General features: G+C 54.5%; 54 protein-coding genes and 3 tRNA genes (1 of these 57 running past the window's edge). 41 read left to right on the forward strand and 16 right to left on the reverse strand.

What is annotated here, in order from left to right; all coding sequences use genetic code 11:
- Positions 1-212: 212 nt before the first annotated feature.
- The 5 genes from asnB to nagB form a co-directional block, all read right to left on the reverse strand.
- Complete coding sequence (gene asnB / locus DEU53_RS00580; protein ID WP_110865723.1) at positions 213-1,880, reverse strand: asparagine synthase B; 1,668 nt, start codon at positions 1,878-1,880, stop codon at positions 213-215.
- Positions 1,881-2,197: 317 nt separating this feature from the next.
- Complete coding sequence (locus DEU53_RS00585; protein ID WP_036649098.1) at positions 2,198-2,950, reverse strand: HAD-IIA family hydrolase; 753 nt, start codon at positions 2,948-2,950, stop codon at positions 2,198-2,200.
- Between the two features lie 41 nt (positions 2,951-2,991).
- Positions 2,992-4,212: an N-acetylglucosamine repressor gene (locus DEU53_RS00590; RefSeq protein ID WP_101763239.1), complete on the reverse strand. Its 1,221-nt coding sequence runs from the start codon at positions 4,210-4,212 to the stop codon at positions 2,992-2,994.
- 7 nt (positions 4,213-4,219) lie between these two features.
- Positions 4,220-5,368 (reverse strand): N-acetylglucosamine-6-phosphate deacetylase, encoded by a 1,149-nt coding sequence (gene nagA, locus DEU53_RS00595; protein ID WP_110865724.1) that lies wholly within the window; start codon positions 5,366-5,368, stop codon positions 4,220-4,222.
- A 61-nt stretch (positions 5,369-5,429) separates the two neighbouring features.
- Positions 5,430-6,230 (reverse strand): glucosamine-6-phosphate deaminase, encoded by an 801-nt coding sequence (nagB, locus tag DEU53_RS00600; RefSeq protein WP_110865725.1) that lies wholly within the window; start codon positions 6,228-6,230, stop codon positions 5,430-5,432.
- Between the two features lie 342 nt (positions 6,231-6,572).
- Here nagB and nagE point away from each other — a divergent pair, with 342 nt between their 5' ends.
- The 3 genes from nagE to DEU53_RS00615 all read left to right on the forward strand — a co-directional run bounded on the left by nagE (position 6,573) and on the right by DEU53_RS00615 (position 11,051).
- Positions 6,573-8,600 carry an N-acetylglucosamine-specific PTS transporter subunit IIBC gene (gene nagE / locus DEU53_RS00605; RefSeq protein ID WP_110866427.1) on the forward strand — a complete coding sequence of 676 codons (2,028 nt, stop codon included), beginning with the start codon at positions 6,573-6,575 and terminating at the stop codon, positions 8,598-8,600.
- A 152-nt stretch (positions 8,601-8,752) separates the two neighbouring features.
- Positions 8,753-10,420 (forward strand): glutamine--tRNA ligase, encoded by a 1,668-nt coding sequence (gene glnS / locus DEU53_RS00610; RefSeq protein ID WP_110865726.1) that lies wholly within the window; start codon positions 8,753-8,755, stop codon positions 10,418-10,420.
- Positions 10,421-10,655: 235 nt separating this feature from the next.
- Positions 10,656-11,051: a hypothetical protein gene (locus DEU53_RS00615; protein ID WP_101763235.1), complete on the forward strand. Its 396-nt coding sequence runs from the start codon at positions 10,656-10,658 to the stop codon at positions 11,049-11,051.
- Positions 11,052-11,111: 60 nt separating this feature from the next.
- Here DEU53_RS00615 and fur read toward each other — a convergent pair whose 3' ends face one another.
- The 4 genes from fur to ybfF form a co-directional block, all read right to left on the reverse strand.
- A complete protein-coding gene (fur, locus tag DEU53_RS00620) occupies positions 11,112-11,561 on the reverse strand; it encodes a ferric iron uptake transcriptional regulator (protein WP_007890672.1) in 450 nt (149 codons plus the stop codon).
- 354 nt (positions 11,562-11,915) lie between these two features.
- A complete protein-coding gene (gene fldA / locus DEU53_RS00630) occupies positions 11,916-12,446 on the reverse strand; it encodes a flavodoxin FldA (protein ID WP_110865727.1) in 531 nt (176 codons plus the stop codon).
- 137 nt (positions 12,447-12,583) lie between these two features.
- A complete protein-coding gene (gene ybfE / locus DEU53_RS00635) occupies positions 12,584-12,859 on the reverse strand; it encodes a LexA regulated protein (RefSeq protein WP_007890670.1) in 276 nt (91 codons plus the stop codon).
- 167 nt (positions 12,860-13,026) lie between these two features.
- Complete coding sequence (gene ybfF, locus DEU53_RS00640; RefSeq protein ID WP_110865728.1) at positions 13,027-13,791, reverse strand: esterase; 765 nt, start codon at positions 13,789-13,791, stop codon at positions 13,027-13,029.
- 248 nt (positions 13,792-14,039) lie between these two features.
- Between ybfF and seqA the strand changes: the two genes are divergently transcribed.
- Together seqA and pgm are read left to right on the forward strand one after the other, a co-directional pair.
- Positions 14,040-14,579 carry a replication initiation negative regulator SeqA gene (seqA, locus tag DEU53_RS00645; protein ID WP_110865729.1) on the forward strand — a complete coding sequence of 180 codons (540 nt, stop codon included), beginning with the start codon at positions 14,040-14,042 and terminating at the stop codon, positions 14,577-14,579.
- Positions 14,580-14,603: 24 nt separating this feature from the next.
- Positions 14,604-16,244 (forward strand): phosphoglucomutase (alpha-D-glucose-1,6-bisphosphate-dependent), encoded by a 1,641-nt coding sequence (gene pgm, locus DEU53_RS00650; RefSeq protein WP_110865730.1) that lies wholly within the window; start codon positions 14,604-14,606, stop codon positions 16,242-16,244.
- Positions 16,245-16,283: 39 nt separating this feature from the next.
- Here the strand turns inward: pgm and kdpE are convergent, their stop codons facing one another.
- Complete coding sequence (gene kdpE, locus DEU53_RS00655; RefSeq protein ID WP_110865731.1) at positions 16,284-16,958, reverse strand: two-component system response regulator KdpE; 675 nt, start codon at positions 16,956-16,958, stop codon at positions 16,284-16,286.
- Between the two features lie 246 nt (positions 16,959-17,204).
- On the opposite strand from kdpE, the gene DEU53_RS00660 reads away from it, so the two are divergent.
- The 11 genes from DEU53_RS00660 to nei all read left to right on the forward strand — a co-directional run bounded on the left by DEU53_RS00660 (position 17,205) and on the right by nei (position 26,459).
- Positions 17,205-17,405, forward strand: a complete 201-nt coding sequence (locus DEU53_RS00660) for a YbfA family protein (protein WP_008107019.1) — start codon at positions 17,205-17,207, stop codon at positions 17,403-17,405.
- A 152-nt stretch (positions 17,406-17,557) separates the two neighbouring features.
- Complete coding sequence (locus DEU53_RS00665; protein WP_110865732.1) at positions 17,558-18,514, forward strand: 2-thiouracil desulfurase family protein; 957 nt, start codon at positions 17,558-17,560, stop codon at positions 18,512-18,514.
- Positions 18,515-18,526: 12 nt separating this feature from the next.
- Positions 18,527-19,954, forward strand: coding sequence for a deoxyribodipyrimidine photo-lyase (phrB, locus tag DEU53_RS00670; RefSeq protein WP_110865733.1), 1,428 nt, complete (start codon positions 18,527-18,529; stop codon positions 19,952-19,954).
- Positions 19,955-19,972: 18 nt separating this feature from the next.
- Positions 19,973-20,716: a type 2 GTP cyclohydrolase I gene (locus tag DEU53_RS00675; RefSeq protein WP_110865734.1), complete on the forward strand. Its 744-nt coding sequence runs from the start codon at positions 19,973-19,975 to the stop codon at positions 20,714-20,716.
- Between the two features lie 174 nt (positions 20,717-20,890).
- Entirely contained in the window at positions 20,891-21,547 is a 657-nt protein-coding gene (pxpB, locus tag DEU53_RS00680) for a 5-oxoprolinase subunit PxpB (RefSeq protein WP_110865735.1), read from the forward strand.
- Complete coding sequence (gene pxpC / locus DEU53_RS00685; RefSeq protein WP_110865736.1) at positions 21,541-22,473, forward strand: 5-oxoprolinase subunit PxpC; 933 nt, start codon at positions 21,541-21,543, stop codon at positions 22,471-22,473. Before pxpB ends, pxpC begins: the two co-directional genes overlap by 7 nt.
- Positions 22,463-23,200, forward strand: coding sequence for a 5-oxoprolinase subunit PxpA (gene pxpA / locus DEU53_RS00690; protein WP_110865737.1), 738 nt, complete (start codon positions 22,463-22,465; stop codon positions 23,198-23,200). Before pxpC ends, pxpA begins: the two co-directional genes overlap by 11 nt.
- A 59-nt stretch (positions 23,201-23,259) precedes the next feature.
- Entirely contained in the window at positions 23,260-23,988 is a 729-nt protein-coding gene (locus DEU53_RS00695; protein WP_110865738.1) for a DUF969 domain-containing protein, read from the forward strand.
- Positions 23,988-25,004 (forward strand): DUF979 domain-containing protein, encoded by a 1,017-nt coding sequence (locus tag DEU53_RS00700; protein WP_110865739.1) that lies wholly within the window; start codon positions 23,988-23,990, stop codon positions 25,002-25,004. Before DEU53_RS00695 ends, DEU53_RS00700 begins: the two co-directional genes overlap by 1 nt.
- A gap of 7 nt (positions 25,005-25,011) precedes the next feature.
- Entirely contained in the window at positions 25,012-25,659 is a 648-nt protein-coding gene (gene pcp / locus DEU53_RS00705; RefSeq protein WP_101763220.1) for a pyroglutamyl-peptidase I, read from the forward strand.
- Positions 25,660-25,670: 11 nt separating this feature from the next.
- Complete coding sequence (nei, locus tag DEU53_RS00710) at positions 25,671-26,459, forward strand: endonuclease VIII (protein ID WP_110865740.1); 789 nt, start codon at positions 25,671-25,673, stop codon at positions 26,457-26,459.
- 36 nt (positions 26,460-26,495) lie between these two features.
- Here nei and DEU53_RS00715 read toward each other — a convergent pair whose 3' ends face one another.
- Positions 26,496-27,779 carry a citrate synthase gene (locus DEU53_RS00715; protein ID WP_008107361.1) on the reverse strand — a complete coding sequence of 428 codons (1,284 nt, stop codon included), beginning with the start codon at positions 27,777-27,779 and terminating at the stop codon, positions 26,496-26,498.
- A gap of 636 nt (positions 27,780-28,415) precedes the next feature.
- On the opposite strand from DEU53_RS00715, the gene sdhC reads away from it, so the two are divergent.
- From sdhC to DEU53_RS00825, 22 genes are all read left to right on the forward strand, one after another.
- Positions 28,416-28,805 carry a succinate dehydrogenase cytochrome b556 subunit gene (sdhC, locus tag DEU53_RS00720; RefSeq protein ID WP_101763218.1) on the forward strand — a complete coding sequence of 130 codons (390 nt, stop codon included), beginning with the start codon at positions 28,416-28,418 and terminating at the stop codon, positions 28,803-28,805.
- Positions 28,799-29,146: a succinate dehydrogenase membrane anchor subunit gene (gene sdhD / locus DEU53_RS00725; RefSeq protein WP_049850912.1), complete on the forward strand. Its 348-nt coding sequence runs from the start codon at positions 28,799-28,801 to the stop codon at positions 29,144-29,146. Before sdhC ends, sdhD begins: the two co-directional genes overlap by 7 nt.
- Positions 29,147-30,913, forward strand: a complete 1,767-nt coding sequence (sdhA, locus tag DEU53_RS00730) for a succinate dehydrogenase flavoprotein subunit (protein WP_101763217.1) — start codon at positions 29,147-29,149, stop codon at positions 30,911-30,913.
- Between the two features lie 14 nt (positions 30,914-30,927).
- Positions 30,928-31,644 (forward strand): succinate dehydrogenase iron-sulfur subunit, encoded by a 717-nt coding sequence (locus DEU53_RS00735; RefSeq protein ID WP_007890649.1) that lies wholly within the window; start codon positions 30,928-30,930, stop codon positions 31,642-31,644.
- A gap of 207 nt (positions 31,645-31,851) precedes the next feature.
- A complete protein-coding gene (gene sucA, locus DEU53_RS00740) occupies positions 31,852-34,659 on the forward strand; it encodes a 2-oxoglutarate dehydrogenase E1 component (RefSeq protein ID WP_110865741.1) in 2,808 nt (935 codons plus the stop codon).
- Positions 34,660-34,674: 15 nt separating this feature from the next.
- The gene (odhB, locus tag DEU53_RS00745; protein ID WP_101763215.1) at positions 34,675-35,901 is read left to right on the forward strand and encodes a 2-oxoglutarate dehydrogenase complex dihydrolipoyllysine-residue succinyltransferase; all 1,227 of its coding nucleotides are present in this window, start codon (positions 34,675-34,677) and stop codon (positions 35,899-35,901) included.
- A gap of 60 nt (positions 35,902-35,961) precedes the next feature.
- Positions 35,962-37,128 carry an ADP-forming succinate--CoA ligase subunit beta gene (sucC, locus tag DEU53_RS00750; protein WP_007890646.1) on the forward strand — a complete coding sequence of 389 codons (1,167 nt, stop codon included), beginning with the start codon at positions 35,962-35,964 and terminating at the stop codon, positions 37,126-37,128.
- Complete coding sequence (gene sucD, locus DEU53_RS00755; RefSeq protein WP_110865742.1) at positions 37,128-38,003, forward strand: succinate--CoA ligase subunit alpha; 876 nt, start codon at positions 37,128-37,130, stop codon at positions 38,001-38,003. Before sucC ends, sucD begins: the two co-directional genes overlap by 1 nt.
- A 664-nt stretch (positions 38,004-38,667) precedes the next feature.
- Positions 38,668-40,239: a cytochrome ubiquinol oxidase subunit I gene (gene cydA, locus DEU53_RS00760; protein ID WP_101763213.1), complete on the forward strand. Its 1,572-nt coding sequence runs from the start codon at positions 38,668-38,670 to the stop codon at positions 40,237-40,239.
- An 11-nt stretch (positions 40,240-40,250) separates the two neighbouring features.
- Positions 40,251-41,390 carry a cytochrome d ubiquinol oxidase subunit II gene (cydB, locus tag DEU53_RS00765; RefSeq protein WP_101763212.1) on the forward strand — a complete coding sequence of 380 codons (1,140 nt, stop codon included), beginning with the start codon at positions 40,251-40,253 and terminating at the stop codon, positions 41,388-41,390.
- A 15-nt stretch (positions 41,391-41,405) separates the two neighbouring features.
- Positions 41,406-41,519: a cytochrome bd-I oxidase subunit CydX gene (gene cydX, locus DEU53_RS00770; RefSeq protein WP_007890642.1), complete on the forward strand. Its 114-nt coding sequence runs from the start codon at positions 41,406-41,408 to the stop codon at positions 41,517-41,519.
- The gene (gene ybgE, locus DEU53_RS00775) at positions 41,519-41,812 is read left to right on the forward strand and encodes a cyd operon protein YbgE (protein ID WP_110865743.1); all 294 of its coding nucleotides are present in this window, start codon (positions 41,519-41,521) and stop codon (positions 41,810-41,812) included. Before cydX ends, ybgE begins: the two co-directional genes overlap by 1 nt.
- A 198-nt stretch (positions 41,813-42,010) precedes the next feature.
- Positions 42,011-42,415 (forward strand): tol-pal system-associated acyl-CoA thioesterase, encoded by a 405-nt coding sequence (gene ybgC, locus DEU53_RS00780; protein ID WP_008107385.1) that lies wholly within the window; start codon positions 42,011-42,013, stop codon positions 42,413-42,415.
- On the forward strand, positions 42,412-43,098 hold the full coding sequence (gene tolQ / locus DEU53_RS00785; protein ID WP_101763210.1) for a Tol-Pal system protein TolQ: 687 nt from the start codon (positions 42,412-42,414) through the stop codon (positions 43,096-43,098). The genes ybgC and tolQ overlap by 4 nt, the downstream gene beginning before the upstream one ends.
- Before the next feature lie 13 nt (positions 43,099-43,111).
- Complete coding sequence (tolR, locus tag DEU53_RS00790) at positions 43,112-43,540, forward strand: colicin uptake protein TolR (protein WP_008107389.1); 429 nt, start codon at positions 43,112-43,114, stop codon at positions 43,538-43,540.
- Positions 43,541-43,566: 26 nt separating this feature from the next.
- Positions 43,567-44,832, forward strand: a complete 1,266-nt coding sequence (tolA, locus tag DEU53_RS00795; protein WP_110865744.1) for a cell envelope integrity protein TolA — start codon at positions 43,567-43,569, stop codon at positions 44,830-44,832.
- 116 nt (positions 44,833-44,948) lie between these two features.
- On the forward strand, positions 44,949-46,244 hold the full coding sequence (tolB, locus tag DEU53_RS00800) for a Tol-Pal system beta propeller repeat protein TolB (RefSeq protein ID WP_101763208.1): 1,296 nt from the start codon (positions 44,949-44,951) through the stop codon (positions 46,242-46,244).
- Between the two features lie 64 nt (positions 46,245-46,308).
- A complete protein-coding gene (gene pal, locus DEU53_RS00805) occupies positions 46,309-46,827 on the forward strand; it encodes a peptidoglycan-associated lipoprotein Pal (RefSeq protein ID WP_101763207.1) in 519 nt (172 codons plus the stop codon).
- A gap of 9 nt (positions 46,828-46,836) precedes the next feature.
- Positions 46,837-47,631, forward strand: a complete 795-nt coding sequence (gene cpoB, locus DEU53_RS00810) for a cell division protein CpoB (RefSeq protein WP_110865745.1) — start codon at positions 46,837-46,839, stop codon at positions 47,629-47,631.
- Between the two features lie 166 nt (positions 47,632-47,797).
- Positions 47,798-47,873: transfer RNA gene (locus tag DEU53_RS00815), tRNA-Lys, on the forward strand.
- A gap of 53 nt (positions 47,874-47,926) precedes the next feature.
- Positions 47,927-48,002 (forward strand) — tRNA-Lys (locus tag DEU53_RS00820).
- 27 nt (positions 48,003-48,029) lie between these two features.
- Positions 48,030-48,105 (forward strand) — tRNA-Lys (locus DEU53_RS00825).
- Between the two features lie 363 nt (positions 48,106-48,468).
- Here the strand turns inward: DEU53_RS00825 and DEU53_RS00830 are convergent.
- A complete protein-coding gene (locus tag DEU53_RS00830) occupies positions 48,469-49,935 on the reverse strand; it encodes an AlkA N-terminal domain-containing protein (protein WP_110865746.1) in 1,467 nt (488 codons plus the stop codon).
- Positions 49,936-50,093: 158 nt separating this feature from the next.
- Between DEU53_RS00830 and DEU53_RS00835 the strand changes: the two genes are divergently transcribed.
- The 3 genes from DEU53_RS00835 (at position 50,094) to pnuC (ending at position 52,547) form a co-directional block, all read left to right on the forward strand.
- On the forward strand, positions 50,094-50,600 hold the full coding sequence (locus DEU53_RS00835; RefSeq protein ID WP_110865747.1) for a methylated-DNA--[protein]-cysteine S-methyltransferase: 507 nt from the start codon (positions 50,094-50,096) through the stop codon (positions 50,598-50,600).
- A gap of 135 nt (positions 50,601-50,735) precedes the next feature.
- Positions 50,736-51,797 carry a quinolinate synthase NadA gene (gene nadA / locus DEU53_RS00840; protein ID WP_101763203.1) on the forward strand — a complete coding sequence of 354 codons (1,062 nt, stop codon included), beginning with the start codon at positions 50,736-50,738 and terminating at the stop codon, positions 51,795-51,797.
- A gap of 27 nt (positions 51,798-51,824) precedes the next feature.
- Complete coding sequence (gene pnuC / locus DEU53_RS00845) at positions 51,825-52,547, forward strand: nicotinamide riboside transporter PnuC (protein ID WP_110865748.1); 723 nt, start codon at positions 51,825-51,827, stop codon at positions 52,545-52,547.
- Here pnuC and zitB read toward each other — a convergent pair.
- From zitB to DEU53_RS00865, 4 genes are all read right to left on the reverse strand, one after another.
- Positions 52,541-53,506, reverse strand: coding sequence for a CDF family zinc transporter ZitB (gene zitB / locus DEU53_RS00850; RefSeq protein WP_110865749.1), 966 nt, complete (start codon positions 53,504-53,506; stop codon positions 52,541-52,543). The genes pnuC and zitB overlap by 7 nt on opposite strands.
- Positions 53,475-56,504: an ATP-binding protein gene (locus DEU53_RS00855; RefSeq protein WP_110866428.1), complete on the reverse strand. Its 3,030-nt coding sequence runs from the start codon at positions 56,502-56,504 to the stop codon at positions 53,475-53,477. Before DEU53_RS00855 ends, zitB begins: the two co-directional genes overlap by 32 nt.
- Before the next feature lie 38 nt (positions 56,505-56,542).
- The gene (locus DEU53_RS00860) at positions 56,543-57,127 is read right to left on the reverse strand and encodes a response regulator transcription factor (protein WP_110865750.1); all 585 of its coding nucleotides are present in this window, start codon (positions 57,125-57,127) and stop codon (positions 56,543-56,545) included.
- A gap of 103 nt (positions 57,128-57,230) precedes the next feature.
- Positions 57,231-57,511 carry the 3' portion of a YbgS-like family protein gene (locus tag DEU53_RS00865; protein WP_192236776.1) on the reverse strand. The gene runs 76 nt beyond the window's last position, so only the last 281 of its 357 coding nucleotides appear in the window; the start codon falls outside the window, past its right edge; it ends in the stop codon at positions 57,231-57,233.

Consider the following 57,511-nt stretch of genomic DNA (forward strand, 5'->3'; position numbering starts at 1 on the left):
TTTTTCGCGTAACCTTCATCGGCGTTGCGGGGCGCATTATGCGTATTGAGTCTTGTAGCGTCAACAATTTTTTTGCCGTTTTTCGCCTTAAAACGCCTGTTTGTCTGGCTTGTAACCAGGCTGGTGATTTATTCGGCTAATTTCTCAGGTTGTACGAGGGATTGCATAAAAAAGGGGCTCGAATGAGCCCCATATCTTGTTGAGTAAAAACCTTATTTATACGCGGACTGATGCACACCTACGGCGCGACCAGAAGGGTCATCCATGGATTTAAAGGCTTCATCCCACTCGATCGCTTTAGCCGAAGAACAGGCCACTGATGGACCGCCTGGCACACACTCTGCGGCGCTGGCGATCGGGAACAATTCCTCGAAGATCTCGCGATACAGATACGCTTCTTTCGAGTTCGGCGTGTTGTACGGGAAGCGGAAGTGCGCAGTCGACAGCTGTTGATCGGTGATTTGCTTCGCCGCCACTTCTTTCAGCGTATCTATCCAGCTGTAGCCCACACCATCAGAGAACTGCTCTTTCTGACGCCACGCCACGCTCTCCGGCAGGTAAGAAGAGAAGCATTCGCGCAGGATGTGTTTTTCCATCTTGCCGTTGCTGCCACAGAGTTTGTCTGCCGGGTTGATGCGCATCGCCACGTCGAGGAATTTCTTGTCGAGGAACGGCACACGCGCTTCCACGCCCCAGGCGGACATCGCTTTGTTGGCGCGAGCACAGTCAAACATGTGCAGAGCCAGCAGTTTACGTACGTTCTCTTCGTGGAATTCTTTGGCGTTTGGCGCCTTATGGAAATAGAGGTAGCCGCCAAAGACTTCATCCGCACCTTCACCGGACAACACCATTTTGATGCCCATCGCTTTGATCTTACGCGACATTAAATACATCGGCGTAGAGGCGCGAATGGTGGTCACATCATAGGTTTCGATGTGGTAAATCACGTCACGGATCGCATCCAGGCCTTCCTGCACGGTGAAATGGATTTCGTGGTGCACGGTACCGAGGTGTTCTGCGACTGATTTCGCTGCTTTCAGGTCTGGAGAACCTTCCAGGCCAACCGCGAAGGAGTGCAGCTGCGGCCACCATGCATCGCTCTTATCCGCATCTTCAACACGTTTCGCAGCAAAGCGTTTGGTCACGGCAGAGATGATGGATGAGTCCAGGCCGCCAGACAGCAGAACGCCGTAAGGCACGTCAGACATCAGGTGACTTTTTACTGACTCTTCCAGCGCATGTTTCAGCTCGGCGGCATCCGTGGTGTTGTGCTCAACAGCGGAATATTCCATCCAGTCACGCTGCCAGTAACGACGGATTTCACCATCGGCGCTCGACATGTAGCTTCCCGGCGGGAATTCTTTGATGCTGCGACACACCGGCACCAGCGCTTTCATCTCGGAAGCGACATACAGGTTGCCGTGCTCGTCGTTGCCCATATACAGCGGGATAATGCCGATATGGTCGCGACCAATCAGATATTGTTGCTTCACGCTGTCCCACAGAATGAAGGCGAACATGCCTTGCAGCTCGTCGAGGAAATCGACGCCTTTTACCTGATACAGCGCGAGGATCACTTCACAGTCAGAACCGGTCTGGAAAGCGTAACGATCGCTCAACTCAGCACACAGCGCTTGATGGTTGTAAATTTCGCCGTTAACAGCCAGTACGTGGGTGTGGTCAGCGTTATACAGCGGCTGTGCGCCGTTGTTAACGTCAACAATCGACAGACGCTCATGCACCAGAATGGCTTTATCATCCGCATAAACACCTGACCAATCCGGGCCGCGGTGACGCATCAGACGAGAAGATTCCAGCGCTTTCTTGCGCAGCTCAATAGGATCGCTTTTCAGATCCAGCACACCAAAAATTGAACACATAACTGACTCCTGATCTCACCTTGTGGCGAAGTTATTTCTACGTTTGTCCGGCAGCCTTGGCTGCGTGATGTATAAGAAAATGCGCTAAATGGCGGTGTTAGTGCAAGTAAAATTGCGATTCTTTGATAAAAAGAATATTGATGGGCAATAAATATTGAATATTATTCAATTAATACGTGTTTATTTTAGATGCCATCTAATGAAACTGCATTATCGTTCGTTTTGTAGGCATAAGGCGAGCGGTAAAGAAAGGCATAACCACAGAAAAAACAAAAGCCCTGCATAAGCAGGGCCATAAGAAGAGGTAATGGCTGGAATCAGAACAGGTCGATATCGGCGACCGATGGGTAAATCCAATCCGGGCGGAAAGGCATCGCATCAATATCACTCAGTGTGGAAACGCCAGACAGCACCAGAATGGTTTCCAGACCCGCCTGGAAGCCTGCCAGAATGTCTGTCCGCAGGTTATCGCCGACAATGACCGTCTCTTCCGAATGCGCATGCATTTTGTTTAACGCCGCGCGCATGATGTATGGACTCGGTTTTCCGACGTAAAACGGTTTACGGCCGGAGATGGTTTCGATACCGGCGCAGAGTGCTCCGCAGGCAGGAACAAAGCCGCGTGCATGTGTATCGGGATTAGTGGCGATAAAGCGGGCGCCATTGGCCACGAAGAAAGCGGCTTTATGCATCATTTCCCAATTGAAGGAGCGGGTTTCGCCGACGATAACGAAATCTGGATTAACGTCGGTGATGGTGAAGCCAGCTTTATACAGTTCATGAATCAGCGCACCTTCGCCAATTACGTAGGCTTTTTTCCCTTCCTGACGGCGCAGGAAATCTGCGGTGGCCATCGCCGAGGTGTAAAACACCGAATCCGGTACGTCAATGCCGGCGTTGGCAAAGCGGTTCGCCAGATCCAGCGCGGTTTGCGAAGGATAGTTGGTCAACACCACCAACGGCATATCCTTCGCCAGAATGCGCTGCAGAAATTCGTTCGCGCCGGGAACGGCGGTATTGTCATGCATCAACACGCCGTCGATGTCACAGATTACGCTTTTAATCGTCATAGATTGCATCCGGTCGGGCCTGCTTGACAGCAGGCTGGTGATTACTCTTCCAGCAGATGTTGCAACAAAATGCCATTCAGCATTGCGCGTTTTGCTAACGCAAAGGCGCCAATCGCCGAGCGATGATCGAGCTCGGAACGCACCACCGGCAGATTTTTACGAAAGGCAGGCAGCGTCTGCGTATTGATACACCCTTCAATAGCAGGAAACAGTACTTTATCGGCTTCAGTGATTTCACCGGCCAACACCACTTTTTGCGGATTGAACAGGTTGATGGCGATAGCAATCGCCTTGCCTAAATAGCGGCCGACATGTTCAATCACTTCGCACGCCAGCGCGTCGCCATGATTAGCGGCGCGGCAAATCTGCGGCATCAGGCAATCATTCAAGGTTAATGAGCTGGGATAGCCTTGATTCAGCAAGTGACGCACGCGGTTTTCAATCGCGCCGTTAGCCGCAATGGTTTCCAGGCAGCCAAAGTTGCCGCAGTGACAACGTTCACCCAGCGGATCAACCTGAATATGGCCAATCTCGCCCACGTTGCCGTTACTGCCGAGGAAAATGTGACCGTTGGCGATGATTCCGGCACCGGTGCCGCGATGCAAACGCACCAGAATGGAGTCTGCGCAATCGCGACTTGCACCGAAGTAGTGCTCGGCCAGCGCCAGGCTACGGATGTCATGACCAACAAAGCTGGTGACGTTGAAGCGTTTTTTCAGGCTGGAAACCAGCGGCCAATGACTTACCGCGATGTGCGGCATGTAGCGAATGATGCCGTTAATGGGATCGACCAAACCGGGCAGAATCACCGAGATAGCAATCAGTTCATGAATCTTACGCTGATGCGCGGCCATAAAGGCGCTGATGGCATTGAACAGCGCGTTCTCCAGCGTTTCCTGCGTGCGCTCGGGCAGCGGATAATCTTCCTGCGCCAGCGATTTTCCGCTCAGATCAAACAGCGTCAACGTCGCGTCATTACGCCCTAAGCGCACGCCGATAGTATGAAAATGACGGGTTTCAGTAATGATGGAGATCGCGCGACGCCCACCGGTGGAGGCTTGTTGCTCCACCTCTTTGATGAGGCCGCGCTCAATGAGCTGGCGGGTAATTTTGGTGACACTGGCGGGCGCAAGCTGACTGTGTTCGGCAATCTGAATGCGCGAAATTGGCCCCTGCTGATCGATTAGCCGATAAACGGCTGCACTATTGAGTTGTTTAACAAGATCAACATTTCCTATTTGAGACTGGCCGCCAGTGGTCATTCAATGCTTACTCGCTGAGGACGTTGTCTCCGTTGACGAACGTCTTAGTGATTTGATAATCGCGGGTAAAGACAGTCAGGTTGGCGACTTTTCCTGCTTCGACCGTGCCTAACTGCTTCTCCACACCCATCGCCTGCGCTGGATAGAGCGTCGCCATACGCAGCGCTTCATCAAGAGCGATACCGCAATGTTCAACGCTGTTCTGCACCGCTTCAATCATGGTCAAGGCAGAACCGCTGAGCGTACCGTTCTCGTCAACGCACAGGCCATCGCGATAGTATATTGTTTTGCCTGCAAAAATAAATTGATCAATCGATGCGCCCGCCGGTGCTGTGGCATCCGTCACTAACACCAGTTTGTCGCCTTTAATGCGTTTTGCATTGCGCACATTAGCGTAATGGACATGTAAACCATCCGCAATGATGCCGCAGTATACATCAGGCGAATCAAACAGCGCACCGATCAGACCTGGCTCACGTCCAGCGAAGGTTGGCATGGCATTGTAGAGATGCGTAGCAAAGCTGACGCCCGCGCTGAAGCCAATTTTTGCTTCTTCATAGGTCGCGTTGGAGTGACCCGCTGACACGATGATGCCGGCATCACGCAGCTGACGAATCACCTCACTGCCCGCATTTTCAGGTGCCAGCGTGACTTTAGTGATGACGTCGGCATTGGCGCAGAGGAAATCCATCAGCTCGGCATCCGGCAGGCGAATCAATTCAGGATTGTGCGTACCTTTTTTAGCTTTATTCAGCCACGGACCTTCCAGATGCAGGCCGATTGCCTGATTCTGATGCTTGGCCAGGTAAGCGCGCATGGTTTCGACTGCGCGTCTCATCAGCGCATCGGTGCTGGTAATCAGCGTTGGCAAATAGCTGGTGCAGCCTGATTTCTCGTTGGCGCGCTGCATGATCTCCAGCGTTTCAACGCTTAACGCATTGATGTCATCATTGAACTGCACGCCGCCGCAGCCGTTAAGCTGCAAATCAATAAAACCAGGAGCGATAAACGCACCAGCCACATCCTGCTGTGCAATTGCCGCGTCCAGGGCATCACGCGGACACACGCGCTCAATCAGGCCATCTGCAATCACAACTGCATGATTGTCCAGAATTTCATGACCAGTAAAAATCCGGCCGTTCACTAATGCGTACATCGTTTCTCTCTCCCGGCTAAGCCTGCTGCCTAAAAGCAGCAGGTTTTGTTACAACGTGTTTTCACACACCTTTCATATTTTCCGCTTCCATTTCGCGGAAATATTTCACGGTTTTCACTTTCAGTTCCATGGTGGCTGGCTCGTCACATACCACGACAGATTTGGCATGCAGCTGCAGGCAGCTGATGGTCCACATGTGGTTGACGTTACCTTCAACCGCAGCCTGCAGCGCTTGCGCTTTCAGGTGGCCGGTAACCAGAATCATCACTTCTTCAGCATCCAGCAGCGTACCGACACCGACCGTCAGGGCGTATTTCGGCACCTGATCCACATCACCATTAAAGAAGCGTGAGTTTGCAATACGCGTATCGTGCGTCAGGGTTTTGATGCGGGTACGTGAGGAGAGGGAAGAAGCCGGTTCGTTAAAGGCGATGTGACCATCGTTGCCCACGCCGCCCATAAACAGGTTAATTTTGCCGTAAGCGCGGATCTTCTCTTCGTATTGGCGACATTCTGCGTCAATATCTTCGGCATTACCATTCAGAAGATTGATATTTTGCTGTTGAATATCAACATGATCGAAAAAGTTACGGTACATGAAACTGTGGTAACTTTCCGGATGCTCTTTTGGCAGGCCAACATACTCATCCATGTTGAAGGTGACGACGTGTTTGAAACTAACCTGGCCTGCTTTATGCATGTCGATCAGGTGCTTGTAAGCTTCCAGCGGTGTTCCACCGGTTGGCAGGCCCAGCACGAAGGGACGTTCTGCGCTAGGCTTGAACGCATTAATGCGGTTAACAATGTGGCGTGCAGCCCATTTACCCACTTGGGTCGGTGTGGCCAAAGGGATCAGTCTCATGTCTTCACCTCAATTAAGATTGGAAATGTGGAGTTGCCGTTTCTCTGACAGTTTTTGCCCTTAAGCGTAATGCGTTTAAGCGTAGCCACCAGGGATAAGTGCGACTCGATATTTTTTATCATAAAATAAGTTTGTGGTGCTGGCTAGCATTTCGCATTATCAAACCACCATTTTGGTGATTAAAGTCACAGTTGTAGTGGTTTTAATTTGCGAGGCGAATTAATTTATCTTTACACTGCGCCTCGTGGTGAAAAGTGTCATCAAGGTACCGGGCGACGGGATAATAAAATCAACCTGCGCCACGGCAAAACGCCAGTCTCATAGGGGGAGAATAAGGTGAGTATTCTAGGATATCTGCAAAAGGTCGGCCGCGCGCTTATGGTGCCGGTAGCGACTTTGCCGGCAGCGGCAATCTTGATGGGCGTTGGATACTGGATCGATCCAGATAGCTGGGGCGCAGGCAATGCGCTGGCAGCACTGTTGATCAAATCCGGTTCGGCAATCATCGACAATATGCCAGTGCTGTTTGCCATTGGTGTGGCATACGGTATGTCAAAAGATAAAGACGGCGCTGCAGCGTTAACTGGTTTTGTCGGCTTTCTTGTTGTGACCACACTCTGTTCTCCGGCAGCGGTGGCAATGATTCAGAAGATGCCGGTGGAGCAAGTTCCCGCTGCCTTCGGTAAAATTAATAACCAGTTTGTTGGCATTCTTGTCGGGATTCTTTCTGCTGAAGTCTATAACCGCTTTAGTCATGTTGAACTGCCAAAAGCGTTGTCCTTCTTTAGCGGTCGCCGTCTGGTGCCGATCCTTGTATCGTTCCTGATGATCCTGGTTGCGTTCATTCTGATGTATATCTGGCCGATCATTTTCGGTGGACTGGTAAGTTTTGGTGAGCATATTCAGAAGCTGGGTTCCGTCGGTGCGGGGATCTACGCCTTCTTTAACCGTCTGCTGATTCCTGTTGGCTTACACCACGCATTGAACTCGGTATTCTGGTTCGATGTTGCCGGTATCAACGATATTCCTAAATTCCTTGGCGGCGCGCAGTCTATCGCTGAAGGTACAGGTATCCCAGGCATCACCGGTCGTTATCAGGCGGGCTTCTTCCCAATCATGATGTTTGGTCTTCCAGGTGCAGCGCTGGCAATTTACCACTGCGCACGCCCGGAAAACCGCGCTAAAGTCGGCGGCATTATGCTGGCGGCGGCCTTTGCCGCCTTCTTTACGGGTATCACTGAACCGCTGGAATTCTCCTTTATGTTCGTGGCGCCGGTGCTGTATGTGATTCACGCGGCACTGACCGGTCTTTCAGTTTTCATCGCCGCGAGCATGCAGTGGATTGCCGGTTTCGGCTTCAGTGCGGGTCTGGTGGATATGGTGCTGTCAACGCGTAACCCGCTGGCGGTGCACTGGTGGATGCTGATCCCACAAGGTCTGGTGTTCTTCGTTATCTACTACGTGGTATTCCGCTTCACCATCCAGAAATTCAACCTGATGACGCCGGGCCGCGAACTCTCTGCGGGCGATGAAACCGATGGTTATGACGTCAATGTCGATAACAGCGGCAACGGTGAAAGCCAAACTGAATCTCTGGCGCGTCGTTATATTGCGGCGGTAGGTGGCTCAGAAAACCTGACCAACATCGATGCCTGTATCACACGTCTACGTCTGAACGTTAAAGATTCCGCGCAGGTTAATGAAGGTGTCGCTAAACGTCTCGGCGCTTCAGGTGTGATTCGTCTGAACAAGCAGAGCGTACAGGTTATTGTCGGTACGCAGGCGGAAAGCATTGCAACAGCAATGAAAACCGTACTGAGCAAAGGTCCAGTTGCGGCATCTGCCGCGGCGTCAACGGCTGCTCCTGCTGCTGCAGTAAAACCGCAGGCGGTGCTGAACAGCGAAAAAGCCGTGATCGCTACGCTGCTGGCGCCAGTAACCGGTGACATCGTTGCGCTGGAAAATGTGCCTGACGAAGCATTCGCCAGCAAGGCAGTCGGTGATGGTCTGGCCATCAAGCCAACCGGCAAAACCGTGGTTGCGCCAACCGCCGGAACCGTGGTGAAGATCTTCAATACCAACCATGCGTTCTGCCTTGAGGCGGAAAACGGCGTCGAGATCGTGGTACATATGGGGCTGGATACAGTAGCGCTGGAAGGCAAAGGCTTCACGCGTCTGGTTGAAGAGGGCGCAACGGTCACTGCAGGTCAGCCAATCCTGGAAATGGATCTGGGCTTCCTCAATGCCAACGCCCGCTCGATGATCAGTCCGGTTGTGGTCAGCAATAGCGATGATTTCGCTGGTCTGAATTTACTGGCAACCGGTTCAGTGGTTGCAGGCGAAACTCCGCTGTACGAGGTTAAAGGCTAAGTCCTTGTGATTGAGCCAGAAGGCAGGAAGCGATTCCTGCCTTTTTTGTTTTAAAACGACCAACAAACGGTTGTTTCCCTCCTGCGCTTTGTGGATCATACTCCGTTACTTCGTGGTACAAATCACCCGTTATAGTTTTTGAGGATTTTGAGATGAGTGAGGCTGAAGCCCGCCCAACGAACTTTATTCGTCAGATCATCGACGAAGATTTGGCGAGCGGTAAGCACAACAGTGTGCATACCCGTTTCCCGCCTGAGCCCAATGGTTATCTGCATATTGGCCATGCGAAATCTATCTGCCTGAACTTTGGTATCGCGCAAGACTATCAAGGTCAGTGCAATCTGCGTTTCGACGACACTAACCCAGTTAAAGAAGATCTGGAGTTTGTCGAATCCATTAAGCGTGACGTGCAATGGCTGGGCTTTGAGTGGAGCGGCAACATTCGTTACTCCTCAGACTACTTCGACCAACTGTTCAACTATGCGGTTGAGCTGATCAACAAAGGTCTGGCTTACGTTGATGAACTGTCGGCGGATGAGATCCGTGAGTATCGCGGTTCACTGACGGCGCCGGGTAAAAACAGCCCATATCGCGATCGCAGCGTGGAAGAAAACCTGGCGCTGTTCGAGAAGATGCGCGATGGCGGTTTCGAAGAGGGCAAAGCCTGTTTGCGTGCCAAAATCGACATGGCGTCCAGCTTTATCGTGATGCGCGATCCGGTGCTGTACCGCATTAAGTTTGCCGATCACCATCAGACCGGCAGCAAGTGGTGCATCTACCCGATGTACGACTTCACTCATTGCATTTCGGATGCGATCGAAGGCATTACGCACTCTCTCTGCACGTTGGAGTTCCAGGATAACCGTCGTCTGTATGATTGGGTGCTGGATAACATCACCATTCCGGTTCATCCGCGTCAGTACGAGTTCTCACGCCTAAATCTGGAATATGCGGTGATGTCGAAGCGTAAACTGACTCAGCTGGTGAGCGAGAAGGTGGTAGAAGGCTGGGACGATCCGCGCATGCTAACCGTTTCGGGTCTGCGTCGTCGTGGTTATAGCGCCGCTTCTATCCGTGAGTTCTGCCGCCGTATTGGTGTGACCAAACAGGACAATATCGTGGAGATGGCTTCACTGGAATCCTGCATTCGTGACGATCTCAATGAAAACGCACCGCGTGCGATGGCGGTAATGGATCCGTTGAAAGTGGTGATCGAGAACCTGCCTGCAGGTCACGATGAGATCATCACTATGCCGAATCATCCGAACAAACCGGAGATGGGCACGCGTGAAGTGCCATTCAGCCGTGAAGTGTGGATCGATCGCGCTGACTTCCGTGAAGAAGCCAACAAGCAGTACAAGCGTTTGGTGCTGGGTAAAGAAGTGCGTCTGCGTAATGCTTACGTGATCCGTGCCGAACGTGTGGCTAAGGATGCTGAAGGCAATATCACCTGCATCTATTGCACTTGTGACGTTGATACGCTAAGCAAAGATCCGGCCGATGGCCGTAAAGTGAAAGGCGTTATCCATTGGGTTTCTGCAATCCACGCGCTGCCAGCGGAATTCCGCCTGTACGATCGTCTGTTCAGTGTGCCAAATCCGGGCGCGGCTGAGGATTTCCTCACCACCATCAACCCAAACTCACTGGAAATCAAACAGGGCTTCGTTGAGCCTGGTTTACGTGCTGCCGATTCGATGGCACCGTACCAGTTCGAACGTGAAGGCTATTTCTGTGCTGATAGCGTCTATTCACAGCCCTCCAGGCTGGTGTTTAACCGCACTGTAGGTTTGCGTGATACCTGGGCAAAAATCGGCGATTAATAGTTTTAGTCGCGAGCACGATAAGATCATGAAAGGGCGAGCAATCGCCCTTTTTTATTATCTCAATTTGGCCAGATACGACCTTTTATGCTGCACGCCTCAATCCGCCTTTAATTCCCTATTTGCGACTATTCTGACTTTAGAAAAATTAACCCATTTGGCAGTGTGAAAAACTTTTTTTCAGGTAGGCTATGCGCTCTCAGACGTTGCTCTGCGGCTTATCTAAGGAAAAAAAATGACAACTCTCGCCCAGGAAGCCAGGCATAGCGTGGTGGTTTTACATCAGCTTATTGAACGTATTTTCAATCAGGCGGAAGGCAGCGACGACAGCATTGATCTGTTTTTGTCGCACTTTCATCCCGAGTTCAAAATGGTCACGCCGCAAGGCAAACGATTGGACCTCAATGAAATGGAAGTGCTGTTTCGCCAGTTGCAGGGGCAGCGTGAAGGCATGCGAATTGCCACCAGTGAGCACGCCATCATCTCGCAGCAAAGCGAGGAAGTGACGATTCAGTATCGTGAATTACAGATGATGAACGGCATCAATCAGAGCCGCATTTCACTGGCGGTATTGGATTGCAGCACCGCCATTCCGCGCTGGCGCTACCTGCAGGAAACGCTTGTCGCCTGATTACAGGCATAAAAAAACCGGCTCAAGCGCCGGTTTTTTTATACTGCATAGCACACTCAATTACTTATCGTGTAGCGTATCGTCTTCGCGGCAGTCTCCCAGAGCACAATGACCGTACAGGTACAGGCTGTGGTTGCTGAGCTTAATGCCGTGGCGAGTGGCAATTTCACGCTGACGCGTTTCGATTGATTCATCGCTGAATTCTATAACTTTGCCACAATCCAGGCAGATCAAGTGATCGTGGTGATGCTGCTGAGTCAGTTCGAAGACAGATTTGCCGCCTTCAAAGTTGTGACGGGTTACGATGCCCGCGTCGTCAAACTGGTTAAGAACGCGATACACCGTTGCCAGACCAATCTCTTCGCCCATATCAATCAGGCGCTTATACAAATCTTCCGCACTGACGTGATGGGACTCTGGGCCGGGTCCCTGAAGCACTTCCAGAATTTTCAGTCTGGGTAGCGTGACTTTCAGGCCAGCCTTCTTCAATGCGGAGTTGTTGTCAGTCATGCGGATATTGTCCTGTTACTTTGCTAGTCACTTGCGGCGCAGAGGCCTTGAATGTTTAGGTCAACGCGCATTCTCATTTGCGTCTCATTATAGAACTCAAGCAGTGAAATGAAAACCAAGGCAACGTCCTTAATCACCAAAGGTTGTAAGGATATCGTCACTAACGTCTTCAAGACGCTTGGGTTTTGGATTCCATTTCACTCAGCCTCATTCTACTGCCAGAGGAATAAGCGGATGACCATTGCGGGTATTCTACAGATTTGCGGGGAAAAGTTAAAAAACCGTAGCTATTATTTTTATAGGAAATTCCGTTACCCGATGTGAGGCAGTGCGCACATCGGGCAGAGCAGGGAATTAAGCTTCAATAATCTCTTTCAGCTGCAGTTCATCAAAGATCTGCTTCACCCACTTCTCAACGCGTTCGTTGGTCAATTCCGGCTGACGGTCTTCGTCAATGGCCAAACCAAGGAAGTTTTTGTCATCGGCCAGGCCTTTAGAGGCTTCGAAGTGATAGCCTTCGGTTGGCCAGTGACCGACGATCACCGCACCATTCGGCTCAATGATGTCACGGATAGTGCCCATCGCATCACAGAAGTACTCGGCGTAATCTTCCTGATCGCCACAACCAAACAGCGCTACCAGCTTACCATTGAAATCAATCTCTTCCAGCGTCGGGAAGAAATCGTCCCAGTCACACTGCGCTTCGCCGTAATACCAGGTTGGGATACCCAGCAGCAGGATGTCGAACGCTTCGAGATCTTCTTTGGTGCTCTTAGCAATGTCATGCACTTCGGCGACATCTTTACCCAGTTGTTTCTGGATCATCTTTGCAATGTTTTCAGTGTTGCCGGTATCGCTGCCGAAGAAAATGCCTACGATTGCCATGGGTTAGGTAACCTCTTAAATCCTGATTGTGAAAGTAAGTCAGTTGACTGCACAGTTATGCGAATAATAGCAGACCGGTAAAAAGTGCGGAACGTATAAAGCCGTGACTTTGTGTTCCAGCGTGCGGTCTTCGCGCGTTACGACAGTTTGAGCTGTGCCAGCAGCATTTGTTCAATCAATTCGCTGCGACTGATGTTTTGCTGATCGGCCAGCGTGCTGAGGGCGTCAACCGCCTCGCTCGACATCTTCAGCTCAACACGACGCAGCCCACGCACTTTATCGCGCTTGAGCTGATTGCGTTTGTTGATGCGTAACTGTTCATCACGCGTCAGCGGGCTGGTTTTCGGGCGACCAGGACGCCGCTCGTCTGCGAAGAGATCAAGCGTAGTGCGGTCTGTCTGTTCTTTTGCCATGGTTTGTAAAACTGAGTGGGCGCGAACGGCGGAAAGGCGCTGCGCGATTAAAACATTATCGGCCCGACCACGGCGAAAAAATATCCGTGGCAAATTTTTAGCGCGACATCATACTCCAGCGCCTTCCCTGACGCCAACCCTAAAGCGCAAGCGGCAAGCTTTTGCTTTTACAGGTTAAAAAAACGCCGAACGGCGCGTAACACCGCATCGGGTTTCTCGGCGTGCACCCAGTGTCCAGCACCGCTGATCACATGTGCATGTGCCTGCGGGAACTGACGCAGCAGCGCATCACGATGCTGATTATCCAGATAAGGCGAGTCGCCGCCGCGGATAAACAGCGCCGGATGCGGCCACGCAGGAATCTCTTCCCAGCCGGAAATGGTGCTGTAGTTATCCCACAGCACCGGCACATTAAAGCGCCATTCGCCCTCTGCGAAAGATTTGAGGATGAACTGGATCACGCCTTCTTCATCAATATGCTGACGCATTACTTCAGCGGCTTCGCTGCGGCGCGTGACGCCCGCGGCGCTCACGGCCCGAATAGCGGCAAAAATTTCGTCATGGCGGCGCGTTTGGTAATCAACGGGCGCGATATCGATCATTACCATTTTATCAATACGCTCCGGCGCGATGGCACTGAGTGCCATGGCGATTTTGCCGCCCATCGAGTGTCCGATTACACCCGCGCGATCGATATGGTGCGCATCCAGCGTTTCGACAATGTCCTGCGCCATCACGTGATAATTCATCTCATCGCTACGCGCCGACAAGCCGTGATTGCGCACGTCAACTTGCAGCGTCGGACGTGCATCACGCACCCCACGCGCCAGCACGCCAAGGTTATCAAGGCTGCCAAAAAGACCATGGATCAACAGAATCGGCGTGGCATTAGGGGCAGATTGTTCAGTTTGCAGACGGGCGTTCAAAATCATGGCTAAAGTTCTTACGGTTGTGACCTTGGCTTAGGTTATCATGGATTCACCTGTCCAGCAGTCAGGCCGGTGGGCATTAGGGCATATTCCGACTTTTGCCCGTAAACGTTGCCAACGCTATCGGCTGCCACGGATTTAACTTTATAATCCTTATGTTAGAACCCGCTCACGTTTTGCACGACTGGATTTTGCTAAGGACGTTGCAAGAATGCGTGGTTCTGTCATTTGCCAGAATCGTACGGAAAAAGATGAAAACGATTGAAGTTGACGAAGAACTCTACCGTTATATTGCCAGCCACACGCAGCACATTGGTGAAAGCGCCTCAGATATTTTGCGCCGCATGTTGAAGTTCACCGCCGGACAGAGCGCACCCGCTGCGCCCGCCGCTGGTGCATCAATGAAAGAAGCGCAACCTGCCAGCCGTGAAGCGCGTCCTCAGGATCGCGTCCGTGCGGTACGTGAGCTGCTACTTTCCGATGAATATGCCGAGCAGAATAAGGCGGTTAACCGCTTCATGTTGGTACTGTCAACGCTCTATCGTCTTGATCCTGCTGCGTTTGCTGAAGCTACTGCCTCGCTGCAGGGCCGTACCCGCGTCTACTTTGCGGGCGACGAGCACACGCTGCTGCAAAATGGCACCCATACCAAGCCGAAGCACGTTCCCGGCACACCGTACTGGGTGATCACGAACACCAATACAGGTCGCAAATGCAGCATGGTGGAACACATCATGCTGGCTATGCAGTTCCCACAGGAACTGACAGAGAAAGTTCGCGGCACCATTTAACTGAAGCGTCAGGGAGAAGCGCCAATGGCCAATCACCCCCGTGCCGGGCAGCCTGCCCAGCAGAGCGATTTGATTAACGTTGCACAATTAACCTCGCAGTATTATGTCCTGAAGCCCGATGTGGCGAATCCGGATCATGCGGTGAAATTTGGCACTTCAGGCCACCGCGGTAGCGCGGGACGCCAAAGCTTCAATGAACAGCACATTTTGGCGATCGCGCAGGCGATTGCTGAAGAGCGTAAAAAGAATGGCATCACCGGTCCGTGCTACGTCGGTAAAGACACGCATGCACTGTCTGAGCCAGCGATTCTGTCGGTGCTGGAAGTGCTGGCCGCTAACGGCGTGGACGTGATTGTTCAGCAGGACAATGGCTACACACCAACGCCTGCAATCTCGAACGCGATTCTTGAGCACAACAAACGCGGCGGCACGCAGGCGGACGGCATCGTTATCACGCCTTCGCATAACCCACCGGAAGATGGCGGTATCAAATACAATCCGCCAAACGGTGGCCCGGCTGATACCAACGTTACCAAAGTGGTGGAAGATCGCGCTAACCAGCTGATTAAAGGCGAGCTGAAAGACGTGAAACGTCTGCCGCTGGATCAGGCATGGGCGAGCGGCCACATCGTTGAGCAGGATCTGATCCAGCCATACGTTGAAGGTCTGGCGCAGGTGATTGACTTCGCCGCCATTCAGAACGCCGGCCTGAAAATTGGCGTCGATCCGTTAGGCGGTTCCGGTATTGCTTACTGGCAGCGCATTGCTGAGCACTACAAACTGGATCTGACCATCGTGAACGATGCGATCGATCAGACTTTCCGCTTCATGCATCTGGATAAAGATGGCGTGGTGCGTATGGACTGCTCATCCGAGTGCGCGATGGCCGGTTTGCTGGCGTACAAAGACAAATTCGACCTGGCCTTTGGTAACGATCCTGATTACGACCGTCACGGCATCGTCACGCCTGCGGGTCTGATGAATCCGAACCACTATCTGGCGGTGGCGATTAACTACCTGTTCCAGCATCGCCCGCAGTGGGGCAAAGACGTTGCTGTAGGGAAAACCCTGGTTTCCAGCGCGATGATCGACCGCGTGGTCAACGACATTGGACGTAAGCTGGTGGAGGTGCCGGTTGGTTTCAAATGGTTCGTTGATGGTTTGTTCGATGGCAGCTTCGGTTTCGGCGGTGAAGAGAGCGCGGGCGCATCCTTCCTGCGTTTCGATGGCTCAGCCTGGTCAACCGATAAAGACGGCATCATTCTGTGCCTGCTGGCTGCTGAAATCACGGCGGTAACTGGCAAGAATCCGCAGCAGCACTATGACGAGCTGGCCGAACGCTTTGGTGCGCCAAGCTATAACCGTCTGCAAGCTCCGGCGACTTCTGCACAGAAAGCCGCGTTGTCTAAGCTGTCACCAGAAATGGTGAGCGCAGATACGCTGGCGGGTGATCCGATCACCGCACGCCTGACTGCCGCGCCGGGTAACGGTGCGTCAATCGGTGGTCTGAAAGTGATGACGGAAAACGGCTGGTTCGCCGCGCGTCCATCAGGTACAGAAGACGCGTACAAAATCTACTGCGAAAGCTTCCTGGGTGCTGAACATCGTCAGCAAATCGAGAAAGAAGCGGTTGAGATTGTTAGCGAAGTACTGAAAAACGCCTGATTGGGCAGTGAAGAGAAAAGGCCGCTTCGCGGCCTTTTTTTATGGCATAAATCGATAGCCGATGCCGGTTTCGGTCAGCAAATGGCTGGGCTGCGTGGGATTCGCTTCCAGCTTCTGCCGCAAGTGCCCCATATAGATGCGCAAATAATGGCTGTGCTCCACCGCATTGGGCCCCCAAACCTGATTCAGTAATTGACGCTGGGTCAGCACTTTTCCGGCGTTGTTCACCAGCAAACTCAGCAGACGGAATTCAGTCGGTGTCAGATGCACTTCCTGTTGGTTGCGCAATACACGGCGCGCCGCCAAATCTATGCTCACTTCACCAAATTTCACCACCGGTTCTGGCTGGTTGCTTTGATGGCGACGCAGCGCCACGCGCACACGCGCCAGCAGTTCACCTATGCCAAACGGCTTAGTGAGATAATCATCCGCACCCGCGTCCAGCGCATCAATCTTATCCTGCTCATCGCTCCGTGCCGACAGCACAATCACCGGCATGCTGCTCCATTGACGTACTTCACGGATAAAGTCATTGCCATCACCATCCGGCAAGCCGAGATCGAGGATCACCAGATCCGGCTTACGCGTCGCCGCTTCAATCAGGCCGCGCTGCAGTTGCTCCGCTTCCACAATCTTAAGGCCTTCGCTCTCCAGCGCAAGGCGCACGAAACGGCGAATCTCTTTTTCATCTTCCACTATCAAGATGGTCGTCACGCTGCCTCCAGCGGCAAAAAAGTTAACGCATCACTTTAGCAATAAAGCGGCCCGGCGTCCGTCACGAAGTTTTTAACTTGAATGGATCGTTTGATTCACAATCTTGTAACTAACTTTCATCACCACACAAATTGCTGAAAAAAAGCGCAAATATAGTGGTCGGATGAGTAGTAAAATTACACAACAACGGGTAATATCTGAACCAGATCACATTTCAACGCAATGTTTACCACAAGGGGGCTAAAGATGGATCGCGCATATCCACTGTATAAAATCGTACTGCGCCGCGTGCTGGTGGTAGCAATCGGTTTGCTGGCGCTGCCAGTGATGTTATTCCGCTCAGATCGCGCACGTTTGTACAGTTACCTGCATCGTATGTGGTGCAAAACCAGCACGAAACCCGTCTGGCTGGCGCAGTCTGAAGCGGCTGCCGGCATTCACTGGTAAGCGATTTTAGCGCAGTATTAACCCGGCGACTTCACGTGAAGCGCCGGGTTTTTTTATCGATAATTTTCACGCCCACCACGCGTTCCCGCTGTTATCTCCGCGCATTTCAGCTACACTTAAAACCTCTACAAGATTTATGAGGTTGTACAAGTATGAGCGAGAAAATTCCTGTTGGTATCAGCGCTTGCCTGCTCGGGGATAACGTCCGATTTGATGGTGGCCATAAACGTTTTGCTTTCGCCACGGACGAACTCGTGCCATTTGTGCGCTTTGAACCTGTATGTCCCGAAATGGCGATTGGCTTACCGACGCCACGTCCGGCTTTGCGCCTGGTAAAAGAGAGCGATGAAAACATCCATCTCTGTTTCAGCAAAGATGGCGGCGAAGAGGTGACGGAAAAGATGCAGCGCTGGTCCGCCGAACGCGTGAAGTCGTTACATCATCTGTGCGGCTACATCCTCTGTGCCAAATCCCCTAGCTGTGGGCTGGAACGTGTCCGCGTTTACGAGCCTGAAACCAACAACAATCGTAAAGCGGGCACCGGCATGTTTACCGCATTTTTACAGAAAGAGATGCCATGGCTGCCGCTGGAAGAGGATGGTCGTCTGCATGACGACGCTATCCGCGAAAACTTTATCGGCCGCGTCTATGCGCTGCACGAATTCAACGAAATGTGGCGCAGCGGATTATCGCGCCACAAGCTGATGGCCTTCCATAGTCGCTACAAATTGTTGCTGCTATCTCATGCGCAGGACGAATATCGCGAGATGGGCCGCTTTGTCGCGGCGATGGACCAGTGGGATTCGCTGGAGAATTACGCTTTTGAGTACCGCAGTCGTCTGATGCACCTGATGTCACATCAGGCATCACGACGCAATCACACTAACGTGCTGATGCATGTACAAGGCTACTTCCGTCCGCAGTTGAGTTCGCCGCAGCGTCAGGAGCTGGCGCAACTGATTGATCGTTATCGTCAGGGCGTACAGCCGCTGTTAGCACCGATCACCATGCTGAAACACTACATGGCGGAATACCCGCATCCGTGGCTGGCACAGCAGCGCTATTTTGATCCTTATCCGGAAGCGCTGCGTTTGCGCTACGGCCAATAATTTCGGGGCTTTATGACCACCCATTTAGTTTGGCTGCGCAACGATCTGCGCATCAATGACAACATGGCGCTGGCCGCTGCCTGCCGCGATAGCCAGGCCAAAGTGATTGCGCTGTTTATCGCCACACCGCAGCAGTGGCAGCAACACCATATGGCGCCAAAGCAGGCGGCGTTCATCCAGCAAAATCTCAGCTTGTTGCAGAAGTCATTGGCTGAACGCGGCATTCCTCTGCATTTCCATCAGTGTGATGACTTTGCCGCTTCGATTGAATATCTGGCGAAATTTTGCCAGCAGCAACGGGTTGATGCGCTGTTCTACAACTACCAGTACGAAATCAACGAGCGTGAACGCGATGCGCAGGCGGAGAAACGTCTGGATGCGCAGGGCGTAATATGCCAGGGATTCGATGACAGCTTGCTGTTGCCGCCGGGCAGCGTGCAAACCGGCAGCAACACCATGTTCAAAGTGTTCACGCCGTTCAGCAAAGCCTTTGTTCGTCGTTTACATCAGGGCTTACCGGAGTGCCATCAGGCACCGAAAGCGCGTGATGGTGCGCCCATCAGTATCGAAAAGAAGATTCCCGCTTTTGATTATCCTTGTGAAGCCTTTGATGAAAGTCTGTTCCCGGCGGGAGAAGAGGCGGCGTTAAAACAGCTGCGCCACTTCGCTAAACAGGCGGTGCAGCATTATCCGGATCAGCGTGATTTACCGGCCATTGACGGCACCAGCCGCTTATCGGTTTATTTGACCACTGGTGTGCTGTCGCCGCGCCAATGTCTTCATCGCGTGCTCAAAGAGCATCCCGATGCGCTCAACGAGGGTAAGGCCTTTACCTGGCTGAACGAACTGATCTGGCGCGAATTCTATCGTCATCTGATGGTGGCGTTTCCGGCGCTGTGTAAGCATCAGCCGTTTGTCGACTGGACGCGCAACGTGGATTGGCAGTCTAACCAGGAACATTTAACGGCCTGGCAACAGGGCAAAACCGGTTATCCGATTGTTGATGCGGCGATGCGCCAGCTCAACACGCTCGGCTGGATGCATAATCGCTTGCGCATGATTACCGCCAGTTTCCTGGTGAAGGATCTGCTGATCGACTGGCGTGAAGGTGAGCGTTATTTCATGCAGCAGCTGATCGATGGCGATCTGGCCGCCAACAATGGCGGCTGGCAGTGGGCCGCGTCAACTGGCACCGATGCCGCGCCCTATTTTCGTATCTTCAATCCCACCACGCAGGGCGAGCGCTTTGATAAACAGGGCGAATTTATCCGTCAGTGGCTGCCGGAACTCAGCGAGGTGCCCGACAGCGATATCCATCAGCCGCAAGTGTGGGCGCAGAAAAATAACAAGAAACTCGATTATCCCGCGCCAATCGTGGAACATAAGGACGCACGTAAAAAGACACTAGACGCCTTTGAGCGCGCTCGCAGCGCGGCTTGAGGCGGTCAGGGAGCCGTAATGAATAATGTCGAGTTAGAACAGATCGTTAACCAGCAGCTGAATAACAGCGCCTTCAGCGATTACGCGCCGAACGGTTTGCAGGTGGAAGGGCGCGCCGAGGTGAAAACCATCATCACTGGCGTAACCGCTTGTCAGGCGCTGCTGGATGAGGCGGTGAAGCGCAACGCCGATGCGGTGCTGGTGCATCACGGTTACTTCTGGAAAAGCGAAGCGCCGGTGATTAAAGGCATGAAGCGCCAGCGTCTGCGCACGCTGCTGGCCAATGATATCAATTTGTATGGCTGGCATCTGCCGCTGGATGCCCATCCGGAGTTGGGTAATAACGCGCAGCTGGCGCGTCTGTTTGATATTGCAGTGAAAGGCGAGATTCAGCCGTTGGTGCCGTGGGGCGAGCTGGCACAACCACTGAGTGGCGCGGCGCTGGCGGAAAAAATTGCCCAACGTTTAGGTCGCACACCGCTGCACTGTGGTGATAACGCGCCGGCATTGATCAAGCGCGTTGCCTGGTGCAGCGGCGGCGGTCAGGGCTTTATCGATAGCGCGGCAGCCTTTGGCGTCGATGCCTTTATTACCGGCGAAGTCTCCGAGCAAACCATCCACAGCGCGCGCGAACAAGGTTTGCACTTCTTTGCCGCCGGACACCACGCGACCGAACGCGGCGGCATCAAGGCCCTGGGTGAATGGTTAGCTGCCCATCATGGCCTTGATGTGACCTTTATCGACATCGACAATCCGGCCTGATTTCTCCTCTCTCACGCCCTTAACCTGCGTTAAGGGCGCAAATCTGTTGACACATCTCTGTCACTTTCGCATAACTTATGGCCTTTACGCATAAACGAGAAGTTCGTTCGCTATCAATGGCGATCCTGCAACATTCGTTCTGCGACATGTAAGACTTTTACCAGGAGGTTGTTTTTGCAACGAGCACGTTGTTATCTGCTAGGTGAGCGCGCGGTGGTGCTGGAATTGGAGCCACCGGTTTCGTTGACCAGCCAGCAGCGCATCTGGGGATTGTGTCAGCGACTGCAGCAAAACGAGCAGGTTGAGGAAGTGATTCCTGGCATGAACAACCTGACGTTGCTGCTGCGCGATCCGCAACGCAATGCATTGGACGCGATTGAGCGTTTACAGCGTTGGTGGGAAGAGAGCGAAGCGCAGCTGCCGGAATCGCGCCGCGTCGAGATTCCAGTTGTGTACGGCGGCGCAGGCGGGCCGGATCTGCAGGAGGTGGCGGAACTCGCCAACATGACGCCCAGGCAAGCGGTAGAACTGCACAGCAGCATCGATTACGTGGTCTATTTCATCGGCTTCCAGCCTGGTTTCCCTTATCTCGGCGGCCTGGATGAGCGTTTACACACGCCACGCCGCGCTGAACCGCGCGTACTGGTGCCGAGCGGCTCGGTGGGCATCGGCGGCAGCCAAACCGGCATCTATCCCTTAGCCGCGCCCGGCGGCTGGCAACTGATTGGCCATACGCCGCTCAGCCTGTTCGACCCGCTTCAGCATCCGCCGACACTGTTACGCCCCGGCGATAGCGTGCGTTTTGTGCCGCAGCAGGAGGGCGTATGTTGAAAATTCTCCGCGCGGGCATGATGACCTCGCTGCAAGACCACGGCCGCACCGGCTTCCGCCAATATGGCATCAGCGTGGGCGGCGCGCTCGATCAACCGGCAATGCGCACCGCCAATATGCTGGTGGGCAACCCCGAGCAGAGCGCGGTGCTGGAAATCGTGCTGGGACAATTTAAAACGCAGTTTACCCGTGATGGCTGGTTTGCGTTGACGGGCGCGGGCTGCAATGCCGATCTGGATGGCAAACCGGTCTGGACCGGCTGGCGTCTGCCGGTGAAAAAAGGGCAGGTGCTGACGCTGGCAACGCCCACGCGCGGCATGCGCAGCTATCTGGCGATCAACGGTGGTTTTGCCGTGCCGGACATGCTCGGTTCGGTCAGTACCGATCTCAAGGCAGCGTTTGGCGGCTGGCAGGGACGTAAATTGCAGGATGGCGACGAGCTGCCGTTGGGTAAACCGACGCGCGACTTCAAAGATAAAGCCGGCGTGCGTCAACTGCTGTGGGGCAACCGCATCCGCGCCTTAGCGGGCCCGGAATATAACGAGTTCTCGCGTGAGGCGCAGCAGGGTTTCTGGCGCAGCCCGTGGAAGCTCAGTCCGCAAAGTAATCGCATGGGTTATCGCCTGCAGGGACGTCAACTGCATCGCGATGCGACGCGCGATTTGCTGTCGCACGGTTTAGTGCCTGGCGTGGTACAGGTGCCGCCCAATGGTCAACCGATTGTGTTGATGGCGGATGCACAAACTACCGGCGGCTATCCGCGCATTGCCTGCATCATCGAAGCCGATCTTTATCATCTGGCGCAAATTCGTCTCGGCGAACCGATTCACTTTATCCACTGCACGCTGGAAGACGCGATACACGCCAAACAGCATCAACAGCGTTCCTTCGACCAAATAGCCTGGGGATTGGCCCATGAAGATTGATCTTAACGCCGATCTCGGCGAAGGCAGCACCAGCGATCGGGAGCTGCTGACGCTGGTGAGTTCAGCCAATATCGCCTGCGGCTTCCACGCTGGTGATGCGCAAACCATGCTGCAATCGGTGCGCTGGGCGAAAGCGTCGGGCGTGGCGATTGGCGCACATCCGAGTTTCCCCGATCGGGAAAACTTTGGCCGTACCGCCATGCAGCTGCCGCCGGAAACGGTGTATGCGCAGATGATCTACCAGATTGGTGCGCTGAAAAGCATTGCGGAGAGCGAAGGCGAACGGCTGGTACACGTCAAGCCGCACGGCATGCTGTACAACCAGGCGGCGGGCGATCCGCAACTGGCGGATGCCATCGCGCGCGCGGTAAAAGCCGTGGATAGCGGATTGATTCTGGTCGGATTGGCGGGCAGCGCGTCGATTGCGGCGGCGGCGCATCATGGTCTGCGCACCCGCGAAGAGGTGTTTGCCGATCGCGGCTATCTGGCGAGCGGGGCGTTAGTGCCACGCAGCCAGCCGCAAGCGATGATTGAAGATGCCGATCAGGCGCTGGCGCAAACGCTGGCGATGGTGCAGCAGCGTCAGGTGCAGAGCATCAGCGGAGAATGGGTCAAGGTTAACGCCGAAACCGTCTGTTTACACGGTGATGGCGCACATGCGCTGCAGTTCGCCCGCACGCTGCGCGCGGCATTTGCGACCAGTCAGATTGCGGTCACCAGCGCATAACGTTTTTACTCATTGCCCGGCATCACGCCGGGCTTTGTCTTTTCACATAAGGGAACAACATGGATAACGTGGTAAACCTCTGGCCGCTGCTGGGCATTGCCGCCATCATTCTGGGTTTTGTGCTGCGCTTTAACCCGGTGCTGGTGGTGATTGTGGCGGGCTTCGTCACCGGGTTGGCAGCGCATCTGCCGCTGGCAGACATTCTGGAAAAGCTCGGCTCTGGCTTCCTCAATACGCGTAACCTGCCGCTGATTCTGCTGCTGCCGCTGGCTGTTATCGGTTTGCTGGAGCGTCATGGCCTGAAAGAGCGAGCGCAAAGCTGGATCGCGCAGATCAAAACCGCCACCGCCGGCCGCTTGCTGATCGTTTACCTGTTTGTGCGTGAAGCCACCGCCGCGCTGGGCTTAACCAGCCTGGGCGGCCATCCGCAGATGGTGCGTCCGCTGCTGGCGCCGATGGCCGAAGGTGCCACAGAAAACCGCTACGGTGATGTCCCGCCAGAGGTGCGCCATCGTCTGCGCGCCATGTCTGCGGCGACTGATAACATCGGCCTGTTCTTTGGCGAGGATATCTTCGTTGCCTTTGGCGCGATTATCTTCATGCATAACTTTATGCAGGAATCTGCCGGTATCAGCACCGAACCGCTGCATATCGCGCTGTGGGGCATTCCTACCGCGCTCTGTGCTTTCCTCATTCATTCAGCTCGTCTGGTGCGTCTCGATCGCCAGCTGTCGCGTGAATTGGGCGCGTTAAACCAGCAGGCGCTGAACGCCAAAGGAGCGAAGTAATGTTCCAGCAACAATATTTGATGTGGCTGGCAGGGGTAATCCTGCTGGTGGTTGCCGTGCTTTCATGGCGTGACAGCGCTAACCCGCGCCGTTTTACCACCGGTCTGTTCTGGGCACTGTATGGCCTGATTTTTCTGATTGGCGACGGTGCTTATCAGCTGATGGGACAATGGGCGGGCGATGCGGAACTGGGCCGCCGCTGGTTGCATATCGGCGTGGGCGTGGCCGTGGTGTTGATGGCGCTGATTGCGGGTTTCGGCGGCGTGCGTCTGGGGCGTTATCATCAGCGCAGCGATGAGCAGAAACAGGAAAGTGCTAAACGTCTGCACAACAAACTGTTCCTGCCAGCGCTGGCGATTCCACTGGTGACGGTGATTGGCGTGCTGGCGTTTAACCATATTCCCGGTTTGCAGGATACGGTGTTTGGTCCCGGCAATCACGCCACGCTGGTGACGCTGTTCTCCATGATGATTGGCTGCCTGCTGGGCTGGCTGATCGCGTTGAAAATCACCCATGAAAAGCCGCTGCAGTCGATGCAGGAAACCCGTCGCCTGCTGGATGCGGTCGGTTGGGCGTTTATTCTGCCGCAGATTCTGGCCACGCTTGGCCTGCTGTTCACCAGCGCCGGTGTCGGCACGGCAATTTCGCATCTCACCGAACAGTATCTGGCGGTAGATAATCGCCTGATTGCCGTCGCGGTGTATGCGGGTGGCATGGCATTGCTGACCATGGTGATGGGCAATGCGTTTGCTGCCTTCCCGATTGTCACCGCCGGCATTGGTATTCCGATTCTGGTACTGCAGCACGGCGGCAATCCAGCGGTAATGGCGGCGATTGGGATGTTCTCCGGCTATTGCGGCACGCTGATGACGCCGATGGCGGCCAACTTCAACATCGTGCCAGCGCGCCTGCTGGAGCTGCCGGACCGCAACGCGGTGATCAAGGCTCAGGTGCCAACCGGTGTGCTACTGTTGGTAGTGAATATTTTCCTACTCTACTTCCTGATGTTCTTGTGAGGTTGTAATGAAAACGGTGTTAATGACGGCGTTTGAGCCTTTTGGTGGCGAAAACATCAACCCTTCGTGGGAAGCGGTGCGCACCTTCGACGGCAAAGAGATCGCCGGTGCACGCATTGTGGTGCGCCAACTGCCGGTAGTATTTGCCACTTGCGGTGAAGTGCTGACGCGCGCGCTGGAGGAGATTCAACCCGACCGCGTGTTGTGCGTCGGGCAAGCCGGCGGCCGCGCCGATATTACCGTTGAACGCGTTGCGATCAACGTGGATGACGCGCGCATACCGGATAACAACCAACAGCAACCGATCGATCAGCCCATCGAGGCGGATGGCCCGGCGGCTTATTTCTCCACGCTGCCGATCAAAGCGATGGTTGCCGCGCTGCGTGAAGTGGGTGTGCCGGCCTCTGTATCGCAGACCGCCGGCACCTTCACCTGTAACCACGTGATGTACAGCCTGCTGCACTGGATCCACACCACCAACAGCAAGGCGCGCGGCGGTTTTGTTCATATCCCGTATATGCCGGAACAAGCGGTGCACCATCCCGGCGTGGCCAGCATGGCGACTGCAAGCGTGATTCAGGCGCTGGAAACCTCGCTGCAGGTGATCCTGAGTACCGAAAATGATATCCGCGTCGTCGGTGGCGCTACGCATTAAAAGGAGTTGTTATGCCTGAGGGACCGGAGATCCGCCGCGCGGCGGATCAGCTGGCAGAGGCAATGGTCGGCAAACCCCTCACCGATGTGTGGTTTGCCTTTCCACAGCTGAAAACCTACGAACCGGCGCTGATGGATGCCACCATCAACGCCTTCGAAACGCGCGGTAAAGCGCTGCTCACCCACTTCTCCAACGGTTTGACGCTCTACAGCCACAATCAGCTGTACGGCGTGTGGCGCGTGGCGCCAACCGGTACGCAGCCGAATACCACACGTCAGCTGCGCGTTCGGCTCGCAACGGCGGATAAAACCATTTTGCTGTATAGCGCCTCGGATATTGAGCTGCTCAACGCCGATACTTTGGCAGCGCATCCTTTTTTGCAGCGCGTGGGCCCGGATGTGCTGGATGCCAGCTTAACGGTGGAAGAGGTGCGCGAGCGTTTGCTGTCGCCGCGTTTTCGTCGTCGCCAGTTCAGCGGCTTGCTGCTTGATCAGGCCTTTTTGGCCGGCCTCGGCAATTATCTGCGCGTGGAGATTTTGTGGCATGCCGGATTGCTGGCGTCGCATCGGGCGCAGGACCTCAGCGAACAGCAGCTGACGGCGTTAAGTGAGGCGATGCTGGCGGTGCCGCGTTTGTCATACGAGATGCGTGGCAGCATGAAGAAGTATCATGAAGAAGCAGCGTTTCGCTTCGAGGTATTTCATCGGCAGGGTAAAAAGTGTCGGCGGTGCGGCGCGGTGATTGAGAAGGGTGTGCTGTCATCGCGGCCGTTTTACTGGTGCCCTGGATGCCAGTTGTAGCGCTATAAAAAAGGCGGCCAGATGGCCGCCTTTCTCTTATTTATCCAGCGCCGAGGTGAATGGACGCTCGGTGTAACCGGTATACAGCTGACGCGGACGGGCGATTTTCATGCCTTCGTCGTGCATCTCTTTCCAGTGTGCAATCCAGCCCACGGTGCGCGCCATGGCGAAGATAACGGTAAACATGGAAGACGGAATGCCCATCGCTTTCAGAATGATGCCGGAATAGAAATCGACGTTTGGATAGAGTTTACGCTCGATGAAGTACGGGTCGTTCAGCGCGATGTGTTCCAGCTCCATCGCCACTTCCAGCAGATCATCTTTCATGCCCAGTTCGTTCAGCACTTCGTGACAGGTATCGCGCATCACGGTGGCACGTGGATCGTAGTTTTTGTACACGCGGTGGCCGAAGCCCATCAGACGGAACGAATCGTTCTTATCTTTCGCACGTTTAACAAACTCAGGGATGTGATCAACGGTGCTGATCTCTTCCAGCATGCGCAGTGTCGCTTCGTTGGCACCGCCGTGCGCCGGTCCCCACAGAGAAGCGATACCGGCGGCGATACAGGCAAACGGGTTCGCGCCTGAAGAGCCTGCGGTACGGACGGTAGAGGTAGAAGCGTTCTGCTCATGGTCGGCGTGCAGAATCAGAATACGGTCCATCGCGCGTTCCAGCACTGGATTCACTTTGTACTCTTCACACGGCGTGGCGAACATCATGTGCAGGAAGTTACCGGCATAAGAGAGGTCGTTGCGCGGATACACAAACGGCTGGCCAATCGAGTACTTGTAGCACATCGCTGCCATGGTCGGCATTTTCGACAGCAGGCGGAACGCAGCGATTTCACGGTGACGCTCAATGTTGACGTCTAAAGAGTCGTGATAAAACGCTGCCAGCGCACCGGTCACACCACACATTACTGCCATTGGATGCGAATCGCGGCGGAAGCCGTGGAATAGTCGGGTGATTTGCTCGTGAATCATGGTGTGGCGGGTAACGGTGGTGCGGAACTCTTCAAACTGGGCTTGGGTCGGGGCTTCGCCATTTAACAGGATGTAACACACTTCAAGATAGTTAGAGTGGGTTGCCAGCTGATCAATCGGGAAACCGCGGTGTAACAGAATACCTTCGTCACCATCAATAAAGGTGATTTTAGATTCGCAGGACGCCGTAGAGGTGAAGCCGGGATCGAAGGTGAACAGGCCTTGTGAGCCAAGGGCGCGGACATCAACTACATCTTGTCCCAGCGTGCCTTGCATCACGTCCAGTTCAACAGAAGTATTATCTTGTAGGGTTAGCGTCACTTTTTTATCTGTCATTATTTCGTCTCCATAGCGCCTTTAAGGTAAGGATCTTAGACACCAGAATAGCCATGTTGTTACGTAAAACCACAATCTTCACAGCATCACTCTGCGGTAACGTTGGTCGTGCAGGGTTACAGAGTAAATGCTGAACTGGGCCATTCGGTGGCGTCGGGGCATGACATGCTGCACATCGAGGATGTTAAAGTTCCTGTCACGACATAACTTCTTGGTAACCAATAACCTGATGCTTTGTGTTACTTGTATTGGCAATGTTACATAACTTGAGCTTAGGGGAAAGTGTATCCCCATAACTTTTGTGCATCATAGGACTTTAATGCGATTGTTTGTAACTGAAATGTTGATTCTTTGTCAAATCAGATAATTAAAAATGTATAAATTGTGAAAATCGTGAAGGTGATCACTGTTCAGCCTAAATGTGACCAAAGAGATTGTAGGGGAATTGTAATCAGAATGTGATCCTCCTATACTGCGGCCAGGTCTCCGGAACACCCTGACACCAGGAGCCACCCAGCGTTTTACCCGCTTTATTTAACACTGGATGTTGCTATTTTGGTGGCGGTTGCAGTCTGAACACACGCTGTGTCTCTGACGCAACTCAGGACCGGAGGAAGCAAAATAAAAAAGAGCTGTGTGGGCAAAACCGTGAAAAAACAAAGACCTGTTAACTTGGATCTCTCGACGATCCGGTTTCCCGTTACTGCAATATCGTCCATTCTCCACCGCGTCTCCGGCGTGATCACCTTTGTCGCTCTCGGAATTCTGCTCTGGTTACTGGGTCTCTCTCTCTCCTCTCCAGAAGGTTTCCAGCAAGCGGCATCCATCATGGATAGCTTCTTCGCCAAATTCATCATGTGGGGCATTTTAACTGCGCTGGCGTATCACGCTGTGAGCGGTATTCGCCATATGTTGGCTGATTTTGGTGTAACAGCAGAAACCCTGCAGGTGGGAACCCGTTCCGCGCAAGCGGCTTTTGTTATCACTGTCGTGCTCTCAATTTTGGCTGGAGTCCTCGTATGGTAAGCAATGCTTCTGCATTAGGACGCAACGGTATCCATGACTGGCTGTTACTGCGTGCTGCTGCAATCTTAATTACGCTCTATATTCTCTACATCCTCGGTTTTGTCGTGATGACAGGCACGCTGACGTATGACGTCTGGCATGGCTTCTTCTCGTCCGCCTTCACGAAAGTATTCACCATGTTGACGCTGTTCTCGATTCTGATCCACGGCTGGATTGGAATGTGGCAGGTGCTGACTGACTACGTGAAACCTGTTGCAACCCGTTTGTTGCTGCAGTTTGTGATTGTGGTTGCGCTGTTGTCATATGCGATTTATGGAACCGTTGTTGTGTGGGGTGTGTAAATGAGTTTGCCAGTCAGAGAATTTGATGCCGTGGTGATCGGCGCGGGTGGCGCAGGAATGCGCGCCGCTCTGCAAATCTCCCAATCGGGCCAGACTTGTGCCCTGTTATCCAAAGTATTCCCAACCCGTTCCCATACCGTATCGGCGCAGGGCGGTATTACCGTTGCGCTGGGTAACACCCATGACGATAACTGGGAATGGCACATGTACGACACCGTCAAAGGTTCCGACTTTATCGGCGACCAGGACGCGATCGAATATATGTGTCATGTCGGTCCGGAAGCGATTCTGGAACTGGAACACATGGGATTGCCGTTCTCCCGTCTGGATGACGGCCGGGTGTATCAGCGTCCGTTTGGTGGTCAGTCGAAGAATTTCGGCGGTGAGCAGGCGGCGCGTACCGCAGCTGCGGCCGACCGTACCGGCCACGCCTTGCTGCATACGCTGTATCAGCAGAACCTGAAAAACAAAACCACCATCTTCTCCGAATGGTATGCGCTGGATCTGGTGAAAAACGAAGACGGCGCGATTGTCGGCTGTACGGCTATTTGCATGGAAACCGGCGAAACCGTCTATTTCAAAGCCAAGGCCACTATTCTGGCGACCGGCGGCGCGGGCCGTATTTACCAATCCACCACTAACGCCCACATCAATACCGGTGACGGCGTTGGCATGGCGCTGCGCGCCGGCGTGCCGGTGCAGGATATGGAAATGTGGCAGTTCCACCCAACCGGAATTGCCGGTGCGGGCGTGCTGGTCACCGAAGGTTGCCGTGGTGAAGGCGGTTACCTGCTGAATAAGCACGGTGAACGCTTCATGGAACGTTATGCGCCGAACGCCAAAGATCTGGCGGGGCGTGATGTGGTTGCGCGTTCGATGATGGTGGAAATCCGTGAAGGTCGCGGTTGCGATGGCCCCTGGGGTCCGCACATCAAACTGAAACTCGACCATCTCGGTGCCGAAGTGCTGGAGTCGCGTCTGCCTGGCATCCTTGAGCTGTCGCGTACCTTTGCCCACGTCGACCCAATTAAAGAACCGATTCCAGTGATCCCAACCTGCCATTACATGATGGGCGGCGTGCCAACCAAAGTGACCGGCCAGGCGCTGCGCGTGAATGAGCAGGGCCAGGATGAGGTGATTCCGGGTCTGTTCGCCGTCGGTGAAATCGCCTGCGTATCGGTTCATGGCGCTAACCGCCTTGGCGGCAACTCGCTGCTCGATCTGGTGGTGTTCGGCCGCGCAGCCGGTGTGCATCTGCTGGAGTGTATTGAAGAGCAGGGCGAACTGCGTGAAGCCACGCCAGAAAATATCGATGCAGCGATGGCGCGCTTCAACCGCTGGGAAAATAACACCACCGGTGAAGATCCTGTCGAAATCCGTAAAGCGCTACAGCGCTGCATGCAGAACAACTTCTCGGTGTTCCGCGATGGCGATGCGATGCGTGAAGGTCTGGAAGAGCTGAAAGTGATTCGTGAGCGTCTGAAATCAGCGCGTCTTGATGACCGTTCGCCAGACTTCAACACCCAGCGTATCGAGTGTCTTGAGCTGGATAACCTGATGGAAACCGCTTACGCCACCGCTGTTGCCGCCAACTTCCGTACCGAAAGCCGTGGCGCACATAGCCGCTTCGACTTCCCGGACCGCGATGATGAAAACTGGCTGTGCCACAGTCTCTATGTTCCGCAGACGGAAAGCATGACGCGCCGTGAGGTGAACATGCAACCGAAACTGCGTGCGGCCTTCCCGCCGAAAGCGCGTACCTACTAATTGCGGAGATCATCATGAGACTCGAATTTTCAATCTATCGTTACAACCCGGAAGTCGATGCCAAGCCGCGCATGCAGGAGTACACCCTGGAGTCGGAAGATGGTCGCGACATGATGCTGTTGGATGCGCTGATCCGTCTGAAAGAGAAAGACCCTACGCTGGCTTTCCGTCGCTCTTGCCGTGAAGGCGTGTGCGGTTCAGATGGTCTGAACATGAACGGTAAAAATGGTCTGGCGTGTATCACGCCGATCTCTGCGCTGGGCAACGGTTCGAAGAAAATTGTTATCCGTCCACTGCCAGGTTTGCCGGTGATCCGCGACCTCGTGGTAGACATGGGACAATTCTATGCACAGTATGAGAAGATTAAGCCTTTCCTGTTGAATAATGGGGAAAATCCACCGGCGCGCGAGCATTTACAGAGCCCAGCCGAGCGTGAGCATCTGGACGGTTTGTATGAGTGTATTCTCTGCGCCTGTTGCTCAACGTCGTGCCCGTCGTTCTGGTGGAATCCGGACAAGTTTGTTGGGCCGGCTGGCCTGCTGGCCGCTTACCGTTTCCTGATCGACAGCCGCGACACGGAAACCAATGCGCGTCTCGACAATCTCAACGATGCTTTCAGTGTTTTCCGCTGTCACAGCATCATGAACTGTGTGAGCGTGTGCCCGAAAGGCCTAAACCCTACGCGCGCCATTGGCCATATTAAGTCGATGCTGCTGCAACGCGGGGCGTAACAGAAAAAGTCACTCTCCGGGAACCTGGGTTCCCGGATGTTTACGGAAGCCTCTATAAGCGCGGTGCTGACCACGCTTATAAAGGTTCCCTTACGAGCCAGGCGCCGGTAGCGCACAGGTTCGTATCGCTGAACTCACTACGGCAAGCCGCGTAAGCGGTAAAAAATGAAACCTCATAAAAAGCAGATTAATGCTTAAGGGATCACAATGCAGAACAGCGCGATGAAACCCTGGCTGGACTCCTCCTGGCTGGCCGGCGCGAACCAATCTTACATAGAGCAGCTCTATGAGGATTTCCTGACCGATCCTGACTCAGTTGATGACATGTGGCGCGAGCTGTTCCAACAGCTACCGGGCACTGGCGTGAAACCTGAGCAATTTCACTCCACCACGCGTGACTACTTCCGCCGCCTGGCTAAAGACGCCACGCGTTACACATCAACCGTGACCGATCCGGCAACCAACTCCAAACAGGTAAAAGTGCTGCAGCTGATTAATGCGTTCCGCTTCCGCGGCCATCAGCATGCAAACCTCGATCCGCTTGGCCTGTGGAAACAGGACACGGTAGCCGACCTCGATCCGGCTTATCACGATCTGACCGACGCCGATTTTCAGGAAAGCTTTAACGTAGGCTCTTTTGCTATCGGCAAAGAGACCATGAAGCTGGCGGATCTGTTTGCGGCGCTGCAGCAGACTTACTGTGGCTCGATTGGTGCTGAGTACATGCACATCAACAACACCGACGAGAAGCGCTGGATTCAGCAGCGTCTGGAATCGGTGGTGGGCCACGCGTCTTTCAGCAGTGACGAGAAAAAAGGTTTCCTGAAAGAGCTGACCGCGGCAGAAGGCCTGGAAAAATATCTGGGTGCAAAATTCCCGGGGGCGAAGCGCTTCTCGCTGGAAGGCGGCGATGCACTGGTGCCCATGTTGCGCGAGATGATTCGTCACGCGGGCAAGAGCGGTACGCGCGAAGTGGTGCTGGGTATGGCGCACCGCGGTCGTCTCAACGTACTGATCAACGTATTAGGTAAGAAGCCGCAGGATCTGTTCGACGAATTCTCCGGCAAGCACAAAGAACACCTCGGCACCGGCGACGTGAAGTACCACATGGGCTTCTCGTCTGACGTGGAAACCGAAGGCGGCTTAGTGCACCTGGCGCTGGCGTTCAACCCGTCGCATCTGGAAATCGTAAGCCCGGTAGTGATGGGGTCGGTGCGTGCGCGTTTAGATCGTTTGGCTGAGCCAAGCAGCAACAAAGTTCTGCCAATCACCATTCACGGTGATGCCGCTGTTATTGGTCAGGGCGTGGTGCAGGAAACCCTGAACATGTCGCAGGCGCGTGGCTACGAAGTGGGCGGTACCGTTCGCATCGTGATCAACAACCAGGTTGGTTTCACCACCTCCAACCCAAAAGATGCGCGCTCTACGCCGTACTGTACGGATATCGGCAAGATGGTGCTGGCACCGATTTTCCACGTTAACGCGGACGATCCGGAAGCCGTAGCCTTTGTGACTCGCCTGGCGCTGGATTATCGCAACACCTTTAAACGTGATGTCTTCATCGACCTGGTGTGCTATCGCCGTCACGGCCACAACGAAGCCGACGAGCCAAGTGCAACGCAGCCGTTGATGTACCAGAAAATCAAAAAGCATCCGACGCCGCGTAAACTCTATGCCGATCAGCTGGAAAGCGAAGGCGTAGCGACCAGCGAAGATGCCACCGAGATGGTCAATCTCTATCGCGACGCGCTGGATGAAGGCGAATGCGTGGTGCCAGAGTGGCGTCCGATGAGCCTGCACTCATTCACCTGGTCGCCGTATCTGAACCACGAGTGGGACGAAAGCTACCCGGCGACCGTGGAACTGAAACGCCTGCAGGAACTGGCGCGTCGCATTAGCAGCGTACCGGAATCGGTAGAAGTGCAGTCTCGCGTTGCCAAGATCTACAACGATCGTAAAGAGATGGCCGAAGGCAACAAAGCGTTCGACTGGGGCGGTGCAGAAAACCTCGCCTACGCCACGCTGGTTGACGAGGGGATTCCGGTGCGTCTTTCCGGTGAAGATACCGGTCGCGGAACCTTCTTCCACCGTCATGCGGTAATCCACAACCAGACCAACGGCTCAACCTACACGCCGCTGCACCATGTCCATAACGGCCAGGGTCAGTTCAAAGTGTGGGATTCCGTGCTGTCTGAAGAAGCGGTACTGGCTTTCGAATACGGTTATGCCACCGCAGAACCGCGCGTGCTGACCATCTGGGAAGCGCAGTTCGGCGATTTCGCCAATGGCGCGCAGGTCGTGATCGACCAGTTCATCAGCTCCGGCGAACAGAAATGGGGCCGTATGTGTGGCCTGGTCATGTTGCTACCGCACGGATATGAAGGCCAGGGTCCTGAGCACTCCTCAGCGCGTCTGGAGCGTTATCTGCAACTCTGTGCTGAACAGAACATGCAGGTGTGCGTGCCTTCTACGCCAGCGCAGGTTTACCACATGCTGCGTCGTCAGGCGCTGCGCGGTATGCGCCGTCCGCTGATCGTCATGTCACCGAAATCACTGCTGCGTCATCCGCTGGCGATTTCCAGCCTGGAAGAGTTGGCCACAGGCAGCTTCCAGCCAGCGATTGGTGAGATCGACGATCTCGATCCACAACAGGTAAAACGCGTGGTGCTGTGTTCGGGCAAGGTTTATTACGATCTGCTGGAGCAGCGTCGTAAAAACGAGCAGACCGACGTGGCCATCGTGCGTATCGAACAACTCTATCCGTTCCCGCACAAAGTCGTGCAGGACGTATTGAAAAACTATGCTCATGTGCAGGATTTCGTGTGGTGTCAGGAAGAGCCGCTGAATCAGGGCGCATGGTATTGCAGTCAGCATCATTTCCGCGAAGTGGTTCCATTTGGTGCGTCACTGCGTTATGCAGGCCGTCCGGCTTCTGCTTCACCGGCCGTGGGCTACATGTCCGTACATCAAAAACAGCAGCAAGACCTGGTTAATGACGCGCTGAACCTTGGTTAATAAAAAGGAAAGAAAATGAGTAGCGTAGAAATTCTCGTTCCCGATTTGCCTGAATCCGTAGCGGACGCAACGGTTGCAACCTGGCACAAAAAACCTGGCGACTCTGTGAGCCGCGATGAAGTACTGGTAGAGATTGAAACTGACAAAGTGGTTCTGGAAGTGCCTGCTTCAGCGGATGGCATCCTGGAAGCCGTGCTGGAAGAGGAAGGCGCTACCGTCACTTCTCGTCAGATTCTGGGCCGTCTGAAAGAGGGCAACAGCGGCGGGAAAGAGACTGCGGCCAAAGCGGAAAGCAACGAATCTACACCGGCACAGCGCCAGACCGCTTCGCTGGAAGAAGAGAGCAACGATGCGCTCAGCCCAGCGGTACGCCGCCTGATTGCTGAAAACAACCTCGATGCCAGCCAGATCAAAGGCACCGGCGTTGGTGGCCGTCTGACGCGTGAAGATGTGGAAAAACATCTGGCGAAGAAAGCTGACGGTGGCAAAGCAGCACCGGCTGCCGCGCCAGCCGCTGCTGCACCGCAGGCCGCTGTGGCTAACCGCAGCGAAAAACGCGTACCGATGACGCGTCTGCGTAAGCGTGTTGCCGAGCGTCTGCTGGAAGCGAAAAACAGCACCGCGATGTTGACCACGTTCAACGAAATCAACATGAAGCCAATCATGGATCTGCGCAAGCAGTACGGCGATGCGTTCGAGAAACGTCACGGCGTGCGTCTGGGCTTCATGTCCTTCTACATCAAAGCGGTAGTGGAAGCGCTGAAACGCTTCCCGGAAGTTAACGCGTCTATTGATGGCGAAGATGTGGTTTACCACAACTATTTCGATGTGAGCATTGCGGTTTCTACCCCGCGTGGTCTGGTTACGCCGGTGCTGAAAGATGTTGATGCACTGAGCATGGCCGACATTGAGAAGAAAATTAAAGAGCTGGCGGTGAAAGGCCGTGACGGCAAGTTGACGGTTGAAGAGCTGACCGGCGGTAACTTCACCATCACCAACGGTGGTGTGTTTGGTTCGCTGATGTCTACGCCAATCATCAACCCGCCGCAGAGCGCGATTCTCGGCATGCACGCCATCAAAGATCGCCCAATGGCGGTTAATGGTCAGGTTGTGATTCTGCCAATGATGTATCTGGCGCTCTCTTACGATCACCGTTTGATTGATGGTCGTGAATCCGTTGGCTATCTGGTCGCGGTGAAAGAGATGCTGGAAGATCCAGCTCGCCTGCTGCTGGACGTCTAATTTCGCCGGGCGCGCGGTGTGAAGGCGCGCCCAAACTCATACCTGAATGGATAGAACATCATGAATTTACATGAATACCAGGCGAAGCAGCTGTTTGCACGCTATGGCATGCCAGCACCGACAGGCTACGCCTGCACCACGCCACGTGAAGCTGAAGAAGCCGCGTCTAAAATTGGCGCAGGTCCGTGGGTAGTGAAATGTCAGGTTCATGCCGGTGGCCGCGGTAAAGCGGGCGGCGTGAAAGTGGTGAACAGCAAAGAAGACATTCGTGCTTTTGCTGAACACTGGCTGGGCAAACGTCTGGTGACCTATCAAACTGATGCGCACGGTCAGCCGGTAAACCAGATTCTGGTTGAAGCCGCGACGGATATCGATCAGGAGCTGTATCTGGGTGCGGTTGTTGACCGTGCTACCCGTCGTGTCATCTTCATGGCTTCGACAGAAGGCGGTGTTGAGATTGAGAAAGTGGCAGAAGAAACGCCACACTTGATCCACAAGATGGCGCTCGATCCATTAGCGGGTCCACAGCCGTATCAGGGCCGCGAGTTGGCGTTCAAACTCGGCCTGACCGGCAAGCAAGTTAGCCAGTTCACCAAAATCTTCATGGGCCTGGCGACCATGTTCCTTGAGCGCGATCTGGCGATGGTTGAGATCAACCCGCTGGTGATCACCAAGCAGGGCGATCTGATCTGCCTCGACGGCAAACTGGGTGCGGACGGTAACGCACTGTTCCGTCAGCCGGAACTGCGTGAAATGCGCGATCCGAGCCAGGAAGATCCACGTGAAGCCCACGCAACGCAGTGGGAACTGAACTACGTTGCGCTGGATGGCAACATCGGCTGTATGGTGAACGGCGCCGGTCTGGCGATGGGCACCATGGACATCGTGAAACACCACGGTGGTGAGCCAGCAAACTTCCTGGACGTTGGCGGCGGCGCAACCAAAGAGCGCGTCACCGAAGCCTTCAAAATCATTCTGTCTGACGATGCAGTGAAAGCCGTGTTCGTTAACATCTTCGGCGGCATTGTGCGTTGCGACCTGATCGCAGACGGCATCATCGGTGCCGTGGCAGAAGTGGGTGTCAACGTGCCGGTTGTGGTACGTCTGGAAGGTAACAACGCCGAGCTGGGCGCTAAGAAATTGGCGGACAGCGGTCTGAACATCATTGCAGCAACCAGCCTGACAGACGCTGCACAGCGTGTTGTAGCTGCAGCGGAGGGTAAATAATGTCCATTTTGATCGACAAAAACACCAAAGTCATTTGCCAGGGTTTCACCGGTGGTCAAGGGACGTTCCACTCTGAGCAGGCGCTGGCTTACGGTACGCAGCTGGTTGGCGGTGTAACGCCAGGCAAAGGCGGCACCACGCATCTCGGCCTGCCGGTGTTCAACACCGTACGTGAAGCAGTAGAAGCCACCGGCGCAACCGCCACCGTGATCTACGTTCCAGCGCCGTTCTGCAAAGACGGTATTCTGGAAGCGATCGATGCGGGCATTAAACTGATCATCACCATCACCGAAGGTATCCCAACGCTGGATATGCTGACCGTGAAAGTGAAGCTGGATGAAGCTGGCGTGCGCATGATCGGCCCGAACTGCCCAGGCGTGATCACGCCAGGCGAATGTAAGATCGGTATCATGCCAGGCCACATTCACCAGCCAGGCCGCGTCGGTATCGTATCGCGTTCAGGTACGCTGACTTATGAAGCCGTTAAGCAGACCACTGACATCGGCTACGGCCAGTCAACCTGCGTAGGTATCGGTGGTGACCCAATCCCTGGCTCTAACTTCATCGATATCCTGAAATTGTTCCAGGAAGATCCACAGACCGAAGCGATCGTGATGATCGGTGAGATCGGTGGTAGCGCGGAAGAAGAAGCAGCAGCTTACATCAAAGCCCACGTGACCAAGCCGGTTGTCGGCTACATCGCCGGTGTGACTGCACCGAAAGGCAAACGTATGGGCCACGCAGGCGCCATCATTGCCGGTGGTAAAGGTACCGCTGATGAGAAATTTGCTGCGCTGGAAGCGGCCGGTGTGAAAACCGTACGCAGCCTGGCAGACATTGGTGACGCGGTTAAAGCGGTTTTACCACTCAAATAAGCCAATACAGACTGACAATGAAAAGCCACCTTCGGGTGGCTTTTTTTTTGGTAATAACCCGCCTGAAAGAGAGGGAAAAAAGCGCAACGGCTTCAAAAAATTGCGGCTATGCTTACTCTGTCATCAAGGTAAAGAAGGGAAAAGGCGCTGGATTTTTGTCAAGCAATTACCGTGCGGCTTTCCAAAATGAGGTTAAATAATTGCGGAAAAGGTAATTATATTCTTAATAATATGATGATGTTGTGACATCTAATTAACAACCACTTTAACACTACATATCCGGAAATTTATTGTCTTAATCTAGATCAATAATTGGCGACTTATAGGAAACTTTACCGCTAGCAAAAGGCCGACTAACCGGTATAAATTGCGCTGCATCAATTCAGTCTTCGTCATAATTTATCAGGAGTTTGTGCCAGGCGTTGTTATATCAATTCTGCCGCCTCCTCGTGTTACTCCTGCTTTAAATTGACTGAAAAGATCGGTTTTTAAGGGAATTTTATCACTGTTACTCGCTCTCATCGGGCAACAGCTTTCTCTGTTCTATCAGTAACAAAACTGGAATCAATAATCAGTCGTTCCTGAATCTTGTTCTGCGCGTCAATGTCTGTTGTTTGCCGTTGTCATCCGCAGGGGAAGTTCATGCGAGGAGCAAGGAGTCATCATGTTAGATATTGTCGAGCTGTCGCGTTTACAGTTTGCCCTGACGGCGATGTACCATTTCCTGTTCGTGCCATTAACGCTGGGTATGGCGTTTTTATTGGCGATCATGGAAACGGTATATGTCCTGACGGGGAAACAAATTTATAAAGATATGACCAAGTTCTGGGGCAAGTTGTTTGGTATTAACTTTGCACTCGGCGTGGCTACCGGCCTGACCATGGAATTCCAGTTCGGTACCAACTGGTCATATTATTCACACTATGTCGGCGATATCTTCGGTGCGCCGCTCGCCATCGAAGGTTTAATGGCGTTCTTCCTCGAATCCACCTTTGTTGGCCTGTTCTTCTTCGGCTGGGATCGCCTCGGTAAGGTGCAACACCTTGCGGTGACCTGGCTGGTGGCGCTCGGTTCGAACATGTCCGCGCTGTGGATTCTGGTGGCGAACGGCTGGATGCAAAACCCCATTGCATCGGAATTCAATTTCGAAACCATGCGTATGGAGATGTTGAGTTTCTCCGAGCTGGTGCTGAACCCGGTTGCGCAGGTGAAGTTTGTCCATACCGTGGCCGCCGGTTACACCACGGGCGCGATGTTCATCCTTGGTATCAGCGCATGGTATCTGCTGAAAGGGCGCGACATTGCTTTCGCTAAACGCTCTTTCGCCATCGCAGCCAGTTTCGGTATGGCGGCGATTCTGTCAGTGATCGTACTGGGTGACGAATCCGGTTATGAAATCGGTGACGTGCAGAAAACCAAACTGGCGGCAATTGAAGCGGAATGGGAAACCCAACCGGCTCCGGCTGCGTTTACGCTGTTTGGTATTCCGGATCAGGAGACGCAGGAGAACAAATATGCGATTCAGATTCCGTATCTGCTCGGCCTGATCGCCACGCGTTCAGTGGATACGCCGGTCACCGGTTTGAAAGAGCTGCTGGCACAACATGAAGTGCGTATTCGTAATGGCATGAAAGCCTACGCGCTGCTGAACGAACTGCGTGGTGGCAGCAAAGATCCTGAGGTGCGCAGCCAGTTTGAAGCCAGCAAACAGGATCTCGGTTATGGCCTGCTGCTGAAGCGCTATACGCCGGATGTGGCTAACGCCAGCGAAGAGCAGATTCAGAAAGCGACACAGGATTCGATCCCACGCGTTGCGCCACTGTACTTCGCCTTCCGCATCATGGTGCTGGGCGGTGTGCTGATGCTGGGCATTATTGCGCTCTCCTTCTGGAGCGTGATTCGTAACCGCATCGGTAAGTCTCGCTGGTTACTGAAAGCCGCGTTGTACGGCATTCCGTTACCGTGGATTGCGATTGAAGCGGGTTGGTTCGTTGCTGAGTATGGTCGCCAGCCGTGGGCAATTGGTGAGGTGCTGCCAACCGCGGTCGCTAACTCCTCATTGACCGTTGGCGATCTGCTGTTCTCAATGACGCTGATTTGCGGTCTCTACACCTTGTTCCTTGTTGCGGAAATGTACCTGATGTTCAAGTTCGCGCGCCTCGGTCCAAGCAGCCTGAAAACCGGCCGCTATCATCATGAAACGCTGAAGACATCATCTCAGCCGGCGCGTGGATAAGGAGAGCGACCATGTTTGATTACGAAGTATTGCGCTTTGTCTGGTGGCTGCTGATTGGCGTGTTGCTGATCGGTTTCGCGGTCACCGATGGCTTTGATATGGGCGTTGGTATGCTGACGCGCATTCTGGGTCGTACTGATACCGAACGTCGCATCATGATTAATACCATTGCGCCGCACTGGGACGGAAACCAGGTTTGGCTGATCACCGCCGGTGGCGCGCTGTTTGCTGCCTGGCCAATGGTTTATGCCGCTGCGTTCTCCGGCTTCTACGTGGCAATGATTCTGGTGCTGGCTTCACTGTTCTTCCGTCCGGTCGGATTTGATTACCGTTCAAAGATTGAAGATATGCGCTGGCGCGGCATGTGGGATTGGGGCATTTTCATCGGCAGCTTTGTTCCGCCGCTGGTGATTGGTGTGGCGTTCGGCAACCTGCTGCAAGGGGTGCCGTTCCATGCTGACGAATATCTGCGCCTCTTCTATACCGGCAATTTCTTCCAGTTGCTGAACCCTTTTGGCTTGCTGGCGGGTGTGGTGAGTGTGGCGATGATCCTGACGCAAGGCGCAACCTATCTGCAGATGCGTACTGCCGGTGAGTTACACGTCCGCAGCCGCAGCACCGCGCAAATCTCGGCGCTGGTAATGATGGTGTGCTTCATTCTCGCGGGTGTGTGGGTGAAATACGGCATCGACGGTTATGTGCTGAAAAGCGTTATCGATCATCACGCGGCATCCAACCCGTTGGGTAAAGATGTGGTGCGTGAAGCCGGTGCGTGGATGGTGAACTTCGATCAGATGCCAGTACTGTGGCTGTTCCCGCTGTTGGGCGTGGTGTTGCCGCTGCTGACCATTCTCTGCTCGCGTATCGAGAAGGGCGCTCTGGCGTTTATCTCGTCTTCATTGACTTTGGCTTGCGTGATTATGACGGCCGGGATTGCGATGTTCCCCTTCATCATGCCATCCAGCACCGTGCCGGGCATCAGCCTGACCATGTGGGATGCCACGTCTAGCCTGCTGACGCTGAAAGTGATGACCATTGCCGCCATCATCTTTGTACCGATTATCCTGGCGTACACCGCCTGGTGTTATTACAAGATGTTTGGCCGTATCACCAAAGAACACATTGAGAGCAATACGCACTCCCTGTACTGATTAAGGAGATTGAGCATGTGGTATTTTGCCTGGATTCTTGGCACCTTGCTGGCCTGTGCGTTCGGTGTGATTACGGCGCTGGCGCTGGAGCACGTTGAAGAGAGCAGCGCGAAGGACGAGCAAGTCTGATGCGCACACTGATTCAGACGCTTTATCGTCTGATGGACAAGGGCCCGCTTCGGGCCCTTTCGCTAATCCTCGCGCTGTGGCTGGCGGGCTGTGTCATTTGGCAGCCTTCACGCTTTGCCGCGCGTACCAGTGATTTAGCGATATGGCATGGAATGCTGCTGATTTGGGCCGTTTGTACCGGCGTGATTCACGGCACCGGATTTCGCCCTCAGCGCCTGCGCTGGCAAGCGCTCTTCTCGCCGTTGCCCGCGATGATACTTTTAGTGGCAGGAATTTTCTGGTTCTACTATTAAGTCCAGGCTCAGGACTTAAAAACGCCGCAATTTCAGACGCTGACGTGAGGTTTTGTCAGCGTCCGGTCAAGAAACATCCTATAAATCCTTCCAGTTGTTAACCTGTGATAATTATTTTCTCGCGGCGTCAGCGGACCATTCCCAAGCCGATCTCTCTTGCGTATAGTAGCAACGTTTAAAATGAGACCGGGATGTAGAGTGAGTACAACGCTGTTTCGCTGGCCGGTTCGTGTCTATTACGAAGACACCGATGCCGGTGGTGTGGTTTACCACGCCAGTTATCTTGCTTTCTATGAACGAGCACGTACCGAAATGTTGCGCCAGCACCATTTCAATCAGCAGGTCCTGTTGGAAGAGCAGGTGGCTTTTGTGGTACGACGCATGACGATCGATTTTGTTGCGGCTGCACGTCTGGACGATCTTTTGGAAATTCAAACAGAAGTGACCTCAATGACGCGTGCAACGATGACGTTCTCGCAGCGTATCGTGAATGCAGAAGGCAAAGTGCTAAATGAAGCAGAAGTCCTGATTGCCTGCATCAACCCACATCTAATGAAGCCAATTGCGCTTCCCAAGTCTATTGTCGCGGAGTTCAAGCAGTGACTGACATGAATGTTCTTGATTTGTTCCTGAAGGCGAGCCTTCTGGTCAAACTTATCATGTTGATTTTGATCGGCTTTTCTATTGCCTCATGGGCGATCATTATTCAGCGTACGCGCATTTTGAATGCGGCGGGGCGCGAAGCCGAAGCGTTTGAAGATAAGTTCTGGTCGGGTATCGAGCTGTCACGCCTGTATCAGGAAAGCCAGGGACGCCGCGATGAACTGAGCGGATCTGAGCAAATTTTCTATTCGGGTTTCAAAGAGTTTGCGCGTTTGCATCGTGCTAACAACCATGCGCCAGAAGCGGTTGTTGAGGGCGCGAGCCGTGCGATGCGTATCTCCTTCAATCGTGAACTGGAAACGCTGGAAACTCACATTCCTTTCCTTGGCACCGTTGGCTCCATCAGTCCGTATATCGGTCTGTTTGGTACGGTGTGGGGGATCATGCACGCCTTTATCGCCCTCGGTGCGGTAAAACAGGCCACGCTGCAGATGGTTGCACCGGGTATTGCCGAAGCGTTGATCGCGACCGCAATCGGTCTGTTTGCGGCCATTCCTGCCGTTATGGCGTACAACCGTCTGAACCAGCGCGTTAACAAGCTGGAACAGGGCTACGACAACTTCATGGAAGAGTTCACGGCTATCCTGCATCGTCAGGCTTTCTCCACCGACAACACGAAGTAAGTCGAGGTTTACGATGGCCAGAACCCGTGGTCGCGGTAAACGCGACCTTAAGTCGGAAATCAACATTGTTCCACTGCTGGACGTGCTGTTGGTGTTGCTGCTCATCTTTATGGCAACCGCGCCGATTATTACCCAGAGCGTGGAAGTGGATCTGCCGGATGCGACAGATTCAAAAACCGTCTCAACTGATGATAATCCACCGGTGATTGTTGAAGTGTCTGGTGTTGGCCAGTACAGCCTGGTGGTGGATCACGATCGTATGACGCAGTTACCGCCGGAGCAGGTGGTGAGCGAAGCGCAGCGCCGGATTGAAGCCAATCCGAAAACGGTCTTCCTGATCGGCGGTGCGAAAGACGTCCCTTATGACGAAATCATCAAGGCGCTGAACCTGTTACATCAGGCCGGCGTGAAATCTGTCGGTTTGATGACGCAGCCGATTTAAAGCGAACCGTTTTTTGGGAACCGAGTGTGTCGAAGGCAACCGAGCAGAACGACAAGTTAAAGCGCGCGATAATCGTTTCGGTGATTCTGCACATCGTGCTGATCGCCTTACTGATTTGGAGCTCGTTTAACGAAAAAATCGAATCCAGCGGCGGTGGCGGTGGCAGTGATATTGACGCAGTGATGGTCGATTCCGGCGCCGTGGTTGAGCAGTATAACCGCCAGCAGAATCAGCAACGAGACAGTCAGCGCGCCGAGCAGCAGCGTCAGAAGCAGTCGCAGCAGCAGGCCGAAGAGTTACAGCAGAAACAAGCTGCTGAGCAGCAGCGCCTGAAAGAGATGGAAAAAGAGCGTTTGCAGGCCCAGCAGGAAGCCAAAGAGCAGGCGAAGCAGCAGGCCGAGCAGCAGAAAGCCGCTGAAGCCGCCGCTAAGCAAGCCCAGGAACAGCAGAAAACTGCCGAAGCCGCCGCAGCGAAAGCCAAGGCTGATGCCAAAGCGGAAGCTGATGCGCAGGCAAAAGCAGCGGCTGACGCCAAAGCCAAAGCGGTAGAAGAAGCCAAGCAAGCCGCAGCTGACGCGAAGAAGAAAGCAGAAGAGCAGGCGAAAGCCGCTGCCGCTGAAGCAGCGAAAGAGAAAGCGGCGCAGCAGGCAAAAGCGGCCGCAGAATCGAAAGCCAAAGCGGACGCTGAAGCCAAAGCGCAGGCTGCTGCCGATGCCAAGGCGAAAGCGGCTCAGGAAGCCAAAGAGGCTAAAGAGCAAGCGGCTGCTGAGGCGAAGGAAAAAGCCGCAGCAGAAGCCAAAGAGAAGGCTGCCGCCGAGGCGAAAGCCAAGGCCGATGCGGCTGCTAAGGCAAAAGCGAAAGCGGTTGCGGATGCCAAAAAAGCCGCCGCTGAAGCTGCGAAGAACGAAAATGCGGTTGATGACCTGTTAGGTGGTTTGTCTTCTGGTAAGAATGCACCGAAAAGCGGCACCGCATCGGGTGGCGCTGCAGGGCAGGGCAATCAGAAGAAAGCGGGCGCGTCAGGCGCAGATATCAATAATTATCTGGGGCAAGTGGTCGGGGCGATTCAGAGCCGTTTCTACGATGCAGATTTGTACAAAGGTAAAGAGTGTAACCTGCGTATTAAACTGGCACCGGATGGTTTGCTGATTGACGTTAAATCGGAAGGTGGCGACCCCGCCTTGTGTCAGGCGGCAATTGCTGCCGCGAAGCAGGCGCGGATTCCGAAGCCGCCTTCGCAGGCGGTGTATGAAGTGTTTAAAAACGCACCGATGCGTTTCAAACCAGAATAATGCAGTAACGTACGGCAGGTTGAACTAAGGTTAGCTTGCCATACTCTATGAGTACTCGTGTTTTTCAGGAACTGTGCGAATTATCATGAACCTCTGGTTCAGGTAAGGGAGAAAAAATGAAGCAGGCACTTCGTGTAACCTTAGGTTTTTTTGTACTGCTGTGGGCAGCAATGCTTCATGCAGAAGTCCGTATTGAAATTACGCAGGGCGTTAACACCGCACGTCCTATTGGTGTGGTTCCGTTCCAATGGGCTGGCCCAGGCGCGGCACCAGAAGACATCGGCGGGATCGTTTCTGCTGACTTACGTAACAGCGGTAAATTCAATCCGCTCGATCGTTCTCGTCTGCCACAACAGCCAGCCAGCGCGCAGGAAGTTCAACCTGCCGCATGGAGCGCATTGGGTATTGATGCGGTTGTGGTTGGTCAGGTAACGCCTAACGCTGACGGCAGCTATCAAGTTGCCTATCAGCTGGTGGACACCGGTGGCGCGCCAGGCACCGTGCTGGCGCAGAACTCTTATAAAGTGACTAAGCAGTGGCTGCGTTACGCAGCGCACACCGCCAGTGACGAAGTGTTCGAAAAGCTGACCGGCATCAAAGGCGCATTCCGTACCCGCATTGCCTATGTGGTGCAGACCAATGGCGGTCAGTTCCCGTATGAGTTGCGCGTGTCGGATTACGATGGCTACAACCAGTTTGTGGTTCACCGTTCACCGCAGCCATTGATGTCTCCGGCCTGGTCGCCAGATGGCAGCAAAGTGGCTTACGTGACCTTCGAAAGCGGCAAATCTGCGCTGGTGGTTCAGACGCTGTCTAACGGTGCAATCCGTCAGGTGGCTTCTTATCCGCGTCATAACGGTGCGCCAGCCTTTTCACCCGACGGTTCTAAACTGGCCTTCGCGCTGTCGAAAACCGGTAGCCTGAACCTGTATGTGATGGATCTGGCTTCTGGTCAGACGCGTCAGGTGACTGATGGTCGCTACAACAGCACTGAACCAACGTGGTTCCCGGACAGCCAGACACTGGCTTACACCTCGGATCAGGCCGGTGCGCCCCAGATTTATAAAGTTGGTATCAACGGCGGTGCGCCACAACGTATTACCTGGGAAGGTGCGCAAAACCAGGATGCGGATGTGTCAACCGACGGTAAAACTATGGTGATGATCAGCAGCGCCGGTGGCGCTCAGCACGTCGCCAAACAGGATCTGGTAACGGGAGCCGTTCAAACAATAACGGACACGTTCCTGGATGAAACGCCGAGTCTGGCGCCAAACGGCACAATGGTAATCTATAGCTCTACTCAGGGGATGGGTTCCGTGTTGCAATTGGTTTCAACCGACGGGCGTTTCAAAGCGCGTCTTCCGGCAACTGATGGACAGGTCAAATTCCCTGCCTGGTCGCCGTATCTGTGATGCATAGGTCCCCTGCACGGCGGGGGATTAAAATGTATGGCAAACAAAATAATAGGATAAAGAAATGCAACTGAACAAAGTGCTGAAGGGTTTGATGCTGGCTCTGCCGGTTATCGCAGTAGCTGCATGTAGCTCACACAAAAACAACAACAACGATCAGACTGGCATGGGCGCTAACGACGGTGCTTACGGTGCTGGTCAGAACGGCGGTAACATGTCTTCTGATGAGCAAGCGCGTCTGCAGATGCAGCAGCTGCAGCAGAACAACATCGTTTACTTCGGTCTGGACAAATATGACGTGGCTTCTGACTACGCTCAGATGCTGGATCAGCACGCTGCATTCCTGCGTGGCAACCCGTCTTACAAAGTGACCATCGAAGGTCATGCGGATGAGCGCGGTACCCCAGAATACAACATCGCCCTGGGCGAACGTCGTGCAAGCGCCGTTAAGATGTATCTGCAAGGCAAAGGCGTTTCTGCTGACCAGATGTCTATCGTTTCTTACGGTAAAGAAAAACCAGCTGTACTGGGTCATGACGAAGCGGCTTACGCTAAAAACCGTCGTGCCGTACTGGTTTACTAAGAAAATATCATGATGAGTAACTTCAGACTTCATCTGTTGAGTCTGTCGTTACTGGTTGGTTTAGCGGCTCCTTTGGGGGCCGCTAATGCCCAGGCGTCAATCAGTAGCGTTGGCTCAGGCTCGGTCGAAGACCGCGTCACCACTCTTGAACGTATCTCTAATGCCCAGGCTCAGCTTTTGCAGCAATTGCAGCAGCAGATGAGCGACAACCAAAGCGATATCGATTCGCTGCGCGGGCAAATCCAGCAAAATAGCTATCAGCTTAATCAGGTGATTGAGCGCCAGAAGCAGCTCTATCAGCAAATCGACAGCCTTAGCTCTGGCAGTAACGGTGCGCAGGCGAGCGGTGGTGCTGATGCCGCTGCAGCGGGCGCTGCGGCTTCTGCGGATAGCGGTAGCAGCGCCAGTTCGGCTGCGCCAGCGCAAACCGGCGATGCCAACACGGACTACAATGCTGCTGTTGCGCTGATTCTGGAGAAGAAGCAGTACGATCAGGCGATTACTGCCCTGCAGGCTTGGGTGAAGAAATATCCTGATTCTACCTATCAGCCGAATGCCAATTACTGGCTGGGTCAGTTGTTTTACAACAAGGGCAAAAAAGACGATTCGGCCTATTATTTTGCCACTGTGGTAAAAAATTACGCGAAATCGCCAAAAGCCCCGGAAGCGCTGTTTAAGGTTGGTGTGATCATGCAAGAGAAGAACGACACGGCGAAAGCCAAGGCTGTCTTCCAGCAAGTGATTAAACAATTCCCAAATAGTGATTCTGCTAAGCAGGCGCAAAAACGCCTTGCCGGGTTGTAATTTGTGCCTAAAAGACCGGATTTCGTGTGATTTCTGGTCTTAAAGCATGAAAGGTAAGCAATTGAGACATTTAGTGGAAAATAAGGGTTGCGCCCTCCCGCTAAATCAGTAATATATGCCGCCGTTGCCGGGACATATCTTAACAAGTATCGGCAGCACTGAAGATGGGTCGTTAGCTCAGTTGGTAGAGCAGTTGACTTTTAATCAATTGGTCGCAGGTTCGAATCCTGCACGACCCACCATCTCAACCCGTTGTAAGAGAGATGATTTCTTCAGTAAGCTTCACAACCTTGATGGGTCGTTAGCTCAGTTGGTAGAGCAGTTGACTTTTAATCAATTGGTCGCAGGTTCGAATCCTGCACGACCCACCATCAAGTAAAGGTTGTAAGCCCCACAGCGGGTCGTTAGCTCAGTTGGTAGAGCAGTTGACTTTTAATCAATTGGTCGCAGGTTCGAATCCTGCACGACCCACCAGTTATGTAGAAAGGCGCCCTAAAGGCGCCTTTTTGCTTTTCTACGCTAGGTGGATTTGCTTTGAGATGGTGCACCGGCCAGATAAGGCGGGGCGGATCGCGAAGAAACCTCACATCCCTGTGGATCGGCCTCGCCATCCATGGCTCGGACGCTTCGCTCCTTCCGCTCCCGCCTTTTCTGGCCCTTATGCTTTGTCGTTGCTTGAAATAATCGCACGCATGCTGGACGAAGACGGAAGGGCCGGGCGGTGGAGTAAAGCTTCCGGCGCATGGATGCGCCGGCAGAGCCTACAGGGATGTATCCACGGCGACTTTACGGAACCGCCCGGTCCTTCCGGCTGGTTGGCAAGCTTTTAAGCCCAATCTATTTTTTAACCTTAACCGGCGTCAGACTTTTCCAGATATGCAGCACCGCATAGCTGCGCCACGGCCGCCAAACCTGCGATAACTGCTCCGCCACTTTGGCACTCACGCCGCCGAGATTATTACGAATCGCAATATCCTCTTTGGGAAACGCATCAGGCCAACGCAGCGCGCGCATGGCGATATAACTTGCCGTCCACGGCCCTATGCCTTTCAGCGCCAGTAACTGCTGCTGAACCACGTCCGGATTCACCGCACCGTTAAAGCGTAATGCACCAGAAGCGCAGGCCTGCGCCAACGCCTGAATGGCATGTGAACGCGCACTGACGATTCCCAGGCTGGCAATATCATCGATGCTCGCCGCCGCCAGCGACTCCGCATTTGGCGGCAAACGCGAAAGTTCTGACCACGGCGTCACCAGCGGCTCACCAAAGCGCTGTGCCATTCGGCTGCTTAGCGTGGTTGCGGCTTTCACGGTAACCTGCTGGCCGAGTATCGCGCGCACACCCAACTCAAAGCCGTCAAACGCACCAGGAACGCGTAAGCCGGGAAAGCGCGATAAGCTCTCGGCTAATAACGGATCGTGGCTTAAATGCTCTGCTATGCGCTGTGGCTGCGCATCCAGGTCAAACAAATCGCGTAGCCGACGCAGCAAAGCGGGCAGCACTGGCGTTAGCGACGTTGTGAATTGCACCTTCAGCGACTGTTTCCCCGCAACATGGCTCACACGCACCCAGCCGCGACAGTTGCCCAGCGCCACGGTGCGGTGATACATGCCCTCGTTCACCCATTCCACTTCCTTCATCACACGCTGTTGCAGGAAATCGAGCATCGCATCCCAATCGTAAGGCGGCCGATAACTCAGGCGCAGTTCGGCGCTCTCCTGCGTGGTTTTCACGGCGTCGGGTTGATTCTGCTTACGTAGGCGGGAGGGCGTCATGCGATAGCGCGCCTGGAACACATCGTTAAAGCGCCTCAAACTGCGGAAGCCGCTGGCGTAAGCAATTTCCGTGACCGGCAAAGAGGTTTCTGTCAGAAGTTGCTTGGCTAGCAGCATACGACGTGTCTGACGCAGCTCTAAAGGCGATACGCCGAGCTCCTGCTGCACCACGCGACGCAATTGACGTTCACTGAGGTCAAACTCGCCAGCGATGTCTGCCAGCGTCTCCTGCTCTTCCAGCAAGCCCTCTTCGATGCGGCGAATCAAACGATCGGCAATGCGGTGATGGCTATCCACCGGCGCAGAGCCGGGCGCCAGTTCCGGACGGCAGCGTAAACACGGACGGAAGTGCGCTTTCTCGGCGGCCTCTGCGCTGCTAAAAAACAGGCAGTTCTTCTGCATCGGCGCTTTCACTGGACAAATGGGGCGGCAATAGATGCCGGTGGATGTCACGCCAACAAAAAACAGCCCGTCGAAGCGGCTATCGCGCGACGTCAGCGCCTGGTACGCAATTTCAGCATCAAACATCATCGTCTCCGGCAAATAAACGGCATGGTCGCGCAAGCTGAACAGGAAAACTCGCTGCTTTCGGACAGCTAACCAGTTTATGCTGATGACCGAAAACAGCCAGTTTCCTGCGACGGAAATGCGATAATCGCCAGCAGAGAATATGCCGGAGGTGCACCATGTATCATGCCAAAATCATCGCGACGCCCGTTGGTGAGCTCACGCTTGTTGCCACCGATAAAGGATTGTCGGCGATTCTGTGGGAAAACGAAGGGGCGCAGCGCGTGCCGCTGAAGCCGATCAGCCGTAACGATCAGCATCCGATTCTGTGTGAGGCCGAACGCCAGCTGCGCGAATATTTCGCCGGTGAGCGTCAGCAGTTTGATATGCCGTACGACACCGTCGGCACCGAGTTCCAGAAAAAAGTGTGGCAGGCGCTGCTCACCATCCCGTTTGGAGAAACGCGCAGCTACCAGCAAATCGCCGAGCAGATCGGCAATCCGAAAGCGGTGCGCGCTGTGGGCGCAGCGAACGGTAAAAATCCGCTGTCGATTATGGCACCGTGCCATCGCGTGATTGGCAGCAACGGCAAACTCACCGGTTTTGCAGGCGGACTCACCGTTAAAGCCTTCCTGCTGGAGCTGGAAAGTCCGCAGAAAACGTTGAGCAGCGCATTGTTGCTGTAGAGCGCGCAAAAAAGAGACGACACTCTCGCGCAATTCCGTTATCGTGTTTAGCATATAAAACACGATAGCGGTTTTGATGCCGCATCATTGCCGTAACCGGCAATTTTGTTAAATTGAGAAAACGAGAGCCGTGTCATGAGCCTGATGTTCGATCCTGAAAGCGCGATCTATCCTTTCCCGCCGAAACCGGCACGTCTCAGCGACGATGAAAAAGCCCACTACAAAAACAAAATCAAACGCTTGCTGAAAGAACGCGATGCGGTGATGGTGGCGCATTACTACACCGATCCCGAAATTCAGGCGCTGGCGGAAGAGACCGGTGGCTGCGTATCGGACTCACTGGAAATGGCGCGTTTCGGCAGCACCCATCCCGCTAAAACCTTGCTGGTGGCGGGCGTGCGTTTTATGGGTGAAACCGCAAAAATCCTTAGCCCGGAAAAAACCGTGCTGATGCCCACCTTGCAGGCGGAATGCTCGCTCGATCTCGGTTGCCCAATTGAAGAATTTAACCGCTTCTGCGATCAGCATCCCGATCGCACTGTGGTGGTGTATGCCAACACCTCGGCGGCGGTGAAGGCGCGTGCGGATTGGGTCGTCACCTCGAGCATCGCGGTTGAGCTGATTGAGCATCTTGACAGCCTCGGCGAGAAAATCATCTGGGCACCGGATCGCCATCTCGGCCGCTACGTCACGCAAAAATCCGGCGCGGATGTGCTGTGCTGGCAGGGCGCCTGTATTGTGCATGACGAATTCAAAACACAGGCTTTGCAACGCATGAAGGCGCTCTATCCGCATGCGGCGGTGCTGGTGCATCCTGAATCACCGCAGGCGATTGTCGATCTGGCTGATGCGGTGGGATCCACCAGTCAGCTGATTCAGGCGGCGCAAAGTTTGCCGCATCCGCAGATGATCGTCGCCACCGATCGCGGCATCTTCTACAAAATGCAGCAGGCGGTGCCGAACAAAGAGTTGCTGGAAGCGCCCACCGCAGGCGAGGGCGCCACCTGCCGCAGCTGTGCGCACTGTCCTTGGATGGCGATGAACGGCCTGAAAGCGATTGCCGAAGGACTGGAGCGTGGCGGCAGCGCGCATGAGATCCATGTGGATAGCGCGTTGCGTGAGGCCGCGTTGCTACCGCTCAACCGCATGCTATCCTTTGCTGCAGATCTCAAACTTAAAATCAAAGGGAATGCATGACGGGCTCCCGTTACACAGGCACCTTATATGGACTTCTTTAGCACGCAAAATATTCTGGTTCACATTCCGCTCGGCGTTGGCGGCTACGATCTCTCATGGATCGAAGCCGTTGGCACCCTTGCGGGCCTGCTGTGCATCTGGCTCGCCAGCCTTGAGAAAATCATCAACTACTTTTTCGGGCTGATAAACGTCACGCTGTTCGCGGTGATTTTCTTCCAGATTCAGCTCTACGCCAGCTTGTTGCTGCAACTGTTCTTCTTCGTCGCCAACGTTTACGGCTGGTACGCGTGGAGTCGGCAAACCTCTAACAACGAAACGGAGCTGAGAATTCGCTGGCTGCCGCTGCCAAAAGCATTGGGCTGGGGCGCGGCGTGCGTGGTGGCGATTGCGCTGATGACGGTGTACATCGATCCGGTCTTTGCTTTCCTGACCAAAACAGCGGTCGGCATTATGCAGAGTCTGGGGCTTAACGTGGCGATGCCGCAACTGCAGCCGGATGCGTTCCCGTTCTGGGATTCGTGCATGATGGTGCTGTCGATTGTGGCGATGATTTTGATGACGCGTAAGTACGTTGAGAACTGGCTGCTTTGGGTGGTGATCAACGTTATCAGCGTGATGATCTTTGCGCGTCAGGGCGTATATGCCATGTCACTGGAGTACGCGATTCTGACGCTGATTGCGCTTAACGGTTCGCGCCTGTGGATGCAAAGCGCACGCGAACATGGCTCGCGCGCGCTGTCCCATCAGTGATGATGAGCGTGACCTTCCAGCGCAGCATGATCGTGGTGATCGTGCTGCGCGGCGCTATTATCTAAACACAACTCGCAGTCCGGCCCGCTGCACGGCTGATATTCCATCTGCACCGTGGCGTGGGCAATCTGATAGTGCTCATGCAAATAGTGGTGAATGCGCTTAAGCAGGCCGTCATGATCGTATGGCGGAATCACCTGCACATGCAGCGTCAGCACCGGTTTTTCACCCACTTGCCACAAATGAACGTGATGCACGTTACGTACTTCATTGATATTGCGCGTCAGCTCGCGTGACAGTTTATCCGCGTTGATATGGCCCGGCGCACCTTCCAGCAACTCATGCAGGCTCTCGCGCAGCAGCGACCAGGCGCTACGTACCACCAGCAATGACACCAGCAGCGACAAAATCGGGTCGATTGGCGTCCAGCCGGTCAGCATGATGATCACCGCCGCGACAATCGCACCGACCGAACCCAGCAAATCGCCCAGCACATGCAATGCCGCCGCACGTACGTTGAGATTCTTCTCTTCGCTGCCGCGATGCAGCAGCCAGAACGACAGCAGATTGGCCAGCAAACCGGCAATGGCGATGCCGAGCATCAATCCGCCGGCAATCGGCTGGGGTTCATAGAAGCGACGCAGCGCTTCCCAGACAATCAGCACCGTAATCACCAATAGCGCAATGGCGTTGACGAACGCCGCTAAGGTGGTGAGACGCAGCAAGCCGAAGGTATGGCGCGCGTTAGGCTTGCGCTGAGCAAACTGCACCGCGAGTAACGCCATCAGCAGCGCGGCGGCATCGGTCAACATATGTCCGGCATCGGCCAGCAGCGCCAGCGAGCCAGAAACCAGCCCGCCGATCACTTCGGCCACCATAAACAGCGCCGTTACGCCAAACGCCGCGGCCAGTCGTTTGCGGTTGCCGTTAGCGGTCCCGTGAGAATGCGTGTGTGCCATAATTATCCAGTTGTTTAAGTAACCTGTTTGTTAATGATATCAGTAAATTGAGATCATCAAGCGGCAACTGCTGCTGTTTAACCTGCTCAATCAACTGCTGACAGCGCTCGGCTACCTCATCAATGCCCAGCATCAACCAGCTGCCCTTCATGCGGTGTGCAGCCTGTTCCAGCGCCGTCCAATTTTGTGTATCGCGCGCGTTCAACAGCAAATCCCGATCCTGTTGCAGCGTGCGCTGCAAGGTTTGACAGATGCGCGGAATAAATGCCTGATTATCCTGCGCCAGAATCAGTAAGCTGTTTGGCAAGACATCCAATGGATCTTTTACTGCGCGCGCCAGCAGCGGTGCCAGATGATCGAGTTCAATGGGTTTGAGCAGCAGAGCTTCGTCATCCAGCAAGGCGATTTTCAGCAACTGAACATCTGCAGAGCAAAGCACGCGCAGCGAGGTGCTGCCGCGCTGGCGCTGACGACGGCGCAGAATACGCAGCAGCGTTAAACCATCCGGGCGCGGCATCATCTGGTCGATAAACAGAATATCGAAGGCGCGCTGAGCATCGGCGCGCAGCAGCGCTCGGCCCTCTTCAAATACCTGCGCCTCAACGCAAAACATCGCCAGCTGCTGCTGCATCACCAAAAGATTGGTCGGGTGATCGTCCACAATGGCCACGCGCAGCTGCGGGTAAACAGGCCAGCTGGCTGTGCGCTCGGTTAACGGCTCTTGGCTCACGACTAATGGCAACTGCACGCTGACCGTGGTGCCGCTGCCCGGTGCCGAAGTGAGCGTTAGCGTACCGCCCATTCGTTGCACAATCTCGCGACAGATAAACAAACCTAAGCCGCTGCCTTGCACCGCATGGCTTTTGCCGGACGGCGCCTGATACCACGGCTCAAACAGTTTTGCCTGCTCGTTAAGCGGGATGCCGCTGCCGGTGTCGGTGACCGTAAGCTGGATGTGCTCACTGACCGCCAGCGACAGGCGCACTTCGCCTTCGCGGGTAAACTTAAGGGCGTTGGCCACCAGATTATTCACTACCTGCTGCAGGCGATCGCCATCCAGCAACACGCTGGCAGGCAGCGGCGTTAGCGCTTCGGCAATCAGGTTCGGCCCGGCATCGCGCATTAAGGGATGATAAAACTGCTGCTGTTGCTGCAGCCAGAGCGTCAGATTGAGCGGGCGCGGCGCCAGACGGAAGCTCTGGCTCTCAATACGCGCGTGATCCTGCAAGTCGTTCAATAGCGCCATCAGCGACCGCGCGCTGCTGTGCATCAGCGCCAGCCGTTCACTCGGATGCTGCTGCTGTTCCAGCTCCAGCAAACCGAGAATCGCCTGCATCGGCGTGCGCAGTTCGTGGCTGGCGGTGGCGAGAAACTGGCTTTTGGCGGCATTGGCGCGTTCGGCCTGCTCACGCTGCAATCGGTCACGACGCTGCTGCCAGTAACGACGCGCCAGCAAGCCCAACAGCAACAGAATAATTACGCCTGCCGCAAGCAAAATCATCAGCGGAATATTGCGCATCGCCATCGTCGTGCCGGGCTGCGGCGGCTGTGACCAGCTGACGCGCATCTGGTTGAGCGTATCAGGCGGGATTTGCTGCAATGCATGGTCGAGCAGGGCGCGCAGCTCAGGCTGTTCAGCACTGACCTGCGGCGCCAGCGGCCAGGCGATATCGCTGGCAGCAAACGCCAGATGCACACGATTATCTTCGTGACTCGCCATACGCCAGCGGGCAGAGAGCACGTTATCTACCAGCGCATCGATCTGACCGTTATTCAGCGCTTGCCACAGCTGCGTCCGATCGTCGAACGGCTGCGGCGTAATACCTGACGGCACCAAACGTATGGCGAGATCGTCGCGTAATACGCCCACGCGCTGGCCTTGTAACGATTGCCAGTTCATTGCCTGATGCGTGGCAAGCGTGTAAATGCCCCAAATGGCGCGCCATACCGGCAAAGTATTGCTGCCGGGATCGTCGCCATACAGCGGCTGCAACAGGTTGAGCATCACCTGCTGTTGCTGCAGTAGCGTGGCGGCCTGCTGCGGATTGTTGACCCAGCGCGGGGTAAAACGCAGGCCGGTACTTTGGCTCAGCGCGTTCAGCATGTCGATGCCGAAGCCGCGCGCGTTGCCGCTGCTGTCGCGATAACTCCAGGGCGCGTTATCCGCCTCAACCGCATACGGAATCTCAGTATGTTGCGCCAGCCACTGCTTTTCGCTGGCCGACAGCATCAGAGTTTGTGTGTCCTGATAACGCAGCAGCGGCGGGCTCCAGCGCTGCTGGACCCGACTGCTGAACTCGGCGGGCAGCAGGCGCAGCTGGCTGTTAAGCCAGTGGATCAGCGCGGCATTGCGCGTCATTGCGCGTAGCGTTAATTCGCCCGCGCCAGGATCGGCAGTGATTTGGTAAATTTGTCCTTGCTGCAGCTGGCCCAGCAAGAAACCGGCGCTGGCTTCATCGGCGACCAGATAATCGCTTTGCTGATTGAGCAGCGCATACAGCGCCTGCAGATCGCCCGGCAAGGTGTGCCAGCGATGCTGCTGCACAAATTCAGTGGGCAACTGCGCCAGCGTCGCTTCGGCAATGGTGAGCTGCGCGGTTTCGCTATTGAACATCACCGCGCGCTGATTATCCCGGTTGCGATAGATGCGAATCGGGCTGCTGTACCAGCTGTCGCTGAGCAGCACATCGGATGGGAGCTGGGCATGTTGATTACTTAACACCAAATCCACCTCGCCGCGCTGCAAGGCTGCCAGTTGCTGCGCGCGATCGGCATAGCTTTGCAGCGTGAAATGCGTACCGGTCAACTGGCTTAGGGCGCTGAGATAGTCGGCGTCGATGCCCCAGATGTGATCGCCAATACGCATCGCCCAGGGTGCGCTGTTTTGTGCCGGCACCGCGACGCGCAACGTTGCGCCAGGCCACGGCTCGGCGTGCGGGGCCGGCATCATCGCGGGTAACATCACGCTGCTGGCGGGTTGCAGATCGGCTTTCGCCATCACACTCAGCAGCAGCGTACACAGCAGTAAACAGATCCTCACTGCTGCGCTTTCCACAGCTCAGCCAGCTCAACCACCGACTGTACGCCGGTTTTCTCCAGGATGTTCTTCTTGTGGGTGCTAACGGTTTTATTGCTGATATGCAGCTGTTCGCCAATCTGCAGATTCGAGAGGCCGCGCACCAGCAACGCTACAATCTGCTGCTCTTTCTCGGTTAACGGCAGTTCGATACGTTCCGGCAGCGGCGGAAAAGCCTGCTGGCCGCCGAGCACCGCCAGAATCGCGCTCAGCAGTTGCGCCATGCTTTGGCTTTTCACCACGTAACCGGCAGCGCCAAGCGACACGGCGCTGAGCAGCGTGTGGCGGCTCTGCTGCGCGGAATAGATCAACACCGGGCAGTGCTGATTACGCATGCGCAACCGGCGCAGCAGTTCGAGTCCGTCGCAATCGGGTAAACCGATATCCAGCACAATTAAATCGATGGGATGTTGTTGAAGCAGTTGGCGCGCCTGCGCTTCGTCGCCAGCGGCGTGAATGTTCAACGTGATAGGAGCGTTAACGCAAGCCGCTTCCAGTGCGACGGCAACTAACGGGTGATCATCAATAAGCAGCAATGAAGCCATGAAACAGTTCCTGTGAATTTCATTGCTTCAGCATAGCGGAAAAGGGCGGGGGGCAAAATAAAAGGGAGAGCCGAAGCTCTCCCTTGATCAAACAGAAGGAAACTTATTGCGAAGTACCGTCTGTTTTATGTTTCACGTGGCCGCCACCCTCTTTAGTGTCGACTTTTTTATTCATGTCCGGGCATTTGCCGTCTTTGCACATGCTGTTTTTGTGCACCTGGTTGGCTGACATATTGCTTGAGTCAGTGCCTGACGTTGCTGCGCTGTTGGTATTGGTGCTACCGCTGTTAATTTTGCTGTTATCAACATTATTAGGTGGCAGATTTTGTTTTGCACCGCCAGCTGCTGCACCGGCTTCAGCTGAAGCGTTGGCCGCACCATTGT

The sequence above is a fragment of the Pantoea sp. AG1095 genome (assembly GCF_003208415.1).
In the GTDB taxonomy this organism is placed as follows: domain Bacteria; phylum Pseudomonadota; class Gammaproteobacteria; order Enterobacterales; family Enterobacteriaceae; genus Pantoea; species Pantoea leporis.

What these genes read in the sequence shown, in the direction of transcription:
- asnB (WP_110865723.1), bottom strand. Translation starts at nt 1,880, where the DNA reads ATGTGTTCAATTTTTGGTGTGCTGGATCTGAAAAGCGATCCTATTGAG.
- DEU53_RS00585 (WP_036649098.1), bottom strand. Translation starts at nt 2,950, where the DNA reads ATGACGATTAAAAGCGTAATCTGTGACATCGACGGCGTGTTGATGCAT.
- DEU53_RS00590 (WP_101763239.1), bottom strand. Translation starts at nt 4,212, where the DNA reads ATGACCACTGGCGGCCAGTCTCAAATAGGAAATGTTGATCTTGTTAAA.
- nagA (WP_110865724.1), bottom strand. Translation starts at nt 5,368, where the DNA reads ATGTACGCATTAGTGAACGGCCGGATTTTTACTGGTCATGAAATTCTG.
- nagB (WP_110865725.1), bottom strand. Translation starts at nt 6,230, where the DNA reads ATGAGACTGATCCCTTTGGCCACACCGACCCAAGTGGGTAAATGGGCT.
- glnS (WP_110865726.1), top strand. Translation starts at nt 8,753, where the DNA reads ATGAGTGAGGCTGAAGCCCGCCCAACGAACTTTATTCGTCAGATCATC.
- DEU53_RS00615 (WP_101763235.1), top strand. Translation starts at nt 10,656, where the DNA reads ATGACAACTCTCGCCCAGGAAGCCAGGCATAGCGTGGTGGTTTTACAT.
- fur (WP_007890672.1), bottom strand. Translation starts at nt 11,561, where the DNA reads ATGACTGACAACAACTCCGCATTGAAGAAGGCTGGCCTGAAAGTCACG.
- fldA (WP_110865727.1), bottom strand. Translation starts at nt 12,446, where the DNA reads ATGGCAATCGTAGGCATTTTCTTCGGCAGCGATACCGGCAACACTGAA.
- ybfE (WP_007890670.1), bottom strand. Translation starts at nt 12,859, where the DNA reads ATGGCAAAAGAACAGACAGACCGCACTACGCTTGATCTCTTCGCAGAC.
- ybfF (WP_110865728.1), bottom strand. Translation starts at nt 13,791, where the DNA reads ATGATTTTGAACGCCCGTCTGCAAACTGAACAATCTGCCCCTAATGCC.
- seqA (WP_110865729.1), top strand. Translation starts at nt 14,040, where the DNA reads ATGAAAACGATTGAAGTTGACGAAGAACTCTACCGTTATATTGCCAGC.
- pgm (WP_110865730.1), top strand. Translation starts at nt 14,604, where the DNA reads ATGGCCAATCACCCCCGTGCCGGGCAGCCTGCCCAGCAGAGCGATTTG.
- DEU53_RS00660 (WP_008107019.1), top strand. Translation starts at nt 17,205, where the DNA reads ATGGATCGCGCATATCCACTGTATAAAATCGTACTGCGCCGCGTGCTG.
- DEU53_RS00665 (WP_110865732.1), top strand. Translation starts at nt 17,558, where the DNA reads ATGAGCGAGAAAATTCCTGTTGGTATCAGCGCTTGCCTGCTCGGGGAT.
- phrB (WP_110865733.1), top strand. Translation starts at nt 18,527, where the DNA reads ATGACCACCCATTTAGTTTGGCTGCGCAACGATCTGCGCATCAATGAC.
- DEU53_RS00675 (WP_110865734.1), top strand. Translation starts at nt 19,973, where the DNA reads ATGAATAATGTCGAGTTAGAACAGATCGTTAACCAGCAGCTGAATAAC.
- pxpC (WP_110865736.1), top strand. Translation starts at nt 21,541, where the DNA reads ATGTTGAAAATTCTCCGCGCGGGCATGATGACCTCGCTGCAAGACCAC.
- pxpA (WP_110865737.1), top strand. Translation starts at nt 22,463, where the DNA reads ATGAAGATTGATCTTAACGCCGATCTCGGCGAAGGCAGCACCAGCGAT.
- DEU53_RS00695 (WP_110865738.1), top strand. Translation starts at nt 23,260, where the DNA reads ATGGATAACGTGGTAAACCTCTGGCCGCTGCTGGGCATTGCCGCCATC.
- DEU53_RS00700 (WP_110865739.1), top strand. Translation starts at nt 23,988, where the DNA reads ATGTTCCAGCAACAATATTTGATGTGGCTGGCAGGGGTAATCCTGCTG.
- pcp (WP_101763220.1), top strand. Translation starts at nt 25,012, where the DNA reads ATGAAAACGGTGTTAATGACGGCGTTTGAGCCTTTTGGTGGCGAAAAC.
- nei (WP_110865740.1), top strand. Translation starts at nt 25,671, where the DNA reads ATGCCTGAGGGACCGGAGATCCGCCGCGCGGCGGATCAGCTGGCAGAG.
- DEU53_RS00715 (WP_008107361.1), bottom strand. Translation starts at nt 27,779, where the DNA reads ATGACAGATAAAAAAGTGACGCTAACCCTACAAGATAATACTTCTGTT.
- sdhD (WP_049850912.1), top strand. Translation starts at nt 28,799, where the DNA reads ATGGTAAGCAATGCTTCTGCATTAGGACGCAACGGTATCCATGACTGG.
- sdhA (WP_101763217.1), top strand. Translation starts at nt 29,147, where the DNA reads ATGAGTTTGCCAGTCAGAGAATTTGATGCCGTGGTGATCGGCGCGGGT.
- DEU53_RS00735 (WP_007890649.1), top strand. Translation starts at nt 30,928, where the DNA reads ATGAGACTCGAATTTTCAATCTATCGTTACAACCCGGAAGTCGATGCC.
- sucA (WP_110865741.1), top strand. Translation starts at nt 31,852, where the DNA reads ATGCAGAACAGCGCGATGAAACCCTGGCTGGACTCCTCCTGGCTGGCC.
- odhB (WP_101763215.1), top strand. Translation starts at nt 34,675, where the DNA reads ATGAGTAGCGTAGAAATTCTCGTTCCCGATTTGCCTGAATCCGTAGCG.
- sucC (WP_007890646.1), top strand. Translation starts at nt 35,962, where the DNA reads ATGAATTTACATGAATACCAGGCGAAGCAGCTGTTTGCACGCTATGGC.
- sucD (WP_110865742.1), top strand. Translation starts at nt 37,128, where the DNA reads ATGTCCATTTTGATCGACAAAAACACCAAAGTCATTTGCCAGGGTTTC.
- cydA (WP_101763213.1), top strand. Translation starts at nt 38,668, where the DNA reads ATGTTAGATATTGTCGAGCTGTCGCGTTTACAGTTTGCCCTGACGGCG.
- cydB (WP_101763212.1), top strand. Translation starts at nt 40,251, where the DNA reads ATGTTTGATTACGAAGTATTGCGCTTTGTCTGGTGGCTGCTGATTGGC.
- cydX (WP_007890642.1), top strand. Translation starts at nt 41,406, where the DNA reads ATGTGGTATTTTGCCTGGATTCTTGGCACCTTGCTGGCCTGTGCGTTC.
- ybgE (WP_110865743.1), top strand. Translation starts at nt 41,519, where the DNA reads ATGCGCACACTGATTCAGACGCTTTATCGTCTGATGGACAAGGGCCCG.
- tolR (WP_008107389.1), top strand. Translation starts at nt 43,112, where the DNA reads ATGGCCAGAACCCGTGGTCGCGGTAAACGCGACCTTAAGTCGGAAATC.
- tolB (WP_101763208.1), top strand. Translation starts at nt 44,949, where the DNA reads ATGAAGCAGGCACTTCGTGTAACCTTAGGTTTTTTTGTACTGCTGTGG.
- pal (WP_101763207.1), top strand. Translation starts at nt 46,309, where the DNA reads ATGCAACTGAACAAAGTGCTGAAGGGTTTGATGCTGGCTCTGCCGGTT.
- cpoB (WP_110865745.1), top strand. Translation starts at nt 46,837, where the DNA reads ATGATGAGTAACTTCAGACTTCATCTGTTGAGTCTGTCGTTACTGGTT.
- DEU53_RS00830 (WP_110865746.1), bottom strand. Translation starts at nt 49,935, where the DNA reads ATGTTTGATGCTGAAATTGCGTACCAGGCGCTGACGTCGCGCGATAGC.
- DEU53_RS00835 (WP_110865747.1), top strand. Translation starts at nt 50,094, where the DNA reads ATGTATCATGCCAAAATCATCGCGACGCCCGTTGGTGAGCTCACGCTT.
- nadA (WP_101763203.1), top strand. Translation starts at nt 50,736, where the DNA reads ATGAGCCTGATGTTCGATCCTGAAAGCGCGATCTATCCTTTCCCGCCG.
- pnuC (WP_110865748.1), top strand. Translation starts at nt 51,825, where the DNA reads ATGGACTTCTTTAGCACGCAAAATATTCTGGTTCACATTCCGCTCGGC.
- zitB (WP_110865749.1), bottom strand. Translation starts at nt 53,506, where the DNA reads ATGGCACACACGCATTCTCACGGGACCGCTAACGGCAACCGCAAACGA.
- DEU53_RS00855 (WP_110866428.1), bottom strand. Translation starts at nt 56,504, where the DNA reads ATGGCGAAAGCCGATCTGCAACCCGCCAGCAGCGTGATGTTACCCGCG.
- DEU53_RS00860 (WP_110865750.1), bottom strand. Translation starts at nt 57,127, where the DNA reads ATGGCTTCATTGCTGCTTATTGATGATCACCCGTTAGTTGCCGTCGCA.